The organism is Marinobacter sp. OP 3.4 (assembly GCF_036224885.1).
GTDB lineage: Bacteria > Pseudomonadota > Gammaproteobacteria > Pseudomonadales > Oleiphilaceae > Marinobacter.
Map to the genome: position 1 here is coordinate 1 of NZ_JAVVLT010000067.1, position 53385 is coordinate 53385.

A 53385-nucleotide genomic window follows, 5' to 3' on the forward strand; every position below is an offset into this window, starting at 1 on the left:
GGCCTCAAAGTGGGACGCTCTCGCCTGGCGCGATTTCTACCGCGCAGACTCCTAGAACGGAATCCGCCCGATCAGGATGTCCCGGAACATCACCCAGTCCCCCATCAGGCTGTAGAGCGGGTGCTTGAAGGTGGCGGGGCGATTCTTCTCAAAAAAGAAATGGCCAACCCAGGCGAAGCCGTAGCCGATAACCGGAATGGCCAGTAGCCACCACCAGGCCCCGGTGAGCAGTACCGATGCAAGTACCGCCAGGACCAGCAGGCTGCCAACAAAATGCAGTCGCCGGCAGTTCCTGTCCCGGTGTTCGTCCAGGTAATAGGGGTAGAATTCAGAGAATGACTGGAATGACTGATCGGACATGGCGACCTCCAACAGACGGGTTATTGTTATGATTCTGTTAACCAGTCTAATGGAGTCCTTTAACAGGGCTCAAGGAAAACCGCACAGGGAGTACTACGCCCCTATTTGGCGCCTTGAGAGTGTACCGGCCCGGGGCAGGGCTCAGTAACGCAGCAGGACCGAACCCCAGGTAAAGCCGCCGCCGAACGCTTCCAGCATTACCACCTGGTTCTTCTGGATCCGCCCGTCCCGCACGGCCACGTCCAGGGCCAGGGGAATGGAGGCGGCTGACGTGTTGCCATGCCTGTCCACCGTGACCACCACCTGATCCATGGGCAGGTTCAGTTTTTTTGCGGCGGCCGAGATAATGCGGAGGTTGGCCTGGTGGGGCACCAGCCAATCGATTTCGGACTTGTCCATACCGGTCTCGGCCAGGGTCTCGTCCACGATCCGGCCCAGGGTGTTGACCGCCATCTTGAACACTTCATTGCCCTTCATCTCGATGAAGGCATTGCCGGCCTTGACCTGCTCGTAGTTGGAAGAGATACCGCAGGGAACGTGCAGCAGGTCTTCGTAGCGGCCATCCGCGTGGATCTTGGCGGAAATGATGCCGGTTTCCTCACTGGCCTCAAGGATCACGGCGCCGGCGCCATCGCCAAAGAGCACGCAGGTACCCCGATCTTCCCAGTTGACGATCTTCGAGAAGACCTCCGAGCCCACCACCAGCACCTTCCTGCTGGCACCGGTGCGGATGAACTTCTCCGCCGTGGACAGGGCGTAGACAAAGCCACTGCACACCGCCTGGATATCGAAGGCCGGGCAACCCTGGGCGCCGAGACGGGCCTGCAGGATGCAGGCGGAACTGGGAAAGATCTTGTCCGGCGTGGAGGTGGCAAAGACGATCAGGTCGATATCGTCGGCGGCAACGCCAGCCGCCTCCATGGCCCGTCGTGACGCCTGTTCGGCCAGATCCACGGCGGTCTGGCCCTCGGCGGCCACATGCCTTTGTGCGATCCCGGTCCGCTCCCGGATCCACTGGTCGGTGGTGTCGACCATGGATTCCATGTCCTTGTTGGTTAAGACCTTTTCCGGCAGATAGGATCCTGTACCGGTAATTCTGGCGTATGACATGCGTTGTGTTCCCGGGATTGCAAGATTATGTGAACAAGGAAGTGTATGGCAGCATCCTACACTGTATCAACGGCCCATGGTTATTAGCGATTTGTCAAAGAGCCCGGAAAGTCATCCCTGTGTCATCAAACTGTGAGTCAGAACATGGACGACAGGCAACTTGACCAATGCGAACCTGCGGACTTTTACTGGAAACACTGACACCGCTCTGGATGTGCCATTCCCAATAGTGGGTGAGCCGACATTTCATTCCCTCCGGAGACTGCAGTCCCGGTTTGCAGACAGGAGGAGTCGTTCCCATGAGCAGATACGATCCTTTTCCTTCACGCCTGAAAGAGTCCGATGAACGGATTAATCCCTTCGTCCGTCTCGATCCGGTCATTCATTCCCGGAACGAGTTTCGCTGGCACGGCCCGCTGGATGAAGTGGCCCTGTCGCGGTACGAACGGGATGGGTTCCTGTGGTTCGAGGGCTTCTTCAACCAGGAGCGGATGGCACCTTTCTTTACGGAACTTCGCGAGATGGCCCAGGACAGCGAGTTGATGGCCTCGGACCAGGTGATCCAGGACCCGGCCAGTGGAGACATCCGTTCGGTCTTCGCCATGCACCAGATCTCCGAGCACTTCAACCGGCTCACCAGGGACCCCCGTATCCTGGGTATGGTAAGGCAGTTGTTGGGCAGTGAGGTCTACATCCACCAGTCCAGGATCAACGACAAGTTCGGCTTCGAGGGCAGCGGTTTCAACTGGCATTCGGATTTCGAGACCTGGCACAGTGAAGACGGCATGCCCAGGATGCGGGCCGTCAGCGCGTCGCTGATGTTGACGGACAACAACGAATTCAACGGACCGCTGATGCTGATCCCGGGCTCCCACCATTACTTTGTTCCCTGTTTCGGGGAGACCCCGGACCTTCACTGGAAAGACTCCCTCAAGACGCAACGGCTGGGGGTGCCGGACCAGGACGCGCTGGCCATGCTGGCCAACCGGGGCGGTATCGAAGCGCCCAAGGGGCCCGCAGGCTCGCTGCTGTTGTTTGAATGCAACACCCTACACGCCTCGAACAAGAACATGTCGCCCTGGCCCCGGTCCAACCTGTTCTTTGTCTACAACAGCATCGACAACACCCTGGAATCGCCCTATGCCGCAGAATCCCAGCGCCCTGAGTTCCTGGCCACCCGGGAAAACACCAGCCCGCTGACCATGCACGATGACTTTCCGGAACTGGCCAGCCAAGGCGTGGAACCGCTGCGGTTCCGGGGTAGCTGATCCGCCTGGGAGGGTGGAAATCCAGCAGGCGATTTTCCCCCGGCTTTGCTATCGTTTTCAGTCAGGCCAACGACCGATCACCACAGCGACCAGAGGTGCTTCAACATGAGCAGAATCGCGATTCCGGAAACCATGAAGGCGATGGTGCTGACGGGCCATGGTGATGTGGACAAGCTGGAGTACCGGGAAGATGTGCCAACGCCCAAGCCAGGTCCCGGCCAGGTCCTGGTGAAGGTCACGGCAACCGCCAAGAACAACACGGATCGCAAGGCCCGGGAAGGCCTGTACCCGACGAAGGAGAAGGGCGATGTCACCTCCTTCGCCATGGGCGGCGAGCCGACGCTGACGTTTCCCCGCATCCAGGGAGCGGACGTCGTCGGCCGGGTCGTTGCCGTGGGCGAGGGCGTGGATGAAGCCCGCATTGGTGAGCGGGGGTTGCTGGACTTCAACCTCTACGCCGACGAACGTCGGGATATTAACCTGACGCCGGACTACTACGGCCATGGCGCCGACGGCGGTTTCGCGGAATACGTGGCGGTGCCGTCCGATCAGTTCCATCATGTGCCGAAACCGGACCTGGCCGATGCCGAACTGGCGGCCATGGGCATGTGTTCCTATCAGACCGCCTATCACATGATGACTTCCGCCCGCATCAAGGCGGGAGAACGGGTACTGGTCACCGGAGCCAGCGGCGGCGTGGGCACGGCGCTGATCCAGCTCTGCCGGATTGTCGGAGCCATCCCCTATGCCCTGAGCCAGCAGAGTAAGGCCGACGCCCTGAAAGCCCTGGGGGCCGAGGCGGTGCTGGACCGCTCCGATATGGAACGGTTCGAGGACCGGGTCAAGGCGGTTACCGGTGGCGCCCCCATCGACGCGGTGATGGACCTGGCCGGCGGTGAGATGACGGATCGCTTCATCGACACCATGATCTTCGACATGAACTCGCGCAGGGACTACCCGAGACTCAGTATCGCAGGTGCCAGTGCCGGTAATCTCTCGGAGATTATGTGGACGCGCATCTACCTGTACCAGGTGCAGATATTCGGCGTTTCCCATGGTACCCGGGAGGAGGCGGAGCAATTGGTGGAATGGATCCGGGGCGGCCAGCTCAAGCCGGTCCTCCATGCAGCCTTCAGGCTCTCGGACCTGCACGAGGCGGAGCGTTACTTCGTCAATCGTGGCAGTGGCTACCTGGGCAAGATCGTGATCGTGCCGGACTCGGAATGGGACGAACATGGGCAGATGTTTGGACTCAGCGCCTGAGATCCTGCCCTGGACGGATTGAATCGCGGATACCGATATGACCTCAACTGACACAAAGTCGTTCCAGGTAAAACTGCTCAAACCGGCCAGGCCCGGCGATGACGACTCCTGGGCGTTTGTCATCCTTCCGAAGGAGGCCAGTGACAGTCTCCCCAGGCGGGGCAGAACCACGGTCGCAGGCGCTCTCAACGGCCATGGCTTCCAGGAAACACTGGAACCGGACGGCCAGTTGAGCCACTGGCTCCGGGTCAGCCGGGAGCTGAGGGAGGCGGCAGGCGTGGAGGTTGGCGATACGGTCACGCTGGAAATTCGCCCCGTGGACAAGGAACCGGAGCCCGAGGTACCACCGGATCTTGCGGAAGCACTTGCGGCCTCGCCGGAGGCCCGTCAGGTATGGGAGGGCACCACAACCATCGCTCGTCTGGACTGGATTCACTGGGTTGTTTCCGCCAAGCAGGCCAAAACCCGGGCGAAGCGAATCCGCGATGCCTGTGATCAACTGGCGGAAGGCAAGAAGCGGGTATGCTGCTTCGATCCGTCCGGATTCTACAGCAAGGCCCTGCGTGCGCCTGAGGCGGCGGAGTGATCCGAAGACGGTCACAACGCCAGCCAGGCGGGACTGGCCTCAATTAAGGTAACATGGTAACAAGATCGTCTATGTCGTTCTGACTGAAAACTTTTATGCCATTCTCCCGGAGCAGGGCGGTTGTGCATCCAACCCCGGGAACTCGTGTGCCAGTAAAGCTCCCGTCATAGATAACATTGCTGCCGCAGGAAGGGCTTTTTTCCGCCAGGATTGCAAATTCGATCTGCTCTGCCTGACATTGAGCCAGCGCCAGTCGAGCGCCTGTCAGGAAATTCTCGGTGAGATCATGCCGGTCGGTATCAATGATTCTGGCGTGGCCAGACAACACCGCCCGACCATCACCGTTAGTGATCTCCGCCGGAGCCCGTGGAGTGGGCAGGCCAGAGGCCACTTCAGGACAGAAAGGAACTAGTTGATGGATATCCTGCAGCGCCCGGAACCGGGGGTCGCCAACCGCCAGGTCACCACCGTCATACCGGACTTCATGCCCAAGGAGGCAGGCACTTACCAGGATTTTTGCCATAACTTTTCCTCGGGCTGTCAGGCTATCGAACCAGTCAGAAAGTCTGCAGAGATACAAGCCGGAATTCAACAGTCCCGTGGCCAGAGACACCCATTAACAGACCATGGCCCCCTGACACCAAGTCCAGACTTTTGCAGACTCACGATCTTTGCTTATGCTGTCATGGTCAGTGGTGGCGCCGTGCCGCCTTAATGATGAATACTGGACCCACATTGCCGCTTCACCCCATACCTAAGAGACCGAGATAACTCTATGAAAGTCATCATCATTGGCGCTGGCATCATGGGAACCACCTTTGCCGCGCTGGCAAAAGAGCTGGCTCCCGACCTGGATGTCACCATACTGGAGAGACTGGACCACGCCGGGGCAGGCAATTCGTGGGTATTCAACAACGCCGGGACCGGCCACGAGGCCAACTGCGAGCTGAATTACACACCGGTGGACGAAGAGGTCATTTCCGTTGAAAAGGCCCTGAAGATCCATGCCCAGTTCAATATTGCCAAGCAGTATTGGGCGTATCTGGTCAGGCAGGGCGCCATCGAGGATCCGAAGACATTCATCAATCAGACCAGACACTGCACGATTGTATCCGAACCGTCGATTGACGAACTGAAGCTGCGATTCAATGAAATGTCCGCCCACCATTTCTTCGAGCAGATGCGCTTTTCCGAGGATTTTGACGAGATCCAGAGCTGGATTCCGTTCCTGATGGAGGGGCGCCCCCGCGACCAGAAAATGGCCGCAACCGTCATTGAAACGGGTACGGATGTGAATTTCGGCAAGCTTACCGAGCATCTGGCCGCGTACGCCGAGAGCCTGGGCGTCAACATTGAGTACGGTACCCATGTGAGACGTGTCCACCGCAGCCCGGCCGGTAGCTGGCTGATCGAAGCCGAGCAGAACGGGAAAGCCATTCGGCACAAGGCGGATACCCTGTTCGTGGGTGCGGGTGGAGGCGCCTTCCCCCTCCTGAAAAAGAGCCATCTCCCGTTCAGTCGGCGATTCACCGGATTCCCCGTGGGCGGTCGCTTCCTGCAGGCTGCCATTACGCCGGAGCAGGCGTCTCAGTATCGCGCCAAGACCTACGGCAAAGCGAAGGTGGGTGCTCCGCCCATGTCGGTACCCCACCTGGATCTGCGGGTGTCGGACGGTCAGCACTACCTGCTGTTCGGACCCTTTGCGTCATTCAAGCCGATCCTTGAGAAAGGTCGCGGTTTCATCGATTACCTACGTGCCATGCGCCTGCATGATATCCCGGGACTGCTGAACGTCACCTTCGAACACTTCCCTCTGGTCAAATACCTGGTGTCGGAGACGTTCACCGGTGAAAAAAGCATGCTCAGGCAGCTGGATGAGTTCGCTCCGGGAATGAGCCGGAAATTCGACTGGAAAGTCATGGACGCCGGACAACGCGTGCAGATCATCAAGGATGGCGACCTGCAAATGGGCACGGAGATCCTGGTGTCAGAGGATAAAACCTACGGGACCCTGCTGGGGGCCTCACCGGGGGCCTCGGTGTCGCCGGAAGTGATGCTACGGGCGGTGGAGCAAATGCTGCCGTCCATATTCTCGAAGGAACACGCCGGTGAAAAGCTGAAAGAGATGTTTCCCGAGCACGATATCGAGACGCTAAGCCACAACGCGGACCGGTACCGGGAGGTCCGGGATGCCGCCAACAGCACTCTTGGGATCCGGAAGTCCATGGATGACATGAGTTGAATAAGCTCTCTTTTTGCGCGCTATACACAACCCCTCAACTGGATAATCCAACCAGAATTTTCTGATAGAGACCGGTCTCCACCTTATTGCGTCTGTTTCGCTACGCAAATGGCAGCATGCCTGGGATTGGTCCAGACTAAGGGCTACATGTCCGCGTCATACTCGCCTACAGGGAGATCCGCATGAGTAAGTTGCATGGAGAATATCGCAGGCATATGCGGTCTGGGATCCGTATTCCGGTGGATCTCAGTTATGCGGACGAAACAGTAATCACGAACACGCTGGATGTATCCTCCAGCGGATTGCGGTTAAAACGGCCCAATCACTTATTTATCCGCCCTGGCGAAGTGGTCGATATTTCATTCCGGGGCAAACACCAGATAACCCTGCCGGCCATGGTCGCGCACATGGGCAAGTCCCATATCGGCCTTCAGTTTTGCAGAAAACGCTTTTCGGATCAGGAACTCAAAGAACTCTATGACCAGGCACCCGTCTGGCAGCGACTCTGGGCACGCAGTAAACGCGGGATTTGGCGGGGTAGCCGCCGATTCGGCATATTTGCCGCGAACACCTTTCTACGTTCGATAATCATTGCTCTCGTACGACCGCATTTTGTGTTTGCCGTGTATGGCAATGAGAGAGATGCCGAAACCTATTTCACGCCCAGGATGGCGAAACACATGCCGCCCAATCTTGTGCTGGGTTTCATCCGCAACCAGGAAGCGCGAGGGTTAGTGGTGGCCTCGCAGACCCTTGAACACGAATTGCAGGCCGATTCCGAAAAAGTTCGACGTTATATCGGAGAACTGCAACGGAACTTCCCCCATGTGAAGCGCATTGCCCTGGTCGGCCGGCTACCCAACTTCGTTATGAAGGCCGGCATCGACATTTCAGATCCGCTGGTCGAAGGCAGCCTCGGCACACGTTACATGATCTGGGATGTGGCCCGGCAAATGCGGTCCCGCCCCCAGTATTCCCAGCAGGACAGTATCGTGGTGCTTGGCGGTGCCGGGCGTATAGGTAATGCGGTCTGCGACGACCTGACCCGACTGTACGCGACGGTGATCGCGTTCGATCCGCGCTACGAACAGGATGAAGAGAGCCAGGTAGGCGAGGGGACGGTATTGCGTACCTCGAATGTCGCCCGGCTGCACGATCAGAAACTTTATATCGGTCTTACATCCCATGGCGATGTGGTACTCGATTTATACCAGCACATGCCTACCGGATCGTTGATAGCAGACGATACCCATCCCTGCATCAGCCTGCCGGTCCGGGAGAGCTTGCAGGAAAGGGAGATTGCCGTAGAAAAAGTGGTCCTCTCCCATACCGAGTTCCTGATGTGGCCGCGCCTGCCGGCCTGGAACAACCGCGACATACCTGGCTGCCTGGTGGAGGCCCTGGTGTTGCTACGACAACCCCAACTTGAAGGTGGCGACTTTCAGTCGTTTTGCCTCCAGGCCGAGAAAATGGGCTTCACTGGCCGTCTGATCAGGCCCCTGGATGAGTAGGGGGCAGGGCATGAAACATGGGGCAATCAGTGCGTGCATATTGGATCCTCCTGGCGTTTTCCCTGGTCTTTTCCTCCGCTGTAGACGCAGAAGTGGAGATCCGGGGTGACCGTAATCATTATTCACTGAATGACCAGGTAACCTATTCGGTAGACGCCAGTGGTGAGGCGACCCTGCAGGATATCCTGGGGCAGGGGGAGTGGATCGCCAACCCGGATGAGGGTGTGCTGAACCTGGGTTTCACGAGCGCGCCTGTCTGGGTAAAAACGTCGGTTCAAATTCCGGAAACCACCGGTGAGCAGTGGTACCTGGTGATTCCCTATCCGTTGCTGGAAGCGGTGGAGCTGTACGTGTTGCGTGAGGGCCGCTTGCCCGTGCTCTACCAAAACAGCCGTCAGGATGTGCACAAGACCCACCGGCACCTGGCTGCCTACAATGTGGGGCTGCCTGTTCCACAGGGGCTCACCGGAAATCTGGACCTGGTGCTTCGGGCGGAATCATCCACATCGCTGCAGGTCCCGGTTGAACTATGGCGCGAAGACTACCTGTTTGATCGCTTCATGGCACATAGCCTCTACTGGGGCGGATACTTTGGAATTCTTTGTGCGCTGGCGATTTATAATCTGGTCCTGTTTCTGTCCATTCGCGATGCGGCATATGGTTACTATGTGCTGTATGTCGCTGCCCTTAGTGTTGTGATGCTTAGTATTTCAGGCGTGGGAAGCACGTTTGTCTGGCAACAGGACCCGCTCTTCACGCGTTATGTACTGCCGATTGGTACGGGACTCACGTCTCTGTGTGCCTTGTTGTTTGCACGCCAGTTCCTGAGGTGGCCCGGGTTTTCGCCACGCCTGGACAGGACCATGAAAGTGGCGGCCGGCCTGGCCGCAGTGCTTATCGTGTATACCCTGTTTGATCCGTTGAATGGGACGCGCTTGGCTGGACTTCTTGGGGTGCTGGTGCTGGTGCTTTTGATCAGCGTGGGCGTGGCCTGCTTGCTGGCAGGCGTTGCCATAGCCCGTTACTTTGTGCTGGCGTGGGCGGCTTTTGCCGGTGGTGGGCTTCTGTACCTGCTGACGGTCTTCGATCTGTTACCGGTGAACGCCCTTACCAACCACGCCATGGCCGCAGGCTCTGCTGCGGAAGTGCTCCTGTTATCCTTCGCGTTGGCACATCGCATCAAGGAAGAGCGGTCCCATAAGATGGCTGCGCTGCGTCGGCAGCAGCAAGCGGAACAACAGGTGAGAAAGCTGCACCTGAAGGCCCTGGAGCAGGCCATGCACGATTCGCTGACCCAGATGCCGAATGCGTCGCTCCTCAGGCAGCGTTTGCAGGAAAGTGTTGACCGTGAAACCAGGGCGGCGCTGGTCCTGGTGCACTATCCACAGGTGACGGAGATTGCGTCGAGTATGGGCCACAGTCTGGCCGAGAAGATGTTTCTCCAACTGGTGGATAAAATCAATCATGCCCTTGGCGGCCCCGCCTCGATTATTCGTCTGGAAGATAGGGGGCCCGCGTATCTTGCCATCCCCAGCTTTGGGTCGGTTGCCTTCCTGATAGATTTCAGCCAATTGGATACCGAACTTGAATTCTTTATTGAACAAATTCTGGGCCACCATGAGGTGTCGGTAAACGCCGTTCGATTACCGCTGTTAATGAACCTGCACTGTGGCGTGGCGATACACCCGGAGCATGGGAGCGACGCTGACGAGCTTTTCCAGCATGCCTCCGCCGCGCGGGACAGCAGTGCCCGAAACAAGGTGCCGGTGCAGCTCTACAACGGGGATATTTCCGCCTTTGCGCGCCGCCGATTGGCATTGATGAGTGCTCTGCCTCCTGCCATCAAAGCGGGAGAGTTGGAGTTGTACCTGCAGCCGCAAATGAACGAGTCAGGGGAGCGATTGGTAGGGGCCGAAGTGTTGCTGCGCTGGACAAGTCCGCGTTTTGGACCGGTGCCGCCATGGGAGTTTATCGATGTTGCCGAAAACGCCGGGTTGATGGATTTGCTGTCGCGCTTTGTGATCAGGGAGTCCTGGGCAACCCTTGAATACTTGCACCGGCAAAAACTGGATATCAGTCTCAGTGTGAATCTGTCGGTACAAAACCTGATCAATACAGATTTCATTGCCTTTATGCTCAACGGGGCGAAAGAACAGGCCATCCCGATGGACCGCATGATTTTCGAAGTCACCGAAACAAGCATGATGCACAACATAGACGCCGTGATCAGCGCGTTGAAGTTGATTGCAGGCAGTGGAGGCAAGATCGCCCTGGACGACTTTGGCACCGGTTATTCGTCCCTGGCTTACCTGAGCCGTCTACCCATTCATGAACTGAAAATCGACCGCTGCTTTATCAGTCAGATGTGTTCCAGTCGCAATGATTTGTGGATTGTGGAGAACACCCTGAAACTGGCGCGCGCGCTGAATCTGGAAACCGTGGCCGAAGGGGTTGAGGACGCCGACACGGTATCGCTCCTGCACACCTTGGGGTGTCATCGCCTGCAGGGGTACCACTTTGCCAAACCCATGCCGGTTGACACCTTTTGCGATTGGGCGCTGCATCGGAAGGCCGGCTGATTCCGCCGGCGGCGATGCCCCCCCCTCTGACGTTTTTGGCTATGCCAGTGTCGTATTGGTTCAACCCGATAACCTCGAACAGGATCACATTAGAGCTATCAACAACCCGGTAGGGGGAGATAGCAATGGCCGTTAAGTTCGAACACGCACTTCAGGATTATCCACGACAGCGGGCCGGTGCCGCGCGCCAGCCTGAAAGCGTCGATCAGTCTGATCGCCGCGTTCCCATCAACCTGCGCCAGTCCGGTCCCACGCCGGTGGAAATGCTGATTTCCACCAGGGTCCGTAAGTCGCCGTACTGGCACCTGGCCTATGAGGCTGGCTGTTGGCGGGCGACCGTGTACAACCGCATGTACCACCCCCGGGGCTATGTCCGCCCTGAAGACGGCGGCGCCATGGTGGAGTACGAATCACTGATCCACGACGTCACCATGTGGAACGTGGCGGTGGAACGCCAGATCCAGGTCAAGGGCCCGGATGCGGAGCGCTTCGTAAACTACGTGATCACCCGCGACGCCACCAAAATAAAACCCATGCGTGGCAAGTACGTCATCCTCTGCAACGAGGAGGGCGGCATTCTCAACGACCCGGTATTGCTGCGGGTGGCCGAGGATGAGTTCTGGTTCTCCCTGTCCGACAGTGACCTGGAGTTCTGGCTGCGGGGCGTGAATATCGGCATGGGCTTCGATGTCAGCATCGCGGAAATCGACGTGGCGCCGGTACAGATCCAGGGTCCCAGATCCGAGGCGCTTATGGTCGACCTGTTCGGGGAGCGAGTGAAGGACATTCCCTACTATGGGCTGATGGAGGGCCAGGTGGCCGGCCACGACGTGATCATTTCCCAGACCGGCTTCACCGGGGAAAAAGGCTACGAGATCTACCTGAAGGAAGCCACCAAGTACGCCGAGGATCTCTGGTACACCGTGCTTGCCGCCGGCGAGACCCACAACCTGCGGGTGATCGCCCCCGCCCATCATCGCCGGATTGCCGCGGGCATCCTCTCCTGGGGTCAGGACGTGGACCAGGAAACCCTGCCGTTCCAGTGCAACCTGGCCTACCAGGTGCCCCGCAACAAGGAGGCAGACTACATCGGCAAGCAGGCGCTTGAAAAGGCTCGTGAGCAGTTGGATGCCGGGCGCCCACCGTTCAGCCATATCATGGTCGGCATCCGCTTTGGTGGCGGCCACGTGACCGACTACGCCAATGATTTCTGGCTGGTCAGTGGCCCGGATGGCGGGAAGCCGGAAGGCTACGTTACCTCGCCCTGGTACTCGCCCGAGCTGGAGACCAACATCGCGCTGGCCTATGTGCCGTTTGGTCTGCGGGCCATTGGTACGAAGCTGACGGTTCATCTGCCAGTGGAATACGCCGATGCCGGTGGCTCAACCGACGTAGAGGCCGAAGTGGTTGAGGTGCCGTTCCGGCCGTCGGTGAATCCCAATGCCCGCGAGCGGGCCCGGGCGAAGGGCATCGACTTCGCTGACTAGGGCAGGTGGCGGCGGCCGCTCCCTGGCCGGTGAAAACGGATAGCAATGGGATGGGTGGTTTATGAAACTGGTGAGTGACAAACAGCCGTTCAGTTCCCGCGATGCGGAAGCCACCGCCAGGTTCCAGTCACTGGTGCGCTGGGCGTCCATCGAGGCAACACCCCGCCAGATACTGACCCAGGAGCAGTTGCCGGACTTGCTGCCACGGGGTACCTGCGTCTACGTGCCTTTCCTGCCAAAGGGCCAGTTCAGCGATACCCTGCATGCCTGCCGGCATCTGCTGGAAATCGGCATGCAGCCGATTCCTCACGTGCCGGTTCGAATGGCCCAGAGCAGCGGGCAACTGCGGGACTGGCTGTCACAAATGGATGAAATACGGGTTGACCGGCTGCTGCTGATTGCCGGCGACAGTGATGCGGTCGCCGGCCCCTTTCCGGACACGCTCGCCGTTCTCGAATCAGGCCTGTTGGCCCAGTTCCGCTTCCACGGTATCGGTGTCGCCGCTCATCCGGACGGGCATCCGATGGCAGACCGGGCCACGTTGATCCAGGCCCTCAGCATCAAGCGTGAATACGCCCGCACGACCTCGACACGGCTGTGGGTGGTAACCCAGTTCACCTTCGACGCTGAGGTGGTGATCGACTGGCTGCAGAGCCTGGGCAATATCCTGGAAGAGGTGCCGGTGTACATCGGCATGGCCGGGCCGACGCGGGTGAAAACCCTCATGGCCTACGCGGCGCAGTGTGGGGTGGGCGCATCCGCCCGCCTGATGCTGCGTCGTCCGGGCAGTACCAGACTGCTGCGTGCCTGGACACCGGATGGCATGGTGCGTGCGCTGGTCCGGTATTGCCTGGACAACCCGGATACCCTGCTACGGGGCATCCATCTTTTCCCATTCGGCGGACTGCGCCAATCGGCGCAATGGATTAAAGAGCATAGCGGGTCCCTTGAGGACCAGAGAGGCCAGCTCCATGAGTCTTCAGTACAGTAAACTGACATCGACAACACCGGTGCCTGCGGAGTTTCCGCCGCCGGGCACGCCCGACATCGAGATCGCCCGCTCGGTCCAGCCCCTGTCCATACTTCTGCTGGCCCAACAGCGTTTCGGGTTGCCGGGGGAGAGCCTGGTGCCCTTTGGTCACTACAAGGCCAAACTGGATATGGCATACGTGGATACCTCCGCCACCGCGCCCCGGGGCAAGCTGGTGCTTGTGACCGCCATTACCCCGACCCCGGCCGGGGAGGGCAAGACCACCACCAGCGTGGGGCTGAACGACGGATTCAACCGTTTGGGGGTGAGCTCTTCCGTGTGCCTGCGGGAGCCCTCCCTTGGCCCCTGCTTTGGCATGAAGGGCGGGGCCGCCGGCGGTGGCCGGGCCCAGGTGATTCCAATGGAGGATATCAACCTGCATTTCAATGGCGACTTCCACGCCATTACCTGTGCCCACAACCTGCTGGCGTCGCTGATCGACAACCACATCCACTGGGGTAATGAAGCCGGCCTGGACCCGCGCCATGTAAGCTGGCGAAGGGTTCTGGATATCACCGATCGCTCCCTGCGCAACATGGTGTGCGGCCTTGGTGGCGCTGCCCATGGCGTGCCCCGTGAAACCGGGTTCGATATTACCGTCTCTTCCGAGATCATGGCGATCCTGTGCCTGGCCGACGGGCGTGCGGACCTGAAACAGCGGTTGGGGAATATCATCGTTGGCCGGCGTTCCGACAGGACCCCGGTGACTGTTCGCGATCTGGGCATGGAAGGTTCGCTGTCCGTCCTGCTGAAAGAGGCACTGCAGCCAAACCTGGTACAGAGCCTGGAGCACAATCCGGTGTTTATCCATGGTGGGCCGTTTGCCAATATCGCCCACGGCTGTAATTCCGTAACGGCCACTCGTGCGGCGCTGGCCCTGAACGACGTGGTCGTGACCGAGGCCGGCTTTGGTGCCGACCTGGGCGCCGAGAAGTTTATTGATATCAAGTGTCGGCACACCGGCTTGCGCCCTGATGCCGCCGTGATTGTCTGCACCATTCGGGCGCTCAAGATGCAGGGCGGTGTTGCCCAAAGCAAACTGGCGATTCCCGACCTGGCTGCGCTGCGGGATGGTGCCGCCAATCTGGAGCGACACATCCGCAACCTTCAACAGTTCGGACTGACTCCGGTGGTGTGCATCAACCGTTTCCCGGACGACACCGAGGAGGAGATGGCCCTGGTTCAATCCATCAGTGAAGAGCTTGGGGTAAAAGCCGTGCCCGCCGACCACTGGGCAACCGGTGGCCAAGGTGCCACGGAACTGGCCCAGGCCGTGCTCGACCAGATGGACGAAGGCACACCGGAGGTGAAGTTCCTCTATGAGGACAGCCTGCCCCTGGCGGACAAGATCCGCACCATCGCCACCCGTATCTATCATGCGGGAAGTGTGGAGTTCACCCCGGTGGCGAAGCGGCAACTGGAGGAGTACGAAAGCCTGGGGTTTGGCCACCTGCCGGTGTGCATTGCCAAGACCCAGTACAGCTTCTCGTCGGACTCGTCGGTGAAAGGGGCACCATCCGGGCATAGGCTGCCGGTAAGGGAAGTGCGCCTGGCCGCCGGGGCCGGGTTCGTGGTGGCGGTGTGTGGCGACATCATGACCATGCCCGGCTTGCCGCGCCGTCCCGCCGCACTGGACATCGCGCTGGATGAAAATGGCCTGGTGGTGGGATTAACCTGAGCCGGTGTCCTCGAAGATGCCATAAGTCGGTTCCGTGCGGGCACGCCTCAGTGCCTGCAGGGAGGAGGAAGGGAGGCTGGCCATGGTGTCTGTCAGCCCACTGCCTGGGGTTTCCCCGGAATAGACTTGCATTCGTTCGTATTTCGGGGCCCGCCCCATGGTCTTGCGGTAACACCGGCTGAAGTGGGTGGCGGACACGAAGCCGCACATGGAGGCGATTTCCACGATCGAGCAGGAGGTCTGCTTGAGCAGCCGGCGGGCCCGGTTCAGGCGAACCCGCAGGTAATAGCGGGAGGGGGTGCAGCCCAAGTGCTTGAGGAACAGCCGTTCCAGTTGCCGCCGTGATATGCCCGCCAGTGTCGCCAGTTCCTTCAGTTCGATGGGCTCTTCGATATTGGCTTCCATCAACTGGGCCGCTTCCGCCAGCTTGGGCTGGGCGCAGGCCAGGCGGGGATGCATGGGCATGGGCTGCTGTTCGCTTTCCTCTCGCACCCGGTCGCACACAAACATATGGGAGACGGCGTTGCTGAGTTCCGGGCCATGGCGTCGTGCCAGGAAGCTCAGCATCATGTGCATGGGCACGGTGCCACCGGTGCAGGTCATGCGTTCCCGCTCGATGGTAAACAGACGATTGTTGGTCTGGACCCGGGGGAAGCCCTCCTGCATGGCTTCCAGACATTCCCAGTGGGCACTGCAGGAGTGACCGTCCAGCAGGCCGGCACTGGCCAGGACATAGGGGCCGGTGCAAACAGCCCCCAGCAGGACATGCCGCCGCGCCATCTGCTTGAGCCAGTTGATCTCCTTGCGGGAAAAACTCCGGGTGACATCAATGCCGGCCACCACGATCACCAGGTCAAACCGGTGCTCCTCCTGGATGGAGGCATCCGGCAGCATGGTAATGCCGTCGCTGGCGCGGGCGGGTTCGCCCCCGGCGGTAAGCAGTTTCCAGGAATAGAGCTCGGTGCCGGCAAGCTGGTTGGCCATGCGCAGGGGTTCAACGGCCGTGGCCAGGGCAATCAGGGTGAAGTTCTCGATCAGCAGGAAACCGACCCGATAGGGCTCCTTGGCGGGCCTGTCTGTATGAGCGCCTGATTCAGTGGACATGGTGACCCCCTTGCCCCGCCTTGGCCTGTTGAGGCGCCTCATGCCCGATATGCCGGTATTGATCGCCTCAACCTGAACACTAGTTGTTGCACCTGGATAGTGCAATTGGATAGTGCAATCGCATATCTGGATCAGACAGCCCAGTCAGTGATCCGTCCCGATTTGGCCCCATTCTATGCCTGCGCCTGGTGGGCGAGTGGTCCACAATCGACAGATTGGCGTGAGAAATGGTCCACATGCGACGTCTCTTTTGTGTGGCGACCGCCAGGATTGTCGTAAATCATCGTTCCGGTGTCGTCCGCAAGCAGCCTGTGGGCCACCGGCGGCGTTACCCTTGAGGTACACATCCCAAGGCAGGAGACGGCAAAGTGGCTGTCAGTCTGTTTGAGTTGTTCAAGGCAGGCATTGGCCCGTCCAGTTCCCATACGGTGGGGCCCATGGAAGCGGCGCGCCGGTTTTCCCGTACCCTGGAGGAAGAAGATCTGCTGGCTTCCGTGCATCGGCTCAAGGTATCCCTGTACGGTTCCCTTGGTGCCACCGGCAAGGGCCACGGCTCAGGCCCCGCCGTGATGATGGGGCTGGAAGGGGAGCAGCCGGCCCTGATTGATCCTGAGCAGATGCCGGCCCGCCTTGAGCGTATCCGGAGTACCGGCACACTGTTCCTCGCCGATCGACACCCGATTCATTTCCTGGAGCGTACCGACTTGGTGTACTACCGCCGGAAGTCATTGCCAGCGCATCCCAATGGCATGACCTGCCAGGCGTTTGATCAGAACGGACACTGCCTGTGTGAGCGAACCTACTACTCCGTGGGCGGCGGGTTCGTCGTGGCCGCAAACAGCGATGGTGCCCCGGAAATCCGCGCAGACGATACGCCACTGCCATATCCCTTCAACAGCGGGAAAACCCTGTTGGCCCTGTGCCAGGAACACGGCCTGAGCATTGCTGACATTATGTGGGCCAACGAACAGGCCTGGCGTTCGCCGGAGGCGATCCGCAGCGGCATCCTCGGGCTCTGGCGGGTCATGCGCGAGTGCGTCCGGAACGGTATCCGCCACGAAGGGGAACTGCCTGGCGGCCTCAAGGTACGACGCAGGGCGGCGTCGCTCTACCGATCGCTGATGGACAAGACGCGTGTGGACCTGATCTCGCCGTCACTGAGTGCGCTTGACTGGGTGAACCTCTATGCCCTTGCCGTCAACGAGGAGAACGCGGCCGGTGGGCGGATCGTAACGGCGCCCACCAATGGGGCTGCGGGTATTATCCCGGCGGTATTGCATTACTACTGGGAGTTCTGCCCCCAGGCGGATGACGATGGCGTTGTCCGCTTCCTGCTGACAGCGGCGGCGATTGGCGTACTGTTCAAGGAAAACGCCTCTATTTCCGGGGCCGAAGTCGGCTGCCAGGGCGAGGTGGGTTCCGCCTGTGCCATGGCGGCAGCCGGGCTGGCGGCGGCTACCGGCGCTTCACCGGAACAGGTGGAAAATGCCGCCGAAATCGGTATGGAGCATCACCTGGGCATGACCTGCGACCCCATCGGCGGGCTGGTGCAGATTCCCTGCATCGAGCGCAACGCCATGGCTTCGGTGAAGGCCATCGACGCGGCCATCATGGCGCTGCGGGGCGATGGCAGGCACTTTGTCTCCCTGGACAAGGTGTTGCACACCATGCGGGAAACCGGCCGCGACATGCTGGACAAGTACAAGGAAACCGCAAGGGGAGGGCTGGCGGTCAACATCATCGAATGCTGACCGCCAGGTAGGGAGCCGCCACGCCGGTCAGGACTTCACCCGTTCGTTGCCCGGATCAAACAGTGCCCGGTAGCCCACCGCCTCGATGCGGATAGGGTAGTGTTCCTGGAAGTATTCCAGGGTCAGCTCCCGGCCCTCCTGGGCATACTCCACCGGGATGTAACCCAGCAGGATGATCTGGCCCACCGACGGGCCCCAGACCACGCTGGTGTTGTAGGAGCGGCGGCCATGGCTGTCCACCAGTACCTCGCCGGTTTGTGGATCGAGGATCGGCCACTGGCCCACCGGATAGCGCAGCACGCCATTGGCGTCCCGGTGTTCGGTCATGGTCATGGTGCACAGGTACGCGGCCTGTTGCGGCCAGCCCCGCTGTTCCAGATAGGCGGCCTTGCCGTGGAAATCCGCGTCCTTCACCTTTGGCCGTTGCAGCCCGGCTTCGTAGAGGTTGTATTCGGTTTCCAGGTCCACATTCTGCAGCCGTAGGCTCTTCTCCAGCCGCCGTGTATTGGCGTAGGTCTCGATGCCCACCGGGGTCACGCCCGCCTCGAAGAGCAGGTCCCAGATTCGCAGGCCATAGCTGAACGGGAAATACAGCTCCCAGCCCTGTTCCCCCACGTAGGAAATGCGGAAGGCCCACACCGGCACGCCCCGAATGTTCAGCTCACGGGCGGTGGCAAAGGGGAAGTTCTCTGCCGATAGTTCGTCCGGGTCGGTGACGAACTGAGCCAGGGTTTCCCGGGCCTTCGGGCCCCAGAGCCCCAGGGTGGCCAGTTCGTCGGTACGGTCCTGCAGGTGGATATCGTCCAGACCTTTCTCCCGCGCGATGCGTTTGATCCAGCAATAGTCCCGGTGGCCGGTGTCGCCGCCGCAGACCACCCGGTAGTCGTTGTCGCCACGCCGGATGATGGTCAGATCTGAGCGGACACCGCCACGGGCATCGAGGAAGTGGGTGTAGACCCCTTTGCCGTGGGGCGTGGTGCCGCCCACCTTGGCGACGGAGAGGTATTCCAGCAGGGCTTCGGCGTCGCCACCGGAGATATCGAAAATGGCGAAGTGGGAGAGGTTGATCATGCCCACGGATTCACTCATCTCCAGTTGCTCGGCGTTGGAAACCTCCCAGAAATGCCGGGCGTCCCACTCATGCTCCCGCACCGGGATGCGGTCGCGGTATTTCGCCAGCAGGGTGGACTCATTGGCCGCGTAACCGTGGGCACGCTCCCAGCCAGCGGCCTCCATGAAATAGGCGCCCAGTTCAACTTCCCGCAGGTAGAACGGGCTGGTGCGCATCCTGCGCCCGGTCAGGTAGGGCTCGCGGGGGTGAACCGCCGGAGTGTAGATTTTCTTCGCGGTTTCGTAGCAGCGGTTGTAGACGTAATCCGGTGTTTTCTGCAGCGGATAGTGACGGGCGATATCGACACTGTGGGGATCCATGTCCGGCGAACCATGGGTCATCCAGTCCGCCAGGACCTTGCCCGCGCCAGGACCATCCTTGACCCAGACCGCTTCACAGAACCACAGGTTGCGCACTTCCGGGGACTCACCCATCAATGAGCCACCATCGGGGGTCACCGACAGCAGGCCATTGAAGGAATGCTTGTCCTCCCAGCCCAGCTCGCCCAGGATCGGGGTCATGTCGATGGCTTTTTCGTAGGCTTCCATGACCTGTTCGAGGGACAGATCCCGCATCGACGGTGACATCCGCGCTTCGCCGGGCTCGGCGATGGCGCCGGGGTAGACCAGCCGGGGGTTTTCGGCTTCATAGTAGCCCCACTCGACACGACCACCTTCGGTGGTGGCGGGGTCGCCGGTATCCCGCACGTAGGCGGAGTTGCCCTGGTCGCGGAACAGTGGATAGACAATCTGTTTGCCGGTGCCGGCCAGTTCGTCCCAGGGTCCGAAGAAGAGCAGGGGATGTTCCAGCGGCATCAGCGGCAGGGGCGCATTGGCGGTGTTTGCCATCAGCGGCCCCCAGATGCCCATTGAGAGCACGACGTACTCGGTTTCAATGTAGCCCTTGTGGGTTTCAACGCCGCGAACCTGGCCGTCCTGGACATCGATACGGATGGCCGGGGTATAGGCAAAGGCCTGCAGCTTACCGGTAGCAACCGCGTCCTCCACCAGGTCGCCGGCGACTTTCTGGGAACGGGGCACCACCAACCCGGCGTCCGGGTCCCACATGGCGCCCTGGATCTGGCTCTCATCCACCAGCGGGAACAGCTCCTTCGCCTGCCTGGGCGAGATCATGCTGACGTTGGTGCCAAACGCCTTCCCGGAGCCTACCTTGCGGCGCAGTTCGTCCATGCGCTCGTCATCGTCGATGCGGGCCACCTCCATGCCGCCACACTTCACATAGTTGCCGCGCTTTTCATAGAAGGCCTGGCTGTACTTGGTGGTATAGATGTTCAGCTTGTCGTGGGAGGTGGTGAAGCAGAAGTCCGAGGCGTGGGAGGTGGAGCCGATGTCCGTGGGAATGGCGGATTTCTCCAGTCCCACGATGTCATCCCAGCCCTGCTCAATCAGGTGGTGGGCTACCGAGGCCCCGACGATACCGCCCTGGCCAATGATGACGACTTTCGCCCGTTCTGGTAGTTGTGCCATCTTGTCCCCCTCTACCCACAATGAACGCCAGCAACGTGCTGCGGCCTTGATTCAATGTGGCCCTGATCGGCCGGGGGAGGTAAATCCAATACGACACCAAGTCGTCCAAAAACGGCAGGGGCAAGACCGGATTCAGGATGGTTGGGGCGCCGTCAGCCGTTTGACCGCCAGCCTGGAAACCGTGGACAGTTCGGTCCCGTCGGATTCCGCGTAATCGATGATCTTCTGCTTCATGCTCCGGGCCCAGAACTTCTTTATATGGGTGGCAACCACCTCGGCCGCCTCGCCCTCATCGCCATGGTGGAGGTTATTGTCGCTGATCTGGTTGATCATCCTGATCAGGTTCTGGAGCTGTTGGTCACTCATCCTCGCATTCCTCAGAAGGTTGGCCACCGCCACGGTGGTAGATCACGTGCCGTCCGGGGCGGGCAAAACCAATCAGCGTCATGCCGGCCTTTCGCGCCTCCCGGACAGCCAGGGCCGTGGCCGCCGAGACCGCGACCAGGCAAGGGATGCCAACGCTGGCGCTTTTCTGCACCATCTCGAAACTGGCGCGGCTGGAAATCAGCGCAAAGCCGTCATCAAAGGCGGTATCGCCGTGTTCCCGTATACGGGCACCAATCAGCTTGTCCAGTGCGTTGTGGCGCCCCACATCTTCCCGGGCCAGCCCAATGCGACCCTGGCTATCGCACCAGGCGGCGCCGTGAGTGGCCCCGGTCTGTTTCTGCAGGGGTTGGTGGTTGCGAAGATTGCGCAGGGCCTCCTGTACCAGGTCGTCACCCGGTACCCTGTGAACCGGAACCCGGGGTATCGCCCGGACGGCGTGGGCCAGGGATTCGGTGCCACACAGCCCACAGCCGGTCCGCCCCGTCATGTTCCGTCTCTGTTCCCGCAACCGGGCAAAACGCTCGCCCGCTATGTGCATCTCGATGGAAATGCCGTCTTCCACCGTCACCACATCCAGCTGGAACAGTTGATCCGGGCGGTCCAGGATGCCTTCCGTGAGGCTGAAACCCAGGGCAAAGTCCTCCAGGTCGCAGGGGGAGGCCATCATGACCGCGTGGGAGATGCCGTTGTACACCATCGCCACGGGCACTTCCTCGGCCACAAGGTCCGGCCCGGGCGCGCCCTCAATGCCACCACGAACCTCCACGACGGTCTGACGGACCGCCGGGAAATCGCTGGGCGAATCGGGGCCAGAGGCTGCCATGGCAGCTGATTCCGGACTACTTGAGCGCCGAGGCATCTGACGGCTCCGCGTGACCAGCTCCAGGTTTCAGTAACCCGAGCTGGCGCTGGTCGAACTGCTCGAAATGGCGCTGCCATTCCGACGGCTGGGACACCTTCTCCACCTGCACCGCCGTTACCTTGTATTCCGGGCAGTTGGTGGCCCAGTCGGAGCTGTCGGTGGTGATCACGTTGGCGCCACTGCCCGGGTGATGGAAAGTGGTGTAAACCACGCCCGGCAGCATCCGGTCGCTGATTCGCGCCCGCAGAACCGTCTGCCCCACGCGGCTGGTGATACCAAGCCAGTCGCCTTCACGAATGCCCCGGAGTTCAGCGTCGCTGGGATGGATCTCCAGCACATCCTCATGGTGCCACTCGCTGTTCCGGGTACGACGGGTCTGCGCGCCGACGTTGTACTGGCTCAGGATACGCCCGGTGGTCAGCAGCAGCGGGAACCGGCGGTTGGTTTTCTCCTCGCTGGCGACATACTCGGTCACCGCGAACCTGCCCTTGCCGATCGGGAAATCGAGCGTGTGCATGGTGGGCGTGCCGTCCGGATGTGCCTCGTTACAGGGCCACTGGATACTGCCGAGCTCGTCGAGCTTCGCGTAACTGACGCCGGTAAACGTTGGTGTCAGCCGGGCGATCTCGTCCATGATGTCGGAAGGGTGGTTGTAGTGCATGGGGTAGCCCAGGGCGTTGGACAGAGCCATGGTCACTTCCCAGTCCTCCAGGCCCGCCACCGGCGCCATGACCTTGCGCACCCGGTTGATGCGGCGCTCGGCGTTGGTAAAGGTGCCGTTTTTCTCCAGGAAGGTGGAGCCCGGCAGCAGCACGTGGGCGTACTTGGCGGTTTCGTTCAGGAAGATGTCCTGCACGATCAGGCAATCCAGCGCGCTGAGGGCCGCCTCCACATGCTGGGTGTTGGGATCGGACTGGGCAATGTCCTCGCCCTGCACATACATGGCCTTGAAGCTGCCGGCGATGGCGGCATCGAACATGTTGGGAATCCGCAGCCCCGGTTCGTCGTCAATGGTCACGCCCCAGTCGTCCTGGAACCTGGCCCGTACTTCCGGGTCGCCCACGTGCTGGTAACCCGGCAGTTCGTGGGGGAAGGAGCCCATATCGCAGGAGCCTTGAACGTTATTCTGGCCCCGCAGCGGGTTCACGCCCACCCCTTCACGGCCGATGTTGCCGGTGGCCATGGCCAGGTTGGCGATGCCCATCACCATGGTGGAACCCTGGCTGTGCTCGGTGACGCCCAGGCCATAATAGATGGCGCCGTTGCCCGCTTCGCCGTAAGCGCGGGCCGCCTGGCGCACCAGGTCCGCCGGCACGCCGGTGATCGCCTCCAGGGCTTCCGGAGAGTTGCGTTCCTCGGCGATAAACTCACGCCACTGGTTGTAGTGTTTCGGGTCGCAGCGGCTTTCGATAAACGCCTTGTCTTCCAGGCCTTCGGTCACGACCACGTGGGCCAGGGCGTTGATCATGGCCACGTTGGTGCCCGGGCGCAGGGGCAGGTGGATGCCCTCGGTGCCGTGGGGTGTTTTCAGCAGGTCAATGCGGCGTGGATCAATCACAATCAGCTTCGCGCCCTGGCGCAGACGCTTGCGCATCTGCGAGGCAAACACCGGGTGGGCATCGGTTGGGTTGGCACCGATCACGATCATGGTGTCGGCCTTCATCACCGAATCGAAGGTCTGGGTGCCGGCGGACTCGCCCATGGTGGTCTTCAGGCCAAAGCCGGTAGGGGAGTGGCAGACACGGGCACAGGTATCGGTGTTGTTATTGCCGAACGCCGCCCGGATCAGTTTCTGCACCAGGTAGGTTTCCTCGTTGGTGCAGCGGGAGGACGTGATGCCACCGATGCTTTCCCGGCCGTATTTGGCCTGGGTGTCCCTGAGCTTCTTCGCCGAGAACGTGATGGCCTCGTCCCAGGACACCACTTTCCAGGGATCGTTGATGGAGTCCCGGATCATCGGTTCCTTGATGCGGTCCTTGTGGGTGGCGTAGCCGAAGGCAAAGCGCCCCTTCACGCAGGAGTGACCGTGGTTGGCGTCGCCACCCTTGTAGGGCACCATGCGCACCAGCTGGTCGCCTTTCATTTCCGCCTTGAATGAGCAGCCCACGCCGCAGTAGGCGCAGGTGGTCACCACACTGTGCTCAGGCTGGCCGGCGTCGATCACGCTCTTTTCCATCAGCGTGGAGGTAGGGCAGGCCTGTACGCAGGCGCCGCAGGACACGCATTCGGAATCCATGAACGGGTCGTTCTGGCTGGCCACCACCTTGGAGTCAAAACCGCGGCCTTCGATGGTCAGCGCAAAGGTGCCCTGAACCTCCTCGCAGGCACGCACACAGCGGGAGCAGACGATGCACTTGCTGGGGTCGAAGCTGAAGTACGGGTTGGAGTCGTCCACGTCCGCATCCAGGTGGTTCTCGCCCTCGAAACCGTAGCGCACTTCCCGCAGGCCCACGGCACCGGCCATGTCCTGCAGTTCGCAGTTGCCATTGGCCGGGCAGGTGAGGCAGTCCAGCGGGTGGTCGGAGATGTACAGCTCCATGATGTTGCGGCGGAGCTTCGCCAGTTTGCCGGTCTGGGTGGTGACCGCCATACCTTCGGAAACCGGCGTGGTACAGGACGCGGGATAGCCCCGTCGCCCCTCGATTTCCACCGCGCACAGGCGACAGGAGCCGAAGGCTTCCAGGTTATCCGATGCGCACAGTTTGGGGATATTGATACCCGCCAGGGTTGCTGCACGCAGCACCGAGGTGCCTTCGGGCACGGCGATATCGGTGCCGTCGATGGAGAGACTGACCAGGGTTTCGGAGGTACTTGGCGGCGTACCATAGTCGATGTCCGGGTTGGGGCCGCTCATGCCGGGACCGGTCTTGCTCGGGTCGTAATAGTGCAACATAGCCATTGCCTCCACTCGCGTCGGTCAGGCCGTCAGGTCGTCCGGGAAATGTTTCATCACACTCTGTACCGGGAACGGGGTCATACCGCCCATCGCACAAAGGGAGCCGTCGACCATGGTCTCGCACAGATCTTCCAGCAGGGCCAGGTTGGCCTCGCGGTTCTCGCCGGCGCGAAGTCGGTCGATCACTTCAACACCACGCACCGAACCGATCCGACAGGGTGTGCACTTGCCGCAGGACTCCACGGTGCAGAACTCCATGGCGAACCGGGCTTGCTCGCCCATGTCCACGGTGTCGTCAAACACCACCACGCCGCCGTGGCCGATACCCGCGCCAAGTTGGCCGAAAGCCTCGTAATCCATGGGCGTGTCCCACTGACTCTCGGGCATGTAGGCCATCAGCGGTCCGCCCACCTGGACGGCTTTCATGGGCCGGCCCGAGAAGGTGCCACCGCCGAAGTCTTCCAGGATTTCCTTCAGGCTGACACCAAACGCCAGCTCAATCAGGCCACCCTGACGTATGTTGCCGGCCAGTTGGATCGGTAGCGTGCCCCGGGATTTACCCATGCCGTAATCGGCATAGGCCTGACCGCCTTGGGCCAGGATGAACGGCACCGCCGCGAAGGAGAGCACGTTGTTTACCACCGTGGGCTGGCCAAACAGCCCCTTGATGGCGGGCAGGGGTGGTTTCGCCCGTACCAGGCCGCGTTTGCCTTCCAGGCTCTCCAGCAGCGAGGTTTCTTCCCCGCATATATAGGCGCCCGCCGCCAGGCGGACTTCCAGGTGGAACGCCCGGCCGCTGCCCCGGACATCGTCGCCCAGATAGCCTTCTGCTTCCGCACGGTGGATGGCGTTCTCGAGGATGCGGTGCGCCACCGGGTATTCCGAGCGCAGGTAAATAAACCCTTGGGTGGCGCCCACCGCCAGCCCGGCAATGGCCATACCCTCGATCAGCATGTAGGGATCGCACTCCATCACCAGCCGGTCGGCGAAGGTGCCGGAGTCGCCCTCGTCGGCGTTGCAGACGATGTACTTCTGCTGTTGCCAGGGCTCATCGTGTACCGTCTGCCACTTGATGCCGGTAGGGAAGGCCGCACCACCGCGGCCGCGCAGGCCCGAGGCTTTCACTTCATCCACAATCGCCTGGGGAGACAGCAACAGGGCCTTGTCGAGCCCGTTGAAACCGCCATGGGCACGATAGTCGGCAATGGACAGCGGATCGGTGATGCCAATGCGGGAAAACGTCAGCCTCTGCTGGCGTTTGAGGTAAGGGATGTCCGCCACCGGGCCAAGAAACCGTGGGTGATCGGATTGACCCTCGAACAGACCGGCCTCAACCAGTCCCGGTATGTCGTCCGGTTCCACCGGACCATAGCCGATCCGCCCGGTGGCCGTCTCCACTTCCACCAGGGGTTCCAGCCAGAACAGGCCACGGGAGCCGTTACGCACGAGTTCGATATCCACGCCCCGGATACCCGCGTAGTGCACGATTAACCCTGCCACCTCGTCCGCCCCCATGGACAGCGCGGTGGTTTCGCAGGGCACATAGATTCTTGTCGCCATGATCAATGCTCCTGCTGTTACCGGATATCCAGCGTGGCCGTGGTGAGCCTGTCCGCCAGGCGATCGAACTTCTGCGGAGTCATCCGGCCGTGGATGTCATCGTTCACACGGATGGACGGCGCGCAGGCGCAGTTACCCAGGCAGTACACCGGCTCCAGGGTGAATTCGTTATCGGCGGTGGTGCCGTGATAGTCCACACCCAGGCGTGTCTTGATGTGGGCTTCCAGGGCGCGACCGCCCATGGACTGGCAGGCCTCCGCACGACAGACGTGAATCACGTTGCTACCCACCGGGCGTGTGCGGAAATGGTGGTAGAAGCTGATCACCCCGTGTACTTCGGCGCGGGTCTGTTGCAGCGCTTCGGCAATGATGCCCACCGCACCCTCGGGGATGTAGCCAATGCGGTTCTGGACAGCATGAAGGATGGGGAGCAGGGCGCCGGGCTTGTGCTTCAGGGCGTTCACTTCGTCCCGGATCATGTCAGGTGTCCAGTCGCCGATGCCGGGCATCGTGGCGCCACCCGGATGTTGTTGTATTGGCTCTGAAATATGCATGACTGTTCCTATCTGTTTTTATTCTGGTATAGTGCATAAACTGCAATACCTATACGCTAGCACTCCGTTGCGCTCTACGGAATATGAACCGGCATGCATAAAAAGAAGCTCTCCATCTCACCTGCCTGGGTTTTCCATACCGATGACGGTGAACTGTTTGAGCCGGTGCTGTTTCGTTTGCTGGAAAACATCCGTGATAGCGGGAAACTCACCGCCGCCTCCACCTCTGCCGGAATTTCCTACCGACACGCCTGGAACCTCCTGAACCGGGGCGCCGACACCTTTGGCTTACCACTGGTTGAGATGCGCAAGGGGCACGGCACCGAACTGTCTGCCCTGGGTGAAAAGCTGCTCTGGGCCGACCAGCGGGTCAAGGCACGGTTGGGTCCTCAGATCGACAGCATGGCCTCCGAATTCAACGACCAGATCCAGCAACTGCTGGCCGGGCAGCACCCGGTGCTGCGCCTGCACGCCAGCCACGGTTATGCCGTGGCGGTGCTGCCGGAATTTTCAGATCAGGTTGAAATCAACCTGCAATACCGCAACCCGGAAGAAGCACTGACCGCCCTGAACCGGGGCGAATGCGACCTGGCCAGCTTCCACTTTCCCACTAACCCGGAGCGGGCCCGGGAAATCATGGCCCACTACCAACACCAACTGGCCGGCAACCGGTTCAGGCTGATTCGTTTTGTAACCCGGCGCGAAGGCCTGATGGTGCGAAAGGACGCCCCGGTGAAAGTCAGCAGCCTGGCCGAGCTGGCCAACTCCGGGCTCCGCTTTATCGGCCGCGACCGACACTCCGGCACCCGCATCCTGTTCAACCTGCTGCTGCGCCAGGTCGGGCTCGCAGAGGACAGCATCAACCGCTCGCCCCAGCATGAGTTCACCCACACCGCCGTTGCCGCTTTCGTGGCTTCCGGAATGGCGGACGTAGGCTTCGGTGTGGAGGCGGCCGCCAGCCAGTTCAATCTCGATTTCGTGGAGATGGCCTGCGAGCATTACCTGCTGCTTTGCCATGAAGACCGTCTGGAGCAGGGCGATCTATCCCATCTGATCGAACTGATACGTTCAAAAGCCTTCGTCGACCGCATCCACGATCTCCCGGGCTATGAACCGGACAACCCCGGAACCGTCACCACCTTCGAGCAATTGCTTGCCGGAAATGGCTGAACGGGTGGAGCTATACGGTTTCAAGGTGTCATGGAATGGCCTGGTTCAGGCGTGTTTTCGAAGGCGTGTTTGGTGCCCCTGGAATTCGGCTGGCATTGTCCGATCAGTGACGCTGGAGGGGCAGTATTAACGAAATAACCACCCCGCGACCATCCGAACAACCCTTGGCATGATCAGATACACCACCAGAGCGACGACGGTGGCGGCGATGATTCCATGGCGGATTCCCCACAGGGCCAGATCCGGCACGGTCTGAAAAAGGGGGCTGTACAGTTCCGGCACAATCATCGTCAGTGGCCAGATAACCGCCGTGGTGATGAGCCATTGCTTCCACCGCGTTGGTTGCCGGGCCGTGGAAGAGGGCGGTGTGAACCAGAAATCGATACCGCTTTTGATCTCCACTTGCTCATCCGAGGCCAGGGCCGGAGATATGTCGGCAATAAGCTCTCGTCGAATATCGGAGTTCAACCAGACTTCAGCGTCGTCTTTCGAGGAAAAACGGACTGATATCTCGAAGGTGTCGTTGCCCTCCGTTGGTCGGATGATATGGACACCCTGATGTCCAGGGAACTCGGACGCCGCCTGGATGATCTGCCTTAGCCAGGTTTCGTACCGATCCCTTTGCCCCCGGTGCACCGTATGGCGAATGATGATGGACCGGCCTGAGTCATAGTGCACGGACGGGGCGGGGCTGTTCGCATTTTCATCACTCATCGGTCGTTACCTGGAGCCAGTTATTGGTGAGGTGCCGGCCCCTACTCACATCCTTGTGGGCAGGGAGGCCTGGCACGGACGTTTACTCGCCTTTCTGCGCCGCGTAGCTCTGCATCAGGTTGGAGTAGTGGGGCAGGTGGCTGGCCAGGATACCGCCGAAACCTTCGATATCGTTCCGCCAGTCGCGGTGCAGCTCACCGGCAACGCTGAACCAGTTCATCAGTTGGGCGCCTGCCGCCTGCATGCGGCTCCAGGCCGCATCCCGGGTCACCTGGTTGAAGGTGCCCGAGGCATCGGTGACCACGAACACGTCGTAGCCTTCCTCAATGGCGGACAGGGTCGGGAAGGCCACGCACACGTCGGTGACCACGCCGGCAATCAGGAGCTGCTTCTTGCCGGTTGCCTTGACGGCATTCACGAAGTCCTCGTTATCCCAGGCATTGATCTGGCCCGGGCGAGGGAAGTAGGGCGCGTTCGGAAACGCTTCCTTGAGTTCGGGTACCATCGGTCCATTCGGACCATCCTCGAAGCTGGTGGTGAGGATGGTGGGGATGTCGAAGAACTTCGCGATGTCCGCCAGTGCCAGGACATTGTTCTTGAAGTCATCCGGGGAGAAATCCCTGACCAGGGAAAGCAGACCAGACTGATGGTCGACCAGTAGCAGCGCAACATCGTCCTTATCCAATCGCTTGTATTGAAAAGCCATGATTGCTTACTCCTTCATTTCACTCGGGTGGTTGTCGGCCGGTCTCCCGGCCTTTTGGTATCGCCAGTGCCGGTATGGCGCACTAGCGGTGTAGCAGACCAAACTTCCCGTTCTGGAAATCCTCCATGGCCTGCCGGATTTCATCCTGTGTGTTCATGACAAAGGGGCCATGCCCAACGACGGGTTCATCGATGGGCTCACCGGTCAGCAACAGCGCATGGGCATCGTTATTGGCATCGATCGCCAACTCCGTCCCGTTACGGTCCAGCACCGCGAATTCCGCATCCCGCAGAACCTCCTCACCATTGACCAGCACGGTGCCCTTCAGCACGACCAGCAGGGTGGTATGGCCCTCGGGGATGGACATCGACAGCCTGGCTCCGGGCAACAAACCCAGATCCCAGACGTTGATCGGCGTATGGGTCCGGGCGGGGCCTTGCTGCCCCTGGTACGCCCCGGCCACGACACGCAGTTCGCCGACATCGTCGCCCAGGGACACCCTCGGAATATCCTTGTCCAGCAGTGTCTGGTAGGCAGGCGGCGTGCGCTTCGCTGACGCTGGCAGATTTACCCAGAGTTGAACCATCTCCAGTGGCCCGCCGTTCTCGGAGAAGGCCCGGGAGTGGAACTCCTCGTGAAGGATGCCCGCGCCTGCCGTCATCCACTGCACATCGCCGTTGCCGATCAACCCGCCGGCGCCCGAGGTATCCCGGTGCTCCAGTTCACCCTGGTACACAAGGGTCACTGTTTCGAAGCCCCGGTGAGGGTGTTGGCCAACGCCCCGCTTGCTCCGGGTGGGAGGAAAGACCGTCGGGCCGGCATAGTCCAGCAGGAGAAAGGGAGACAGGTTCTGCGGGCCCATGCGGTCATAGGAAAACAGCGAGCGCACGGGAAACCCGTTTCCCACCCAGTGGCCCACGGGAGGACTGTAGGTTGTCAGGATGTGTTTCATTGATTGCCTCCGTTTTCTGGCCAGTGGATGATGACTTCACAATAGGTCAGCCCAGATGACCTGGGAAGACACCGAAAGTTATACTCTGCGTTCCATTTATAGGACGGCGTTACATGCAGGATTTGAACGATCTGTATTACTTCGTGAAGGTGGTGGACATGGGCGGCTTCGCGCCCGCCGGCAGGGCCCTGGGGTTGCCGAAATCCAAGCTCAGCCGGCGGATCGCCAGGCTGGAGCACCGGCTGGACACCCGCCTGCTGAATCGTTCGACCCGAACCTTTACCGTCACGGAGCTGGGGAAGGAGTATTACCGCCACTGTGTTGCCATGCTTATTCAGGCAGAGGCGGCCCAGGAAGTCATCGATCGTTCACTCGCGGCGCCCAAGGGCACCATTCGCCTGAGTTGCCCGCCCGGCATGATCTATTTCCTGATCGCGCCCCTGGTTGTTCGCTTCATGCAGAAGTATCCCGAGGTCAAGGTCGAAATGGAGGCCACCAGTCGACGGGTGGACGTGATGAAGGAGGGCTTCGATATCGCCCTCAGGGTCCGCTTTCCACCGCTTGAGGACAGCAGCCTGACCATGAAGGTGCTGTCCCAGAGCCCGCAATGTCTTATGGCGGCGCCCAGCCTTCTTGAGCAGTTACCCAAACCCTCGACCCCCAATGACCTGACGGGGCTGCCGAGCATCGATTTCGAGCAATGGAATGGCCAGCACGTCTGGAACCTGGACGGCCCCGATGGCGCCTCGGTGCAAATCCATCACCAGCCCAGACTGGTGACGGATGATGTGTTCACACTCAGGCAGGCCGCGCTTGGAGGCCTTGGCATTGTCAAAATGCCATTGATTGTCGGGGGGAGAGACCTGGTGGAGGGAAGACTCGCCAGCGTCCTGCCGAGCTGGCGCCCGCGCGGGGGCATTTTTCACGCGGTGTTTCCATCCCGTCGCGGCCTGATGCCCGCCGTCAGGGCGTTCCTGGATTTCATTGCGGAATCCATGGATGAGGTGGATTTCCGCTTACCGGAAGAGCAGTCCTAAGGTGACTGTTCGAACTAGGCTCTAAGCAGCTAAGCAGAGGTAACCCGATCACGGATTACCTGGATGGTATCGATGTCAGCGGCGATGTAGGCCTGCTGGACGAAAAGGTCGTAGGGAAGCTCATCACCGAGACCTTCCGGGTAGTGGGTGCAATAGCTGAACCGGACGAGCAGGGCCTCGGGTTCCGGCTCTTCAATCGTCATTGTGAGGCTGCCACCGGGTACCGTTTCCGTCGGTACAATCTCATAGTGAACGGATTGACCCTCGTTCAGCGTGACCACATCGTCCACCACGAGACCGGGTAGCTGGAGGCTTCGCTTCAGGCGGTGATTGCCCTGCCACTCAATCTCGTACTCTCCCAGCCCGATAACGAAATGGTGAGGAGAGGTGGCCCGCAGGACAAGCCCTTCCCACAGGTCATCTCTCGACATGTCCGTGATGGAAGGATCTGTCAGGTCATTCACCTGAACCAGATGTTCAAATTGCATCGTCGCCTCCAGATTATCGCGTCGGGCCCAGGCATAGCCTTTGCCAGCCGTTATCCCAGTCTGGGTCATGATCACCAGAATCACTGAACAGATTCATTATGGACCACGACCGATAGGGAGGACACGACATTGGTATTTTGTAGCAGGTCTGCCAATCGATATTGCACCCGGATATGTGAGGCGTTAGAAGTTGCGAGGATGCTTCTATGACTATGGCTCCCCTAAAGTCATACCCTGATTACAACAAACTACCGCCGCAATAATCTATTTTTGAAGGTAATACAATGTTAAATGACATTTTACATCATTCTATTGACGCCGATCAGATATGGGGCATCCTTGTCTGTGCCCAAGTTCGCAGTTTGGCTATTGGCCACAACCTTCGCGACGTGGCTGACGGTCAAACTTGCGGTATCCAGCCATCAACTATTTTATGTTACCAGGCGCTATTAGAATGAATAAGATTAACCTGAATAACCTTTCAGTAGGGGCCAAGCTCGGACTCGGCTTTGCCGTAATGGTCCTGTTCTCGGTCGTCCTGATCATACTGGCCCTAAACAGCATGGGCGACTATAACCGTCGCTCCACGATCGTCGGTGAAGTCGGCATGGCTCAATCCTTGTTGCTGGATGCCAGGATTCAGGAAAAGAACTATCAGATTCGAAAACAGGCGGACTATATACAGCAGTCCAAGGAACTTGCCGACCAGGCTGTTGAAATCCTGCTCCCGCTCAAGGACCTTTTCGTGGTGCCCGAGGATGATGAGCGAGTCGACCGGATAGTATCCGGAGTTGAAGAGTATAAAGCGACCCTTGATCAACTACAGGCCAGCACGGAAAGTGGCGCCATGAACATTGGCGCCGTTATGGATGAGTTGGTTTCCGTTGCCAGGGCCAATGTTGACACTGCGGTTGAACTTCAGGAAGTCCAGCTAGGGCGGATGGCTGACGACTATGACACCCTGGTCACCAGCTTCCTTTCGGTCGGCGCTGTCATCGTACTGCTGGCTGTTGCTATTGGTTGGTGGCTGGTTCGGTCTGTTACCCATCCGATCCGGCAAACCGTGGACGTTGCGAATCGGGTGGCCTCCAGCGACCTCACGGTTCAGGTGGAGACAAACCGCGGTGACGAGTTCGGGCAGTTGCTGGCCGCTTTCGCCACCATGGTAACGAACCTGAGGGAGCTCATACGGCAGATCGAAGAGGGTTCAACAAATATTGCCTCTTCATCGGAGGAACTGGCGACCGTTACCCAGCAAACCAGTGAGGGAGTTCAGCAACAGAGCGATGGAACCGACCAGGTGGCCACAGCAATGAACGAAATGGTGGCAACCGTGAACGAAGTGGCCAAGAGTGCAGAAGCCGCTTTTGAGGCAGCCCGCCGCGCCGACGGGAAGGCCTCGGAGGGAGAGCAGGCGGTGGAAGACACCATAGCTGCGGTCACAAGACTGGACGCCCAGAATAATGAAGTCATGGAACAACTTCGTTCCCTGCAAAAGGATACTGATAATATTGGCTCTATCCTGGAGGTCATCAAGTCTGTGGCGGACCAGACGAATCTCCTGGCGTTAAATGCGGCCATTGAAGCCGCACGAGCCGGGGAGCACGGTCGAGGCTTTTCCGTAGTCGCTGATGAAGTCCGCTCACTGGCACAACGCACCCAGGACTCTACAACCGAGATCGAGACACTGATCGGGAATCTGGTATCAAGCGCCGACAGCTCGGTCCATCGGATGACTTCAGGCACCGAACTCTCCCAGGAGACTCTGGAAACGGCGCAGCGGGCCGGAGAAACCATCCGCGAGATGGCTGCAGCTGTGGAAGAGATCCGGCAGTACAACAGCCAGATTGCGACGGCCGCCGAGGAGCAGACCTCAACGGTAGAAGATATCAACCAGAACGTCACCCGGATTCGAGACATTGCCGAACAGTCCGCCGCGTCGACCGAACAGGTTTCCGCGTCCAGTGACGAACTGGCCCGACTGGCGGAAGGATTAAACTCCCAGGTCAGTCGTTTCCGGCTCTGAATACCTTCCCATTGTTGCCTGACAAGGCAATGCCGAACCGTTTAACCGACAGTTCGGCGTTGCCTATACCTAGCATGATTTGGTGGTATCACTGGCTGTGGGGCCAGCGACATAGTCGAGACCTGGCTCACCATGGGCCAGCTTGCTGATCGCAAGGTTCCAGCTATGCCTAAATGGCTTACCTATTTTCGACGTATTGTCTGTATTCGGTCAGGGGGAGTGGCCTGGAATAATAATATCCTTGCCCCAGATCGGCGCCCAATTCAGTGACAATCTTGTGCTGCCCCAGCGTTTCTATACCTTCGACGGTTACCTCCAACTTTAATGCATGGGCCATGGAGATCATAGACTCCATAATTGTTCGCGCGTCCTCGCTGTGTTCCAGATTCGTGACAAAAGCACGGTCGATTTTCAGACCAGAGAGCGGTATATGAGTCAGATACTGGAACGATGAATAGCCTGTACCAAAATCATCCAGGCTGACTTTGAAACCTTGGTCTCGCAGGCTTTTCACGGCAACTTCAGCCCGGGCCGGGTCCTGAATCAGCGCACCTTCCGTAATCTCGATTTCTAATGATTCCGGATGGCAGCCGTGGGAGGCGACGACTCTTCCCAAATTCCCAATAAGCTCTGAATCCATAAGGTTGTTTACGGCAAAATTGATACTCACTGGCATGAGCCCTTCCGACTGAATCCGTTGACATGCCTGCGCAATAACAAATCGAGTCACGGGGTCGATCAGCGTTGTTGCTTCAACCTTTGGCATAAAGAGACCCGGCATAACTATGTGACCATCCTGGTCGACCCACCGTAACAGAGCCTCCGAACCTACGTGTTTTCCCTTTCGTAAACATATCTTCGGTTGATGGAATAATTCAAATTCCTGATTTTCCAGGCCATCACGGACCTGTGCAATAAGCTTGACCCTCTCAGCTGTCATTTTGTCGAACGATGGGTCATAAAGTCGATAGGGTACATTGTTCTCCATTGCAACAGAAAGGCCAGTTCTCGCCCGGTTTATTATGGTTTCGCTTTTGTCCTCATTCGGGTCGAACAGATAACCTCCTGCGGCTATCTGAATTCGCAGTGCAATGCCGTCAATAACTGTCTCCTGCTCACCAATTTTCTGCGAAACTGCAAAAACTGAGTCTATTTCTTCCTGAGACTTTGCTGAAAACAGAATAGCCAGTTCAGACTTGCTGAACCGATAGATCCGATGGGATCTGCCAAGGTGTTGACCTACACGATCTGCTACTTCCTTCACAACCCGGTCGGCCGTTTCAGCCCCCATGGATTGAAGTATCTCCCACAAATCCTGCATGCGAATAAGCAGGATTGCCTGCAAGGCCTCATCTTTATATTGCCCGAAAAGCTCTAAATCTCTGATTAGTGCAGCTTGCGAATGAAGCCCGGTTTTATGGTCAATCTGAAGTGATTCGAGATGACGCTGATTTGCTTGGCGAAGCCTTCGAAATAGTACCGATGCAAATACACCTATGACGACAAAAAAGGCAATACGTGCAAGCCAGTTTTCCGCCGTCTGAGAACTACCTGCGCTCACATTGAGTGGCATCCAGGGGCCCAGAAGCAGACCGCCAAGAATTCCACACACTATGGCACCTGTAAAACCAAACCACGACGCAGACAGGAGTACAGGTAGAAGTGCCGCATAAGGGTAGGCATAGGATGTTCCCCCTGTCATATAAACGAGAGTCGCAGAAGCCAATAAAAGGCATCCAATGCCAATCAATTTGAGTCCGGCAGGTAACCGTCCATTGAATTTGGGGGAAAAATCCAGGAGATCTGATTTGTTTTTGCTACCTGTATAGTCCATTCAGTTAACCTCAGATTGCAATTCTGGCATATTTCGAATATTCGACAATACTCCGCGAACTTAGAAAAAGTGATCCGAGGGACAGCTTCACCCCGGAGTGGTCCAGAAATCAGGCACTCTTGAACTTTATCGAAGGCGTCTGATTTATATATCAGATTTTATGCAATTTCTTCCTTCGGCCTTCGCTTTATAGAGAAGCTGATCTGCTCTTTTTAGCACTTTGGTTGCGCTATTTCGAGTATCAGTGAAGCCCGAGACTCCCGCGCTGAATGTGAGTTGAACTTTTATGCCATCTATTATCTTTAACTTTGATCTGGTTTTCTTCAGTATTTTTTTTCCAACCTTTAAAGCAGATTTAACACCAGTATTTGGTAGAACAATTAAAAATTCTTCACCACCCATTCGGCCAAATATGTCAACTTTTCTGATATTGTTGATCACCAAGTCTGAGAATTGCCGCAAAACAAGGTCACCAAAATCATGGCCATATTTATCATTTATCGACTTAAAACTGTCAATATCGATAAGTATCACGCTTGAGCGTTCATCATAGCGATCGAAACGATGTGCCTGATTACTAAGAAGTTCGCTGATATATCGGCGGTTAAAGATTCCGGTCAGATAGTCCTTACTTGCGATTTCCTTCAACTCAGTCTCAAGCTTTTTTCTGTCATCGATGGCTATCGTGATGCCATTCCATGTCACACTACCATTTGGTTCGAGTTTTGGAATTGCGGTGCCCTCAAACCATCGAGTCTCACCGTTGACGATCGTCCTATATTCAGCCTTCCAGTGTGTCATCGTGCGCGTTGCCTCAGCCCATCTCTCACGGACATTGGGACGGTCCTCAGGTTCGATAATCTCGAATGCCAGGTTCGGGTCGGCAAGAAAGGCCTTGTTCTCTATACCGAAAAACTCTTTGGTTTTTATGCTCATATAGGAAAAATAATGGCTCGAATCTGGATAAACTGTGTAAGAAAAGACGATGCCGGGTAGCGAATCCACAAAGCTTTCAAAAAATAGTTCTTTGGTCAGTCTGTCTGTTACATCCTTAAATATGGCGTAGCGGTTTAGGCCACCACCCTCGATCGCAGCGCACTCACATATAGTTGTTTCAAGCCATAGGATCTCCCTATCGTTGCCTATAAGCCGACACAGAAACGCGCCTTTCACCTCAACCATAGACGATAACTCTGGATCTAGCTTTTCCAGAAGTTTTTTTATATCCGACGGGGGCATCAGTTCCGACAGATTGACACCAGTTCTCCTGTGAGAGGGACTTAAGAGCTCCTTGAACGCCGCGTTCACGAGGACCTGTTCTTTGGCGTCGTCCCACCTCATGGACGCAGTACTGTCGTTAAGCTCGGTCGGAAATTGACGATCAATTTCGAGTTTCGGTGCTGAGATTCCCGGTACCAGAGATCTACCGGACACGCTGTTTCTCCATGTACGCTAAGTACTCCCGTTTGGTTAAAAGATGCGCACACTACCTATGTGTATTTAGACTTTCTGTGGGTAGTTTCCAGTACCAATACGAAGATCTTCAGGCGGAGGCCTAACGTTTTACGGAAGTTAACAATCCGGGCCTATATGCCGGCAGATCACCTGCATGATGTCAGTCTAACCTGGGTAAGGAGTTTGCCGACAGCTTCGTTATACTCGTGGTTTCATCCCCCTGATAGAAAAGGACCCTGGCAATGGCCATCGATATCCTGGTAGCCGGACGTTTGCCTCCCAATGTTATCCCCCAGTTGGAGAACCGGTTTCGGTTGCATACGTTGCCGGGAGACGACAGTGAAGCCAATGCGATGTTGCAGGAGGTGGGGCCATCCATCCGGGGTTTGCTGACAAATGCCGCCCAGGGGGCGCCGGAAGCCTTATTGGCGGCGCTGCCAAACCTGGAGATTATCTCCTCGTCCGGAGTGGGTACGGATGCCCTCAATGTGGAAATTGCCGAGGGCAGGGGGATCCGGGTTGAAACAACGCCGGGGGTACTCACCGAGGATGTGGCGGACGGCGCCATAGCCCTGATGCTGGCAACCACCCGACGACTCATGCAGGCCGAGCGCAATGTCCGCGCCGGTCGCTGGCTTAAGGACCTGCCCCTGGGTAACCGGATGACGGGCAAGCGCCTTGGCATCCTGGGCCTGGGCAAGATCGGGCAGGCGCTTGCGAAGCGGGCTGTCGCGTTTGATATGCCCATTGCCTACCATCAGCGCAACCGCAATCCCGACGTTCCCTATACCTATCATGATTCGGTGGTCTCTCTGGCTGAGGCCAGCGACTTTCTGGTGGTCATCGTCCCCGGTGGCCCCGCCACGGCAAATATGGTGAACGCGCCGGTGCTGGACGCCCTGGGACCGGAGGGGATCCTGGTCAACGTGGGCCGTGGCAGCACCGTCGATCAGCCCGAACTGATCCGCGCACTGCAACAGGGCCGCATCCGGGCGGCCGGGCTCGACGTCCTGGCGGATGAGCCCCACGTGCCGGAAGAGCTGTTGGAACTGGACAATGTGGTGCTGACTCCACACTACGCCAGCGGCACCATCGAGACCCGGCTGGCCATGGGGCAGCGGGTGGCGGATAACATGCTGAAGTATTTTGTGGCTGGGTGATGGAAGCGTCTGGACGACGGAAAACTTGACTTAACCATGTACACTCAACCTATCACCCATAGCCAGACCAACGCTTGAGGAATTCCTATGATAACGCGCCGTCACCGGGAAACGCCCACCACGGTCGCGACCCTCGACGATCTCGCACCGTTGGCGGACTATTCGTTCATGGACACGCTCAACGGCGATCCCGAGGGGAAAGCAAACGGAGACGACCACGCGCCAAGACAGGTCTTCTCGGGCCACTATGTTCCGGTCAGGCCCACGCCCATCGAAAACCCCGAATACGTCGCCCATGGGGAAGCTCTGTTTCGCGAACTGGGTTTTGCCGACAGCCTGGCGCAGTCAGACGACTTCATTCGTATGTTCTCCGGCGATTTGTCCCGGGTTCCGGAGCCCCTGCGCAAGGTCGGCTGGGCGTGTGGCTACGCACTTTCCATCTACGGCAATGAGTTCTATCAGCAATGCCCGTTCCAGACCGGCAATGGCTACGGCGACGGTCGCGCGATTTCCGTGCTTGAGGCCGTCATCAACGGACAGCGCTGGGAAATGCAGTTGAAAGGGGCAGGGCGCACGCCCTACTGCCGCGGCGCGGACGGCCGGGCCGTTCTGCGGTCCAGTGTTCGGGAATTCCTGGCCCAGGAGCATATGCACGCGCTCGGTGTGCCCACATCAAGGTCCCTGAGCCTGTACGTGTCGAAAACCGAGGAAGTCAGGCGTCCGTGGTATTCCGAGGGCTCACGCTCAATAGATCCCGATGTGCTTGTATCCGAGCCCGTTGCCATTTCCACGCGTGTTGCACCGTCGTTCATCCGGGTAGGGCAGCTGGAACTCTTCGGCCGTCGTGCCCGCAAGCAGGAACACCCGCAGGCGATGGAGGAACTCGAGAAGCTCGTCCTGCACCTGATCGATCGAGAGTACGGTGACGTGATCGACCAGTCACTGGCCACTGCCGAGAAAGTCGTGTTGCTTGCACGGGAGTTCCGCAGCCGGCTGACCTCGCTTGTGGCGAACTGGATCCGTGTGGGCTACTGCCAGGGTAACTTCAACAGCGACAACTGTGCGGCAGGCGGCTTCACCCTCGACTATGGACCATTCGGATTCTGCGAAGTGTTTGATCCGCAGTACCAACCATGGACGGGGGGCGGACAACACTTCTCGTTCCTTAACCAGCCGGCGGCGGCCGAACGCAATTTTTATTCGTTTTGTCTGGCGGTGCAGCCATTGCTAACAGGGCATCCAGACTGTTTGCGGCAGTTGGAGGAGATTCAAGGTGATTTCCCCAAGGTGATGCAGGCGCAACTGGAGAAGATGTGGGCGGCCAAGCTTGGACTCGACGCGTTTGACGAGGCCTTGTTCCGCGAGCTGGCAACGCTGATGATGCGAACGCCTGTCGATTACACCATATTCTTCCGGGAACTCTCGTCGTTGCCAGATGACATCGAGCTACTCAAGAAGAGCTTCTACCAGGGCCGGAGTTATACGGCAGACCCGGAAGGCATAGACAATCGCTGGTCAGCCTGGCTCACAAAATGGCATTCGCTCACTCGAACTGCCAGTCGGGAGGAACTTTCCAGTCAGATGAAGCTCGCCAACCCGAAGTACACGTTGAGAGAGTGGTTTGTTGTGCCGGCCTACCAACAAGCGGCAGCGGGTAACTACACTTTACTGCGGGAACTGCAGGACGTGATGACGCAGCCGTACGCCGAGCAATCGGAGGATGTAGAGAAGAAATACTACAGGCTGAAGCCGCCGGAGCTGTTTGATCTTGGTGGGTTTTCGCACTATAGCTGTTCGTCTTGATGGACCCACCCATAAAGCCGGATGGCTGGCTAATCGACGACCGCCCTAACTTGGAAGCACTGAGCTTGTCGTTCAGACCATAAGCCGAGTTTCCCTGGTTCCGAGTGGAAAACCTATGTTCTTTAAATGGCAGTATTTTAGAACAAACCAAAACACGTTGGTTTATTCGGATGCACACAAGCGCACCAGCTTAAATTGGGCATCGAGGGGGTATTGAGCATGGATATTTTCACCAAATTTAATCGAAAGAACATACAAGACCGCCAAATCGACACACTTATTGGCCTAAGCAAGGGAGTCTCAGCAGATGGCAACGTAAATCAAGCTGAAGCAGAGTTTTTGATGAGTTGGCTGGTACAAAACAGGCAATCCTCGGACAACCCCATTATCATTAATTTACTCGAAAAAGTCTCTGCAATGCTCGAGGACGGAATTCTGGACCGTGAAGAATCTATTGAGCTATTAGCCATCCTTCAGAAAATTTCGGGCGAGAATTCAGAGATTGGAGAACTGGCCAAGACATCTTCATTACCAATTAACGATCCCTTGCCTGAGATCACTTTTGAAGGAAGCTCTTTCCTTTTCACTGGAACATGTGCGTTTGGAACCAGAAAACAATGCCATGAGGCAACGGAATCGCTTGGTGGGACTATTGCCAAGGGTGTCAACAAAAGTCTCGACTACCTGATTCTCGGCACTTATGTAACGGACAGCTGGGTGCATGAAACATTTGGCCGAAAAATCGAGAAAGCAATCGAGTATAGAGAGAAGGGCTTACCCGTTGTGATTTTGACTGAGGAGCATTGGCTATGCTCTGGTGGGTTTAATTGAACATTATTGCACCGATTTTCAAGTTCGGGTAGGGGATCACTAAAGTGGATAAAAAGAACCAAGTACCAATAATTGACCGGCCTTTTATCGCCTGGTCGATTGCAGGATTGATCCTTTTTTCAGTCGTCACTTTTTCTATCGGAACTCTACCAAACCTCTCTCCAACGACCAAGGCCTTTCTCTACTACTCCGAGATAGTGGTTGTAGGCCTGTTTTCAATTGAGTACCTTTGCCGGATATATATATCCACACAGAAGCTACGTTTCATTTTCAGCTTCTATGGATTGATCGACCTTCTTGCAATTCTGCCATTCTATCTCGGTTTGTTTATTGATTTACGCGCCTTGAGACTGGTTCGCCTTTTGCGTTTGCTTCGAATCCTGAAGCTAGCCCGCTACAACTTAGCTATTTTCCGTTTTGTGAGAGCCATTTATCTTGCCAAGGAAGAGCTCATCATCTTTACGATTGCGAGTTTTGTGCTTCTATTCCTTGCTGCCGTAGGAATCTACCACTTCGAACACGAAGCGCAGCCCGAAGTATTTCGCTCGATACTTGATGCGCTCTGGTGGGCCGTCGCAACGCTGACCACCGTTGGATACGGGGATATTTACCCCATAACCGGGGGCGGTCGTTTATTTACGTTCGGAATTTTAATGATCGGTCTAGGGATGATAGCGGTGCCGACGGGGATCATCGCTTCGTCGTTATCTGATGTGCGCCGGCAGTTGGAAGAAGAGCGCCTTCGAAAGGAGGTTGAGATTAACAGCACATTATCGCCTGAAAGCGACACAAAGCACTAAATTGCTCACACAGAAAATCAGCAGGTTAAGGGCGGCGACCGTGGCCAGTACCAGTGTAAATGATAGCCAGGGCCCGTGCGAAGTTCTGCTTGTCCAACAAACGCATATTGCCTTATGGATCGCGGTAGATAAGAACGACGAAACACAAAAGCCCCGTTGTCATCACGCAGAGCGAAGCAACCGATTCAGGAACAGCGTTTGAATGAATTGCTCCCGCCATTCCGGAAACGGAGTGTACTGTGCTGGAAGAAAATGCTTGGGGTGACGGCATAGGGCTGCATGGGACGACGGCGTCGGTTAGACGACCAAGCAAAGTACTAAACCCGTGAAACAGAGAATCAAAGGGTTACGGCTCGAATTCCACAAAAAGTGCTAAACAAACTTAAAGTAAATTCTAGAATAGGGCGCTGGCCTGGGCATCCACACAAAATACTAAATCTGTCGTCCAGCTCAAGAGTCGGATTTTTCCAACCCGGGGTGGACCTAATACGGGGGCAGGTCATTGGAGGCTGCTACACTCAATTCAAACCATCGCGGAATTTTCGTAGGAGTGTCCTGGCCAATGCACATATTGCAGTTTGGTTTCTCGCTGCTTCTCCTGTTTATCTCTGTCGGTGTGGCCGCCAAAAACGACACTCTGGACGCAGCGGCATCGGATCCGAAAAAACTGGGTTTGATGCAAGGTTTTCCACCACCACCAGACAAACTGGTAGCGCAGCCAGACTCCAATTTTTTCAGTTTTCCGAAGCTCCGTTGGACCGTTTGCCATTTTCGCGAACTTTTGCCGACGGAGCAGGTTAGCCGTGGAATTGGCGCACCGGTTCCGCTTGAGTACAACCTCAATGAGGCTGCAATCGATGCGCTGACGTTTACACCTATGGGCAGCAGCGAAACGATGACGTGGGAAGAGTCACTGGCAGCAAACTATACCGACGGCATGCTCATCATTCATGAAGGAAAGATTGTCTACGAGCGGTACTTCGGCTGTCTCGACGAGACCGGCAAGCACGGAGCCATGTCCATGACCAAGTCTATGACGGGCCTGCTTGCGGAAATACTCGTGGTTGAAGGAAAGCTGGACGACAATGCACTGGTTTCCTCCATCGTTCCAGAGCTTGCCGACAGTGCATTCGGATCCGCAACCGTCCGGCAGGTGATGGATATGACCACCGGGCTTGCCTATAGCGAAGACTACTCCGATCCCGACGCCGACATCTGGATATACTCCAGGGCGGCCAGCCCGTTTCCAAAGCCTACAGGCTATGAGGGGCCCGATGGCTACTTCGAATACCTTCAGACTGTTCAACCCGAAGGCGATCATGGTGATGCGTTCCATTATAAAACGATCAACACAGACGCCCTTGGCTGGATAATCTCCCGTGTATCCGGTTTGGAAGTAACCGAGCTGCTGTCAGAGCGCCTATGGCGTCGGATGGGGGCCGAGCAGGATGCCTACATTACGGTAGACGGCAAGGGCACACCGTTTGCCGGCGGCGGCCTGAGTGCAGGCTTGCGAGATCTGGGGCGCATAGGCTTGCTGATGCTCAACGAAGGCGAAATTAACGGCCAGCGACTGTTTCCATCAAAGGTGGTTGCCAACATTCGTAATGGGTGGCAGTAAGAACGATTTTGCAAAGGCCGGCTACATAACCCTGGAAGGCGGCAGCTATCGCAGCATGTGGTGGCTGCTTCACAACGAGCACGGTGCGTATGCGGCCCGAGGCGTCCATGGGCAGACGATCTATGTCGATCCGAAGGCCGACATGGTAATCGTCCGGTTTGCTTCCTATCCAACAGCGAAGAACGGCAAGATAGATCCGACTTCCTTGCCAGCTTACCAGGCGGTGGCCGAGTACCTTTTGTTGGGGCGGTAATTAGTCTTTAGCACTTTCTATGGTCGTCCATCTGTGGACGACTACTTCACCTCCACACCATACAACATTGCGCATAATGTATATTATGTTAAATACAATATCCGGCATCGGTTGATTCATACTCTATGGACAGTACCTCAATAACCAGATGCTCCATCCCCCTGCCTTACTCACAAGCGTTGACCCTGTAGCAGCTACAACCTTTAAGCTACTTTCCAGCGTTAAGCCTGAGGAAGATCCGTTATGGATAACCGCGGCCCTTTCACCATAAGGAGCATCCGGCAATGCACAGTGAACTGAAACCACTCTACCGCGCGGAGCTTGCTGCCGCTCTCAAGGCTGAGCGATTGGGGAATGTCCAGGACGCGTTCGCTCACCTTGAGCGGGCCCATATTCTGAGCCAGCGATTTGCGCTGGACCATGCTGCGACCCATCTGCGCATGCTCAGGCTCGGTTGGCGCACACGTGACCTCCGGGAAATACTGGGACAACTGACCCGGACCATTGCCGCTTTGCTGTTTTCCCGACTCTGGGTTCCGGTTGGCAATACGGGGCGCGCCAACGTCAGTGCTTTTAAACCCATGCCCCTGCCTGAAGACCTGGCGCAAGCGATGAAGAAAGTGAGCGACCGGTAGGCCCGATCGCCAGTGTTTATCTACAGACCGGTAACCTCACTCATTGGCAAGCGGCCGATCCGGTCATTGTGCAAGGTGCCGAAGTACAGGTCGTCGCCATGGGGTTCCACGGAGGTGATTTCCTCCAGGTGTTCGCCGCTGGGATCATGCAGGCTGGTGAGGATCCGGCCTTCACCGTCCAGCGCGAGCGCGAAGCCGTAACGTTGGGCCTGGGGCTGCACGGCGTCGGGCAGTTTGGCCACGACGTCCTTGATCCAGGGATATGGGTGGATGCGATCCACTGTCGCGTTACGCGGTGTCGGCAGCGCCACCCAGAAACGTCCGGCGCTGTCCCGGGCGAGACCATCCGGAAAACCTGGCAGGTTGGCCGCGAATATCTCGCTCTGCCCTGCCTTTTCACCGTTGAGCCAGAGGCGCTGCACCCGATAGCGGTAGGTCTCGTTGACCAGGACAAACGCTTCGTCCGGATCCACCGCGACGCCGTTAGCGAAGTACAGGTCGTCCATTAGTACGGTGGTCTCGCCGGTCTCAGGTTCGTACTTGAGCAAACGGCCATGGGGACGGGCCTCCAGCAGGTCCAGCTTGTAGTCCGGCTGATTGAATCGGCTGCTGGCGTCGGAGAAATAGATGGTGCCATCTGACGCGATGTCCACATCGTTGGTAAAGGCAAAGGGTTCGCCATCGGCCCCGGTGGCCAGGACCTCGATTTCCCCCGCCGGAGAGATTGACAGCAACCCCATCCAGGCGTCACAAACGATCAGGTTACCCTCAGCGTCAAATGCCAGGCCTAGCGGGCGTCCCCCGGTTTCCACCCAGTGCTCGACGCTGCCGTCGCGACCAACTCTTACGATAAAACCGGTATCCGTGCCGCCGTATACCCGGCCCTGGTCGTCCACGGCCACATCCTCCGGCCCGACCACTTCGCCCTGCGCCAGCAGTTCGGCCTGCTGCAATAGTTTATTGGGCGCCAGCGGGCCGGTCATCGGCGGTGCTTCGGGGGGATCATAAGTTGCTGAATCCACGGGTGATGGCCAGAGCAGCACCCACAGGACAGCGGCGATGAGAATCAGCACAATAAGGGTCAGTACGCGTTTCATAGGCTTCCTTGTTATTGGTTTGTCGTCGTTTCCTTCGCCCGGCGCCCCGGTTTTTTACGATCAGGATCGCGCCTAATGTCCTCCCGCGCCCCACTGGCCCAAGATGGAGGCAATCCGGGAGGCTTCTTCCGGCGCAATGGCCGACACCATCCAGCACCAGGAGCTGGTGGGCCCCTCATCCAGATCGGCGCAGGTATCCACCCGCTGTATTTCCCGCTGTACGCATTGGGCCACCAGTACACCAGTGTCGGGTCCGGACGTCCAGCGGACACGGACTTCCACATCCGGGCCGCTCTGTTCTGCTGGCACAGGCTCAACCACAAGGTCTTCGGCGTTGATCTCCTGGCGTGCCAGCCATTCCAGTGCGGCAGTTTCGGCACACTGCTGTGCCGGCGTCAGCCTGCCGTTGCCCCGATAGCACGGCAGATAGGCCCGGTCACGGATCTCGTGCTCCAGTAACGCCTTCGTATCATCACGGCCGATGCGGCCATATTTACGCCGGGAGGGAAACGTGATCAGGCTTGCCGCCAGCCGGCAGCCGCCAAGGTGGGAGCTTTCCCAGAGATCCACCGGCAGGTCCCGCTGCGCGATCTCGGCCTGGAGCGCCCGGTAGGTGTCGTACCCGAATTTTGCGCAGCACTTGTCCTTCTTGCCATGGGTGCAGCACAGCATCACCGGCCTGGTGACCGGACGGCCTGCCCATGGGGCCAGGTCACTGCCCTGCTGCACATCCTCCAGGAAGTCTTCAAGCTGGTCCGGTGTGATGTCGAATGCCAGACCTTCCGGAAACAGCAGTATCCGATGGCTATCTTCCGGTTCCTGGCGACGGTAGATCAGGTTGACCCGACGACCACTGGCGGCGAGACCGTCCAGCCGGCTAACCAGGGACGGCGCCATGTTGCTGGCATGGCGCAGGTTGCGCTCCCAATAGCGGCGGGGCCAGCTTAGCAACAGGTTGCGTTCGGGATGGGTGGCCGTGCCCGGTAACGGATCCCCTGCCCTGACGCTTTCAACGGCGCAGAACTGCTTCGGATTGCCCATTATCCGGTCACCACACTGGCTTCGGTGGGTTCCGGAACGGCGGTGTATCCCGGACGTATCGGAATGCAGACCGGGCGGCCCGAATCCGGATCAGCGACAATCCGGGCATCGAGGTCGAACACCGCTTTCAGGTTCGATGAGGTGAAGATGGCCGACGGTGTCCCGCGATGAAGGATCCTGCCGGCCTTCATCATCACCATCGTATCGGCGTAGGCCGCGGCCAGGTTCAGGTCGTGGAGCACCACCAGCAGGGTGCGACCGCCCTTATGGGTCATGGTGGCCAGCAGTTCCAGCAGGTCCACCTGCACCTTCAGATCAAGAAACGTCGTGGGTTCGTCCAGCAGCAGAAGGCCCGTCTCCTGGGCCAGCACCATGGCAATCCAGCAGCGCTGTCGCTGTCCCCCGCTGAGGCTATCCACGGGCCGGTCGGCGAACTCCGTGACATCCACCTCCGCCATGGCGGCTTCCACCGCTTCCTGGTCCCGGCGGGACCACTGGCGCAGCATAGACTGGTAGGGAAAACGCCCGAGCGCCACCAGTTCACGGACCGTCAGGCCATCCGGTGCCGTGGGGCTTTGCGGCAGTATCCCGAGCTCACGTGCCACGGCCCGGGTTGACCGGCGATGGATATCGTTGCCATCCAGCAGCACCCGCCCCCCGTCCGGCGTCAGGGTCCTGGCCAGGGTTTTCAGCAGGGTGGACTTGCCGCAACCGTTAGGCCCGAGGAGTACGGTGAGCTTGCCGGGCTCCAGGGTAAAATCCACATTGGCCAGCACGGGGGCTTCCCCATAACCAACGGTCAGGGAATCACCGTAAAGAACACCTGGCATCGCGGATTCGCTCATAAAGTGTGGGCAGCTATGGCTGGGTCGTTATGTCTGGGTGGCAATGACTGGACAGTGTCGCTTTATCCAATGGGGCAATGATATTATTACCAATTCTCATTTACAATAACCGCGCTGCCCTGGAGACATCTGACCTGCCTGTGCTGTCCACTTTAAGAATCAATTCTATCCTTCTGTTTTTGTTAATCTTCAGCATCGGTTCTTTGGCATCCGGAGCTGATCGTCATGCCGTGGAAGTGCGGCATTCGCTGGGTACCGCCACCATCACTGACACCCCATCGCGGGTGGTGTCTCTCTACCAGGGGGCGTCCGACAGCCTCGCCGCCCTGGGCATCCAGCCCGTGGGCATGGTGGAATCCTGGACACAGAAGCCCATCTATGACTACCTGGGCGACCGCCTGGGCCAGCCCAGGATGCTGGGCATGGAGACCCAGCCGGACCTGGAGGGCATCGCCTGGCTGCAACCGGACCTGATCGTGGGGGCCCGGTATCGCCATTACGAGGTCTACCCCCTGCTCGACCAGATTGCCCCCACCGTGATTGCCGAGGATGTCTATGACTTCCGGTCGTTGCTCGGGATGCTAGCCCAGGCAACCGGCCGGACCAATCGGGCCCATGCCCTGCTGGATCAGTGGGACGCCCGGGTCGAGGACTTCCAGGCCCGTATCCGGGAGAAGCTGGGGGATCAATGGCCGATGGAGGTGGCCATCCTGAGCTTCCGTGGCGACCATGCGCGGATCTATTACAAGGGTTTCGCCAAACAGGTGCTGGATGAGTTGGGTTTCAAGGCGCCTCCGGCCCACCGCAAGGATACCTGGGGCATCAAGCTGACCAGCCAGGAAAGCATTCCCGCCATGGATGCCGACGCCGTGTTTATCTTCATGCTGGGTGATCCGGCCATACAGCGGACCTACGAGAACTGGACCTCCCACCCCCTGTGGGAGAACCTCAGTGCCGTGCGCCGTGACCAGGTATTCCAGGTGGACCCGGTTACCTGGAACATGGGGGCGGGCATCATTGCCGCCCATCGTCTGCTGGACGACCTGTACGACCATTACGGGCTTGAGGACGGTGTCTCGGAGGGCTGCATCCTATGCTGAACTCTGCCCTCGCCCGTTCCGCCGGCGCCCTGACCTGCCTGCTGTTGCTCGCCCTCGCAGCGGTGGCCAGCCTGGTGTACGGCAATATCCCGGTGACCCTCGGTACCCTGCTGGACAGCCTGTTTGCCTATGACGCCGGCAACATCCAGCACCTGGTCATCCGTTCGGAACGGGTATCACGGACGGTGGTGGCGCTTGCCGTCGGCGCCGGGCTGGCCGTGGCCGGGGTGCTGATGCAGTCCCTCACCCGCAACCCGCTGGCATCGCCGGGTATCCTTGGCATCAACGCGGGCGCCCTCTTCTTCGTGGTGGCCGGCGCCACCCTGTTTTCCCTGTCACTGCCATCGGACCTGATCTGGCTGGCCTTCCTCGGGGCCGGGGTGGCCGCCGGGTTGGTCTTCACCCTTGGACAAGAGCCGGGCCAGGGGTTGTCGCCGGTGCGGACGGTTCTGGCCGGGGTCGCCATCACCGCCCTGTTCGTGTCCTTTTCCCAGGGTTTGCTGATCATGAATCAGGACCGGCTGGAAAGCCTGCTGTTCTGGCTCGCCGGCTCGGTATCCGGCCGTTCACTGGATGCCGTGATGGGCCTGCTGCCGATCATCGCGGTGGCCATCGTGATAACCCTGCTGATGACGCGCCAGCTCAACCTGCTGGGCATGGATGACGAGGTGATCCAGGGCCTGGGGCTGAATGTGGTGCGTACGCGCCTGCTCTGCGTGGTGCTGGTGATCGCCCTGGCCGGCACCGCCGTGGCCATCGCAGGGCTGATCGGGTTTGTGGGGCTGATCGTGCCCCATATGGCCAGGGCCATCTTTGGCACCGACCATCGCTGGCTGTTGCCCGCCTCCGCGTTGATCGGGGCGGCCCTGCTGCTGATCGCCGACACCGTGGCGCGGCTGGTGATTCCGCCCCAGGAAATCCCGGTGGGAGTGGTCACCGCCCTGCTCGGCACCCCGCTGTTCCTCCACCTGGCCCGCAAGACCCGGAGCCTGACATGACCCGACCACTGGTGCTCCGCGCCCCTGACGACAGCTGGTCTCTGAAGATCAACCCGCACACCCTGACGGTCACCACGGCCATGGGCCTGGCGCTGGTGCTGGTTGCGGGCCTTTCCCTGGGTACGGGCAGCCATCCGGCTTCCTGGCTGGAGGCGATGTCGGCCCTGGTATCCGGGGACGATCCCGGCCTGCGGCTGGTGGTGATGGAAATACGACTGCCCCGGGTGTTGATGGCCATCCTGGCGGGGGCCTCCCTGGGCATTGCCGGGCTGATCCTGCAGGGGCTGGTTCGCAACCCCCTGGCATCACCGGATGTGATTGGCATCTCCAGCGGGGCCTCCGCCGCTGCCGTACTCTGCCTGTGGCTGTCCAGCGCTGCCTGGCTGGTGCCCGCCGCCATGGTCGGCGCCCTGGCTGTTGCCGTGCTGCTGGTCACGCTGACCTGGTACAAAGGCATCAGCCCGGGCCGCCTGGTGCTGGTGGGGGTCGGCCTGGCGGCGGGCCTGGGCGCCCTGACCACCCTGTTGCTGGTGATCAGCCCGGACACCACCGCCATGACCGCCTTTATCTGGCTCACCGGCAGCCTGTACGCCGCCCAATGGCACGATGTGCAGGGCCTGGGTCCCTGGCTGTTGATCTGCCTGCCCATCGTGCTGGCCAAGGCCCGCCACCTGGATATCCAGGCCATGGGAGATGATACCGCCCAGGGGCTGGGCAGCGCCGTGCAACGCCACCGGATGCTGTTCCTGCTGATTGCCGTCGCCCTGACCGGGGCCTCGGTGGCCCATGTGGGGGCGCTGGGATTCGTGGGGCTGATCTCCCCTCACCTGGCCCGGCGTCTGGTGCGCTCGGGGCATCCGGGGTTGGTGATGCTGACGGCCTTCACCGGCGCTATTATCCTGGTGTGTGGGGACCTGGTGGGACGGATGGTCTTCCTGCCGAGGGATCTGCCAGCGGGAATCTTCGTATCAGGGATCGGGGCGCCGTTTTTCGTATACCTGCTCTACCGGATGAGACGGTAGGCGGGAACCAGGCAGTAAAAAGGGGCCCTGAGAGGCCCCGAAAAGAAAGGCAAGATGCACTGGAGCCTGCGCAGGCATGGCTGCCGCGCAGACTCCCGACCCTCAGAAATCGAGTTGGTAACCCAGGCTGACCGTGCGGCCACGGCCCCGGAAATAGTAGTCATCACTGACACGGGCGGCCTGTGAATAGTAGGTGAAGTAGTCCGTATCCAGCAGGTTCTCGATACCCAGGGATACCTGGCCCACCGGGCTGCGATACACGACGGAACCGTCCAGCAGGCCGTAGCCGTCGAAGTCCAGTTCGTCGTTATCCACGTTGCGGTCCAGGAAGTGGCTGTACTGCAGGTGGCTGGACAGCACCGGCGCCCAGGCGGCGGACCAGGACAGCTTCACGGTCTGCGGTGGAATATTGATACCGGTGAGTTCGGTATCCACATCGCCGTCGCCATCGGTATCCGATTCACCGTCCGTGTAGGTGTAGGACGCCCCCAGCTTATGCTGGGCGGTGATGCGGGCGCTGGCGGTAACCTCCGCCCCCTTGATCTCGGTCTTTTCCCGGTTGCCGACCCAGACACCGTTCTCCTCGGTCAGGCGTTCGCCATAGTCGGAGTCGGACTCGAAGTAGCTCACTTCCAGCTCGTAACGGTCCCAGTCAAACCGGGCGCCGATTTCACGCTGTTCGGTGACGATGGGCTGCAGTTCCAGCAGGGTGTCCACATCCTGGCCCGGCGTGCTGATGCCCCGCAGTACACGACCCACATCGGGCATGCCGAAACCTTCGGAGTAGTTGGCATACACCTGGGCCCAGTCCGTCACCTGGTAGATCAGGCCGCCGTTGAACAGGGTCTCGTCAAAGTCTGGCTTGCCGCCTTCCACGGTGACGTTGTCCTGGGTGACATTGCTGCGGTCGATGGTCTGGTAGGTATCCACATCCAGTTCCGCATGCTCCTGGCGTACGCCGGTGTGCAGGCTAAGCCGGTCGGTCACCTTGATATCGCCCTGGAGGAACGCCGCCACATTGCGGAAGCGGGATTTCGGCACATACACCCGGTCCGTATGCACCAGCACCTGTTTGGTTTCGTCCTGCAGCAGGTCCAGGCCGGTGGTCAGGCTGAGGTGATCATTGAACAGGCCGCCACGAGTCAGGGTGAACTTCGCGCCCAGCTTGTCGGATTCGTTCCGGGTCTGGTCATACTGGGTGTTGCCGCTGCCATCCTGGTACGGGAAGTACGGGGTGGTGGCGAACTGGGCCCGAAAGGCCTGGCTGTAAAGCTGCGCGTCCACCTCGTTGCCCAGCCAGTCAGCGTGAGTGTAGGACAGCCGTGCGGTGGTAACTTCGTTGTAGCCCGGCTCGCCCGGCAGGTCACCCTTTTCCGCGGTAGTGGGAACACCGTTGTCGCGATCACCGGACACCGGCCGGTAATCATCGCCCCCTTCCAGGTCGAATCGATTGACGAAAAACTCCACATTCTGGTTATCGTCGATCCAGTAGCCCACCTTCGCCAGCAGGTCGTAGCTCTGGGAGTTCTGGATCTCACCGGGATAGGCGATACCGATGGGCTCATCCTTGCCGTCGTAGTACACGCCCCGTTCCTGGAAGGTGGCTCCCGCCAGGTAGTCCCACTGGCCGGACTGGCCGCTCAGCCGGTAACCCAGCTTGTAGCCCTGGCCATCGGAGCTGACATCGTCATCGGTGGTCACCTTGGCCGTGACCGACTGCTTCAGGCTGCCACTCTCCGGCTCCCGGGTAACGAAGTTGATGATGCCGCCGGTGGCCCCCAGGCCGTGCTCCGCGCTGGCCCCGTAGATCACCTCGATACGCTCGACCATGTCCATGTCGATGGTGTAGCTGTCCCGGGCACTGTCCCGCAGCGGATTGGTCTGGGGTACGCCATCCACCATGAACAGCGGCGCCCTGCCCCGCAGGGTTTCACCGGCGTTGGTGAGCTTCTGCCGGCCCGGTGAATAGGAGGGAATCAGGTTGCTGAGCACCTGCCCGGGGTCATCGGAAATGGCCAGTTGCTGCTCGATTTCCTCCCGCGAGATGATCCTGGTCCGCTGGGGCGTCTGGCTGACCGTGGCGCGGTTACGGGTGGCGGAAATCACAAGTTCCGGCATGGCAGAGGCGGTGGAGTCCTCGCTACCGGTTTCCTGGGCATGGCCGATGGCCGGCGCCAGGGCCGTGATGCCCGACGCGAGGAGCAGTGACCTGGTATTCAACAACGTCATAGTCTGGTTCCGTTCTTTGTGGATTGTGCCTGCGGGCCATCTCGAACAGTAAAACGGCCCAACGAATGCGGCACGAACGGTAACCGTTCTCATTTACATTTGCAAATAAAGTGAATCGAACCAGGTCAGGAGGCGGCCCTGTGTCGGTCGTATTTCTGCAACCGGTTATACAAGGTCTTCGTGCTCAGTCCGAGCAACCGGGCGGTTTCCTGGCGCCGGCCACCACACTGTTCCAGCGTGGCGAGGATCAGGTCGCGTTCCACATCCGCCACCTTGCTGCCTATGGGTACTTGCAGGGTACGACTGTACTGATGATTGCCGTGTCCGGGGCGACCGATGTCCCCGGGCAGCGTGTCGGTCGTCAGGCAACGGTCCGACATGATATAGGCGCGCTGAATCACATTACCCAGTTCCCTGAGATTGCCCGGCCAGGAATGGCTCTGGAGCCTGGACAGTGCCTGCGGTGAAAGGTACTTGGACTGGTTATCGGCCTGGTTAAGCCGTTCCAGGAAAAAGGCCACCAGCCGGGGTATGTCTTCCAGGCGGTGTCGCAGCGGGGGCACCTCCACGGGGAAGACGCTCAGCCGGTACAGCAGATCCTCCCTCAGGTTGCCGTTGGCAACCTCCTCTTCCGGCGCCCGGTTCGTGGCGGCAATGATCCGCACATCCATCGTGCGTTCGCGATCACTGCGTAAACCGCTGAAGGTTGCCACCCATTCCACGTGAAGCCTGCCACCCGGAC

44 protein-coding genes are annotated in these 53385 nt (G+C 59.1%); 23 read left to right on the forward strand and 21 right to left on the reverse strand.

The window, feature by feature from the left end; translation table 11 throughout:
• Positions 1 to 51: 51 nt before the first annotated feature.
• Together RO069_RS12090 and RO069_RS12095 are read right to left on the reverse strand one after the other, a co-directional pair.
• Complete coding sequence (locus tag RO069_RS12090) at positions 52 to 360, reverse strand: Mpo1-like protein (RefSeq protein WP_328187797.1); 309 nt, start codon at positions 358 to 360, stop codon at positions 52 to 54.
• Between the two features lie 141 nt (positions 361 to 501).
• Complete coding sequence (locus RO069_RS12095) at positions 502 to 1470, reverse strand: beta-ketoacyl-ACP synthase III (protein WP_328187799.1); 969 nt, start codon at positions 1468 to 1470, stop codon at positions 502 to 504.
• 299 nt (positions 1471 to 1769) lie between these two features.
• Between RO069_RS12095 and thpD the strand changes: the two genes are divergently transcribed.
• From thpD to RO069_RS12110, 3 genes are all read left to right on the forward strand, one after another.
• On the forward strand, positions 1770 to 2738 hold the full coding sequence (gene thpD / locus RO069_RS12100) for an ectoine hydroxylase (RefSeq protein ID WP_328187800.1): 969 nt from the start codon (positions 1770 to 1772) through the stop codon (positions 2736 to 2738).
• Positions 2739 to 2843: 105 nt separating this feature from the next.
• Complete coding sequence (locus tag RO069_RS12105; protein WP_328187801.1) at positions 2844 to 4001, forward strand: alcohol dehydrogenase catalytic domain-containing protein; 1158 nt, start codon at positions 2844 to 2846, stop codon at positions 3999 to 4001.
• A gap of 37 nt (positions 4002 to 4038) precedes the next feature.
• Positions 4039 to 4587 (forward strand): YdeI/OmpD-associated family protein, encoded by a 549-nt coding sequence (locus RO069_RS12110; protein ID WP_328187802.1) that lies wholly within the window; start codon positions 4039 to 4041, stop codon positions 4585 to 4587.
• A 43-nt stretch (positions 4588 to 4630) separates the two neighbouring features.
• Here the strand turns inward: RO069_RS12110 and RO069_RS12115 are convergent, their stop codons facing one another.
• Complete coding sequence (locus RO069_RS12115) at positions 4631 to 5110, reverse strand: DUF523 domain-containing protein (RefSeq protein WP_328187803.1); 480 nt, start codon at positions 5108 to 5110, stop codon at positions 4631 to 4633.
• A gap of 252 nt (positions 5111 to 5362) precedes the next feature.
• Between RO069_RS12115 and RO069_RS12120 the strand changes: the two genes are divergently transcribed.
• From RO069_RS12120 to RO069_RS12145, 6 genes are all read left to right on the forward strand, one after another.
• Positions 5363 to 6829, forward strand: a complete 1467-nt coding sequence (locus RO069_RS12120) for a malate:quinone oxidoreductase (protein ID WP_328187804.1) — start codon at positions 5363 to 5365, stop codon at positions 6827 to 6829.
• A gap of 182 nt (positions 6830 to 7011) precedes the next feature.
• On the forward strand, positions 7012 to 8340 hold the full coding sequence (locus RO069_RS12125; RefSeq protein ID WP_328187805.1) for a PilZ domain-containing protein: 1329 nt from the start codon (positions 7012 to 7014) through the stop codon (positions 8338 to 8340).
• A 17-nt stretch (positions 8341 to 8357) separates the two neighbouring features.
• Positions 8358 to 10919 carry an EAL domain-containing protein gene (locus tag RO069_RS12130; protein WP_328187807.1) on the forward strand — a complete coding sequence of 854 codons (2562 nt, stop codon included), beginning with the start codon at positions 8358 to 8360 and terminating at the stop codon, positions 10917 to 10919.
• 125 nt (positions 10920 to 11044) lie between these two features.
• Entirely contained in the window at positions 11045 to 12406 is a 1362-nt protein-coding gene (locus RO069_RS12135) for a glycine cleavage T C-terminal barrel domain-containing protein (RefSeq protein ID WP_328187809.1), read from the forward strand.
• A 61-nt stretch (positions 12407 to 12467) separates the two neighbouring features.
• Positions 12468 to 13397 carry a methylenetetrahydrofolate reductase gene (locus RO069_RS12140; RefSeq protein ID WP_328187811.1) on the forward strand — a complete coding sequence of 310 codons (930 nt, stop codon included), beginning with the start codon at positions 12468 to 12470 and terminating at the stop codon, positions 13395 to 13397.
• Positions 13378 to 15114: a formate--tetrahydrofolate ligase gene (locus RO069_RS12145; RefSeq protein WP_328187812.1), complete on the forward strand. Its 1737-nt coding sequence runs from the start codon at positions 13378 to 13380 to the stop codon at positions 15112 to 15114. Before RO069_RS12140 ends, RO069_RS12145 begins: the two co-directional genes overlap by 20 nt.
• Here RO069_RS12145 and RO069_RS12150 read toward each other — a convergent pair.
• Complete coding sequence (locus tag RO069_RS12150; protein ID WP_328187814.1) at positions 15106 to 16218, reverse strand: GlxA family transcriptional regulator; 1113 nt, start codon at positions 16216 to 16218, stop codon at positions 15106 to 15108. The two genes, RO069_RS12145 and RO069_RS12150, sit on opposite strands and share 9 nt — an antisense overlap.
• A 368-nt stretch (positions 16219 to 16586) precedes the next feature.
• Here RO069_RS12150 and RO069_RS12155 point away from each other — a divergent pair, with 368 nt between their 5' ends.
• Positions 16587 to 17969, forward strand: a complete 1383-nt coding sequence (locus RO069_RS12155; RefSeq protein ID WP_328187815.1) for an L-serine ammonia-lyase — start codon at positions 16587 to 16589, stop codon at positions 17967 to 17969.
• A gap of 27 nt (positions 17970 to 17996) precedes the next feature.
• On the opposite strand, the gene RO069_RS12160 is transcribed toward RO069_RS12155, so the two are convergent.
• From RO069_RS12160 to RO069_RS12185, 6 genes are all read right to left on the reverse strand, one after another.
• Positions 17997 to 20567: a GcvT family protein gene (locus RO069_RS12160; RefSeq protein ID WP_328187817.1), complete on the reverse strand. Its 2571-nt coding sequence runs from the start codon at positions 20565 to 20567 to the stop codon at positions 17997 to 17999.
• Positions 20568 to 20699: 132 nt separating this feature from the next.
• Positions 20700 to 20933 (reverse strand): formate dehydrogenase subunit delta, encoded by a 234-nt coding sequence (locus RO069_RS12165; protein ID WP_328187819.1) that lies wholly within the window; start codon positions 20931 to 20933, stop codon positions 20700 to 20702.
• On the reverse strand, positions 20926 to 21777 hold the full coding sequence (gene fdhD / locus RO069_RS12170; RefSeq protein ID WP_328187821.1) for a formate dehydrogenase accessory sulfurtransferase FdhD: 852 nt from the start codon (positions 21775 to 21777) through the stop codon (positions 20926 to 20928). Before fdhD ends, RO069_RS12165 begins: the two co-directional genes overlap by 8 nt.
• Positions 21778 to 21793: 16 nt before the next feature.
• Positions 21794 to 24709 (reverse strand): formate dehydrogenase subunit alpha, encoded by a 2916-nt coding sequence (gene fdhF / locus RO069_RS12175; protein ID WP_328187823.1) that lies wholly within the window; start codon positions 24707 to 24709, stop codon positions 21794 to 21796.
• A gap of 24 nt (positions 24710 to 24733) precedes the next feature.
• Positions 24734 to 26272 (reverse strand): formate dehydrogenase beta subunit, encoded by a 1539-nt coding sequence (locus RO069_RS12180; protein WP_328187825.1) that lies wholly within the window; start codon positions 26270 to 26272, stop codon positions 24734 to 24736.
• A 17-nt stretch (positions 26273 to 26289) separates the two neighbouring features.
• Positions 26290 to 26826, reverse strand: a complete 537-nt coding sequence (locus RO069_RS12185; protein WP_328187827.1) for a formate dehydrogenase subunit gamma — start codon at positions 26824 to 26826, stop codon at positions 26290 to 26292.
• 93 nt (positions 26827 to 26919) lie between these two features.
• Between RO069_RS12185 and RO069_RS12190 the strand changes: the two genes are divergently transcribed.
• A complete protein-coding gene (locus RO069_RS12190) occupies positions 26920 to 27996 on the forward strand; it encodes a substrate-binding domain-containing protein (RefSeq protein WP_328187828.1) in 1077 nt (358 codons plus the stop codon).
• Positions 27997 to 28122: 126 nt separating this feature from the next.
• On the opposite strand, the gene RO069_RS12195 is transcribed toward RO069_RS12190, so the two are convergent.
• From RO069_RS12195 to RO069_RS12205, 3 genes are all read right to left on the reverse strand, one after another.
• A complete protein-coding gene (locus RO069_RS12195) occupies positions 28123 to 28710 on the reverse strand; it encodes an antibiotic biosynthesis monooxygenase (RefSeq protein ID WP_328187830.1) in 588 nt (195 codons plus the stop codon).
• A gap of 82 nt (positions 28711 to 28792) precedes the next feature.
• A complete protein-coding gene (gene ycaC, locus RO069_RS12200) occupies positions 28793 to 29416 on the reverse strand; it encodes an isochorismate family cysteine hydrolase YcaC (protein ID WP_328187831.1) in 624 nt (207 codons plus the stop codon).
• An 82-nt stretch (positions 29417 to 29498) separates the two neighbouring features.
• Positions 29499 to 30368, reverse strand: coding sequence for a pirin family protein (locus tag RO069_RS12205; protein ID WP_328187832.1), 870 nt, complete (start codon positions 30366 to 30368; stop codon positions 29499 to 29501).
• Between the two features lie 113 nt (positions 30369 to 30481).
• Here RO069_RS12205 and RO069_RS12210 point away from each other — a divergent pair, with 113 nt between their 5' ends.
• On the forward strand, positions 30482 to 31405 hold the full coding sequence (locus tag RO069_RS12210; protein ID WP_328187834.1) for a LysR substrate-binding domain-containing protein: 924 nt from the start codon (positions 30482 to 30484) through the stop codon (positions 31403 to 31405).
• Between the two features lie 29 nt (positions 31406 to 31434).
• Here RO069_RS12210 and RO069_RS12215 read toward each other — a convergent pair whose 3' ends face one another.
• Positions 31435 to 31893, reverse strand: a complete 459-nt coding sequence (locus RO069_RS12215) for an SRPBCC family protein (protein WP_328187835.1) — start codon at positions 31891 to 31893, stop codon at positions 31435 to 31437.
• 454 nt (positions 31894 to 32347) lie between these two features.
• Here RO069_RS12215 and RO069_RS12220 point away from each other — a divergent pair, with 454 nt between their 5' ends.
• Positions 32348 to 33919 (forward strand): methyl-accepting chemotaxis protein, encoded by a 1572-nt coding sequence (locus RO069_RS12220; RefSeq protein WP_328187836.1) that lies wholly within the window; start codon positions 32348 to 32350, stop codon positions 33917 to 33919.
• A gap of 178 nt (positions 33920 to 34097) precedes the next feature.
• On the opposite strand, the gene RO069_RS12225 is transcribed toward RO069_RS12220, so the two are convergent.
• Both RO069_RS12225 and RO069_RS12230 read right to left on the reverse strand, forming a co-directional pair.
• Positions 34098 to 35753, reverse strand: coding sequence for a putative bifunctional diguanylate cyclase/phosphodiesterase (locus RO069_RS12225; RefSeq protein WP_328187838.1), 1656 nt, complete (start codon positions 35751 to 35753; stop codon positions 34098 to 34100).
• 144 nt (positions 35754 to 35897) lie between these two features.
• Positions 35898 to 37187 (reverse strand): sensor domain-containing diguanylate cyclase, encoded by a 1290-nt coding sequence (locus RO069_RS12230; protein WP_328187839.1) that lies wholly within the window; start codon positions 37185 to 37187, stop codon positions 35898 to 35900.
• A 263-nt stretch (positions 37188 to 37450) separates the two neighbouring features.
• Here RO069_RS12230 and RO069_RS12235 point away from each other — a divergent pair, with 263 nt between their 5' ends.
• The 7 genes from RO069_RS12235 (at position 37451) to RO069_RS12265 (ending at position 44311) form a co-directional block, all read left to right on the forward strand.
• On the forward strand, positions 37451 to 38368 hold the full coding sequence (locus tag RO069_RS12235; RefSeq protein WP_328187840.1) for a 2-hydroxyacid dehydrogenase: 918 nt from the start codon (positions 37451 to 37453) through the stop codon (positions 38366 to 38368).
• 87 nt (positions 38369 to 38455) lie between these two features.
• The gene (locus RO069_RS12240) at positions 38456 to 40171 is read left to right on the forward strand and encodes a protein adenylyltransferase SelO (RefSeq protein ID WP_328187842.1); all 1716 of its coding nucleotides are present in this window, start codon (positions 38456 to 38458) and stop codon (positions 40169 to 40171) included.
• A 219-nt stretch (positions 40172 to 40390) separates the two neighbouring features.
• A complete protein-coding gene (locus tag RO069_RS12245; protein ID WP_328187844.1) occupies positions 40391 to 41002 on the forward strand; it encodes a BRCT domain-containing protein in 612 nt (203 codons plus the stop codon).
• Positions 41003 to 41046: 44 nt separating this feature from the next.
• On the forward strand, positions 41047 to 41802 hold the full coding sequence (locus RO069_RS12250; RefSeq protein ID WP_328187845.1) for an ion transporter: 756 nt from the start codon (positions 41047 to 41049) through the stop codon (positions 41800 to 41802).
• A 562-nt stretch (positions 41803 to 42364) separates the two neighbouring features.
• A complete protein-coding gene (locus tag RO069_RS12255) occupies positions 42365 to 43423 on the forward strand; it encodes a serine hydrolase domain-containing protein (protein WP_328187847.1) in 1059 nt (352 codons plus the stop codon).
• Positions 43410 to 43676 (forward strand): hypothetical protein, encoded by a 267-nt coding sequence (locus RO069_RS12260; protein ID WP_328187849.1) that lies wholly within the window; start codon positions 43410 to 43412, stop codon positions 43674 to 43676. Before RO069_RS12255 ends, RO069_RS12260 begins: the two co-directional genes overlap by 14 nt.
• 284 nt (positions 43677 to 43960) lie before the next feature.
• Positions 43961 to 44311 (forward strand): DUF3703 domain-containing protein, encoded by a 351-nt coding sequence (locus RO069_RS12265; protein ID WP_328187851.1) that lies wholly within the window; start codon positions 43961 to 43963, stop codon positions 44309 to 44311.
• 20 nt (positions 44312 to 44331) lie between these two features.
• Here RO069_RS12265 and RO069_RS12270 read toward each other — a convergent pair whose 3' ends face one another.
• The 3 genes from RO069_RS12270 to RO069_RS12280 all read right to left on the reverse strand — a co-directional run bounded on the left by RO069_RS12270 (position 44332) and on the right by RO069_RS12280 (position 47279).
• Entirely contained in the window at positions 44332 to 45408 is a 1077-nt protein-coding gene (locus RO069_RS12270; protein WP_328187852.1) for an SMP-30/gluconolactonase/LRE family protein, read from the reverse strand.
• A gap of 72 nt (positions 45409 to 45480) precedes the next feature.
• On the reverse strand, positions 45481 to 46449 hold the full coding sequence (locus RO069_RS12275; protein WP_328187853.1) for a sucrase ferredoxin: 969 nt from the start codon (positions 46447 to 46449) through the stop codon (positions 45481 to 45483).
• The gene (locus tag RO069_RS12280) at positions 46449 to 47279 is read right to left on the reverse strand and encodes an ABC transporter ATP-binding protein (protein WP_328187854.1); all 831 of its coding nucleotides are present in this window, start codon (positions 47277 to 47279) and stop codon (positions 46449 to 46451) included. Before RO069_RS12280 ends, RO069_RS12275 begins: the two co-directional genes overlap by 1 nt.
• Before the next feature lie 218 nt (positions 47280 to 47497).
• On the opposite strand from RO069_RS12280, the gene RO069_RS12285 reads away from it, so the two are divergent.
• From RO069_RS12285 to RO069_RS12295, 3 genes are read left to right on the forward strand one after another with little or no spacing between them, the layout of a single operon-like run.
• Positions 47498 to 48394: an ABC transporter substrate-binding protein gene (locus RO069_RS12285; RefSeq protein ID WP_328187856.1), complete on the forward strand. Its 897-nt coding sequence runs from the start codon at positions 47498 to 47500 to the stop codon at positions 48392 to 48394.
• Entirely contained in the window at positions 48388 to 49392 is a 1005-nt protein-coding gene (locus tag RO069_RS12290; protein ID WP_328187857.1) for a FecCD family ABC transporter permease, read from the forward strand. The genes RO069_RS12285 and RO069_RS12290 overlap by 7 nt, the downstream gene beginning before the upstream one ends.
• Positions 49389 to 50414, forward strand: coding sequence for a FecCD family ABC transporter permease (locus tag RO069_RS12295; RefSeq protein ID WP_328187859.1), 1026 nt, complete (start codon positions 49389 to 49391; stop codon positions 50412 to 50414). Before RO069_RS12290 ends, RO069_RS12295 begins: the two co-directional genes overlap by 4 nt.
• Positions 50415 to 50516: 102 nt before the next feature.
• Here the strand turns inward: RO069_RS12295 and RO069_RS12300 are convergent, their stop codons facing one another.
• Positions 50517 to 52643 carry a TonB-dependent receptor gene (locus tag RO069_RS12300; protein ID WP_328187861.1) on the reverse strand — a complete coding sequence of 709 codons (2127 nt, stop codon included), beginning with the start codon at positions 52641 to 52643 and terminating at the stop codon, positions 50517 to 50519.
• Positions 52644 to 52768: 125 nt separating this feature from the next.
• The coding region (locus RO069_RS12305; protein ID WP_328187862.1) for a helix-turn-helix domain-containing protein at positions 52769 to 53385 on the reverse strand (617 nt) is incomplete at its 5' end.

Bases quoted from the DNA above. Each gene is read 5' to 3' on its own strand.
- RO069_RS12090 (WP_328187797.1), bottom strand. From the start codon at position 360: ATGTCCGATCAGTCATTCCAGTCATTCTCTGAATTCTACCCCTATTAC.
- RO069_RS12095 (WP_328187799.1), bottom strand. From the start codon at position 1,470: ATGTCATACGCCAGAATTACCGGTACAGGATCCTATCTGCCGGAAAAG.
- thpD (WP_328187800.1), top strand. From the start codon at position 1,770: ATGAGCAGATACGATCCTTTTCCTTCACGCCTGAAAGAGTCCGATGAA.
- RO069_RS12105 (WP_328187801.1), top strand. From the start codon at position 2,844: ATGAGCAGAATCGCGATTCCGGAAACCATGAAGGCGATGGTGCTGACG.
- RO069_RS12110 (WP_328187802.1), top strand. From the start codon at position 4,039: ATGACCTCAACTGACACAAAGTCGTTCCAGGTAAAACTGCTCAAACCG.
- RO069_RS12115 (WP_328187803.1), bottom strand. From the start codon at position 5,110: ATGGCAAAAATCCTGGTAAGTGCCTGCCTCCTTGGGCATGAAGTCCGG.
- RO069_RS12120 (WP_328187804.1), top strand. From the start codon at position 5,363: ATGAAAGTCATCATCATTGGCGCTGGCATCATGGGAACCACCTTTGCC.
- RO069_RS12125 (WP_328187805.1), top strand. From the start codon at position 7,012: ATGAGTAAGTTGCATGGAGAATATCGCAGGCATATGCGGTCTGGGATC.
- RO069_RS12130 (WP_328187807.1), top strand. From the start codon at position 8,358: ATGGGGCAATCAGTGCGTGCATATTGGATCCTCCTGGCGTTTTCCCTG.
- RO069_RS12135 (WP_328187809.1), top strand. From the start codon at position 11,045: ATGGCCGTTAAGTTCGAACACGCACTTCAGGATTATCCACGACAGCGG.
- RO069_RS12140 (WP_328187811.1), top strand. From the start codon at position 12,468: ATGAAACTGGTGAGTGACAAACAGCCGTTCAGTTCCCGCGATGCGGAA.
- RO069_RS12145 (WP_328187812.1), top strand. From the start codon at position 13,378: ATGAGTCTTCAGTACAGTAAACTGACATCGACAACACCGGTGCCTGCG.
- RO069_RS12150 (WP_328187814.1), bottom strand. From the start codon at position 16,218: ATGTCCACTGAATCAGGCGCTCATACAGACAGGCCCGCCAAGGAGCCC.
- RO069_RS12160 (WP_328187817.1), bottom strand. From the start codon at position 20,567: ATGGCACAACTACCAGAACGGGCGAAAGTCGTCATCATTGGCCAGGGC.
- RO069_RS12165 (WP_328187819.1), bottom strand. From the start codon at position 20,933: ATGAGTGACCAACAGCTCCAGAACCTGATCAGGATGATCAACCAGATC.
- fdhD (WP_328187821.1), bottom strand. From the start codon at position 21,777: ATGGCAGCCTCTGGCCCCGATTCGCCCAGCGATTTCCCGGCGGTCCGT.
- fdhF (WP_328187823.1), bottom strand. From the start codon at position 24,709: ATGTTGCACTATTACGACCCGAGCAAGACCGGTCCCGGCATGAGCGGC.
- RO069_RS12180 (WP_328187825.1), bottom strand. From the start codon at position 26,272: ATGGCGACAAGAATCTATGTGCCCTGCGAAACCACCGCGCTGTCCATG.
- RO069_RS12185 (WP_328187827.1), bottom strand. From the start codon at position 26,826: ATGCATATTTCAGAGCCAATACAACAACATCCGGGTGGCGCCACGATG.
- RO069_RS12190 (WP_328187828.1), top strand. From the start codon at position 26,920: ATGCATAAAAAGAAGCTCTCCATCTCACCTGCCTGGGTTTTCCATACC.
- RO069_RS12195 (WP_328187830.1), bottom strand. From the start codon at position 28,710: ATGAGTGATGAAAATGCGAACAGCCCCGCCCCGTCCGTGCACTATGAC.
- ycaC (WP_328187831.1), bottom strand. From the start codon at position 29,416: ATGGCTTTTCAATACAAGCGATTGGATAAGGACGATGTTGCGCTGCTA.
- RO069_RS12205 (WP_328187832.1), bottom strand. From the start codon at position 30,368: ATGAAACACATCCTGACAACCTACAGTCCTCCCGTGGGCCACTGGGTG.
- RO069_RS12210 (WP_328187834.1), top strand. From the start codon at position 30,482: ATGCAGGATTTGAACGATCTGTATTACTTCGTGAAGGTGGTGGACATG.
- RO069_RS12215 (WP_328187835.1), bottom strand. From the start codon at position 31,893: ATGCAATTTGAACATCTGGTTCAGGTGAATGACCTGACAGATCCTTCC.
- RO069_RS12220 (WP_328187836.1), top strand. From the start codon at position 32,348: ATGAATAAGATTAACCTGAATAACCTTTCAGTAGGGGCCAAGCTCGGA.
- RO069_RS12225 (WP_328187838.1), bottom strand. From the start codon at position 35,753: ATGGACTATACAGGTAGCAAAAACAAATCAGATCTCCTGGATTTTTCC.
- RO069_RS12235 (WP_328187840.1), top strand. From the start codon at position 37,451: ATGGCCATCGATATCCTGGTAGCCGGACGTTTGCCTCCCAATGTTATC.
- RO069_RS12240 (WP_328187842.1), top strand. From the start codon at position 38,456: ATGATAACGCGCCGTCACCGGGAAACGCCCACCACGGTCGCGACCCTC.
- RO069_RS12245 (WP_328187844.1), top strand. From the start codon at position 40,391: ATGGATATTTTCACCAAATTTAATCGAAAGAACATACAAGACCGCCAA.
- RO069_RS12255 (WP_328187847.1), top strand. From the start codon at position 42,365: ATGCACATATTGCAGTTTGGTTTCTCGCTGCTTCTCCTGTTTATCTCT.
- RO069_RS12260 (WP_328187849.1), top strand. From the start codon at position 43,410: ATGGGTGGCAGTAAGAACGATTTTGCAAAGGCCGGCTACATAACCCTG.
- RO069_RS12265 (WP_328187851.1), top strand. From the start codon at position 43,961: ATGCACAGTGAACTGAAACCACTCTACCGCGCGGAGCTTGCTGCCGCT.
- RO069_RS12270 (WP_328187852.1), bottom strand. From the start codon at position 45,408: ATGAAACGCGTACTGACCCTTATTGTGCTGATTCTCATCGCCGCTGTC.
- RO069_RS12275 (WP_328187853.1), bottom strand. From the start codon at position 46,449: ATGGGCAATCCGAAGCAGTTCTGCGCCGTTGAAAGCGTCAGGGCAGGG.
- RO069_RS12280 (WP_328187854.1), bottom strand. From the start codon at position 47,279: ATGCCAGGTGTTCTTTACGGTGATTCCCTGACCGTTGGTTATGGGGAA.
- RO069_RS12290 (WP_328187857.1), top strand. From the start codon at position 48,388: ATGCTGAACTCTGCCCTCGCCCGTTCCGCCGGCGCCCTGACCTGCCTG.
- RO069_RS12295 (WP_328187859.1), top strand. From the start codon at position 49,389: ATGACCCGACCACTGGTGCTCCGCGCCCCTGACGACAGCTGGTCTCTG.
- RO069_RS12300 (WP_328187861.1), bottom strand. From the start codon at position 52,643: ATGACGTTGTTGAATACCAGGTCACTGCTCCTCGCGTCGGGCATCACG.